General features: G+C 73.9%; 49 protein-coding genes, 3 pseudogenes and 1 riboswitch (1 of these 53 cut by a window edge). Of the genes and pseudogenes, 24 read left to right on the forward strand and 28 right to left on the reverse strand.

Annotated features, from left to right (window positions below; translation table 11 throughout):
- The 3 genes and pseudogenes from H299_RS40140 to H299_RS40150 form a co-directional block, all read right to left on the reverse strand.
- Positions 1 to 166: pseudogene (locus H299_RS40140) on the reverse strand (IS5/IS1182 family transposase); the annotation flags it as partial.
- A 58-nt stretch (positions 167 to 224) separates the two neighbouring features.
- On the reverse strand, positions 225 to 902 hold the full coding sequence (locus tag H299_RS40145; RefSeq protein ID WP_486587128.1) for a replication initiator: 678 nt from the start codon (positions 900 to 902) through the stop codon (positions 225 to 227).
- A gap of 5 nt (positions 903 to 907) precedes the next feature.
- Positions 908 to 1265, reverse strand: a pseudogene (locus tag H299_RS40150) (IS5/IS1182 family transposase); the annotation flags it as partial.
- Between the two features lie 232 nt (positions 1266 to 1497).
- Between H299_RS40150 and H299_RS39835 the strand changes: the two are divergent.
- Positions 1498 to 2199 (forward strand): hypothetical protein, encoded by a 702-nt coding sequence (locus H299_RS39835; RefSeq protein ID WP_027747177.1) that lies wholly within the window; start codon positions 1498 to 1500, stop codon positions 2197 to 2199.
- A 227-nt stretch (positions 2200 to 2426) separates the two neighbouring features.
- Here the strand turns inward: H299_RS39835 and H299_RS40155 are convergent.
- From H299_RS40155 to H299_RS0102915, 5 genes and pseudogenes are all read right to left on the reverse strand, one after another.
- Positions 2427 to 2513 (reverse strand): annotated as a pseudogene (locus H299_RS40155) (tyrosine-type recombinase/integrase); the annotation flags it as partial.
- A gap of 188 nt (positions 2514 to 2701) precedes the next feature.
- Positions 2702 to 2851, reverse strand: a complete 150-nt coding sequence (locus H299_RS39455) for a hypothetical protein (RefSeq protein ID WP_158692262.1) — start codon at positions 2849 to 2851, stop codon at positions 2702 to 2704.
- Positions 2852 to 3080: 229 nt separating this feature from the next.
- Positions 3081 to 3314, reverse strand: coding sequence for a hypothetical protein (locus H299_RS0102905; RefSeq protein WP_027747178.1), 234 nt, complete (start codon positions 3312 to 3314; stop codon positions 3081 to 3083).
- 159 nt (positions 3315 to 3473) lie between these two features.
- Positions 3474 to 3980: a metallophosphoesterase family protein gene (locus H299_RS0102910; RefSeq protein ID WP_027747179.1), complete on the reverse strand. Its 507-nt coding sequence runs from the start codon at positions 3978 to 3980 to the stop codon at positions 3474 to 3476.
- 30 nt (positions 3981 to 4010) lie between these two features.
- Positions 4011 to 4835: an alpha/beta fold hydrolase gene (locus H299_RS0102915; RefSeq protein ID WP_027747180.1), complete on the reverse strand. Its 825-nt coding sequence runs from the start codon at positions 4833 to 4835 to the stop codon at positions 4011 to 4013.
- A 153-nt stretch (positions 4836 to 4988) separates the two neighbouring features.
- Between H299_RS0102915 and H299_RS0102920 the strand changes: the two genes are divergently transcribed.
- The 3 genes from H299_RS0102920 to H299_RS31880 all read left to right on the forward strand — a co-directional run bounded on the left by H299_RS0102920 (position 4989) and on the right by H299_RS31880 (position 8193).
- Entirely contained in the window at positions 4989 to 5867 is an 879-nt protein-coding gene (locus H299_RS0102920; RefSeq protein WP_051262080.1) for an MmyB family transcriptional regulator, read from the forward strand.
- Between the two features lie 215 nt (positions 5868 to 6082).
- Positions 6083 to 7660, forward strand: a complete 1578-nt coding sequence (locus H299_RS31875; protein ID WP_051262081.1) for an AlkA N-terminal domain-containing protein — start codon at positions 6083 to 6085, stop codon at positions 7658 to 7660.
- Positions 7660 to 8193, forward strand: coding sequence for a methylated-DNA--[protein]-cysteine S-methyltransferase (locus H299_RS31880; RefSeq protein ID WP_051262082.1), 534 nt, complete (start codon positions 7660 to 7662; stop codon positions 8191 to 8193). Before H299_RS31875 ends, H299_RS31880 begins: the two co-directional genes overlap by 1 nt.
- Here the strand turns inward: H299_RS31880 and H299_RS0102935 are convergent.
- The gene (locus H299_RS0102935) at positions 8166 to 8555 is read right to left on the reverse strand and encodes a PPOX class F420-dependent oxidoreductase (protein WP_027747182.1); all 390 of its coding nucleotides are present in this window, start codon (positions 8553 to 8555) and stop codon (positions 8166 to 8168) included. The genes H299_RS31880 and H299_RS0102935 overlap by 28 nt on opposite strands.
- Before the next feature lie 89 nt (positions 8556 to 8644).
- Between H299_RS0102935 and H299_RS0102940 the strand changes: the two genes are divergently transcribed.
- Entirely contained in the window at positions 8645 to 10189 is a 1545-nt protein-coding gene (locus tag H299_RS0102940) for a protein phosphatase 2C domain-containing protein (protein ID WP_027747183.1), read from the forward strand.
- Positions 10190 to 10253: 64 nt separating this feature from the next.
- Here H299_RS0102940 and H299_RS0102945 read toward each other — a convergent pair whose 3' ends face one another.
- The 3 genes from H299_RS0102945 to H299_RS31890 form a co-directional block, all read right to left on the reverse strand.
- On the reverse strand, positions 10254 to 11417 hold the full coding sequence (locus tag H299_RS0102945) for a DUF2637 domain-containing protein (RefSeq protein ID WP_027747184.1): 1164 nt from the start codon (positions 11415 to 11417) through the stop codon (positions 10254 to 10256).
- Positions 11418 to 11551: 134 nt separating this feature from the next.
- Complete coding sequence (locus tag H299_RS31885; RefSeq protein ID WP_051262155.1) at positions 11552 to 12454, reverse strand: (2Fe-2S)-binding protein; 903 nt, start codon at positions 12452 to 12454, stop codon at positions 11552 to 11554.
- Between the two features lie 124 nt (positions 12455 to 12578).
- The gene (locus tag H299_RS31890; protein WP_051262156.1) at positions 12579 to 13367 is read right to left on the reverse strand and encodes a hypothetical protein; all 789 of its coding nucleotides are present in this window, start codon (positions 13365 to 13367) and stop codon (positions 12579 to 12581) included.
- A gap of 317 nt (positions 13368 to 13684) precedes the next feature.
- On the opposite strand from H299_RS31890, the gene H299_RS31895 reads away from it, so the two are divergent.
- Positions 13685 to 15013, forward strand: coding sequence for an NAD(P)-binding domain-containing protein (locus H299_RS31895; RefSeq protein ID WP_051262083.1), 1329 nt, complete (start codon positions 13685 to 13687; stop codon positions 15011 to 15013).
- A gap of 7 nt (positions 15014 to 15020) precedes the next feature.
- Here H299_RS31895 and H299_RS0102965 read toward each other — a convergent pair whose 3' ends face one another.
- Positions 15021 to 15860 carry an endo alpha-1,4 polygalactosaminidase gene (locus H299_RS0102965; protein ID WP_037757639.1) on the reverse strand — a complete coding sequence of 280 codons (840 nt, stop codon included), beginning with the start codon at positions 15858 to 15860 and terminating at the stop codon, positions 15021 to 15023.
- Between the two features lie 277 nt (positions 15861 to 16137).
- Between H299_RS0102965 and H299_RS0102970 the strand changes: the two genes are divergently transcribed.
- A complete protein-coding gene (locus H299_RS0102970; RefSeq protein ID WP_027747186.1) occupies positions 16138 to 16890 on the forward strand; it encodes a DeoR/GlpR family DNA-binding transcription regulator in 753 nt (250 codons plus the stop codon).
- A gap of 71 nt (positions 16891 to 16961) precedes the next feature.
- On the opposite strand, the gene H299_RS0102975 is transcribed toward H299_RS0102970, so the two are convergent.
- The 3 genes from H299_RS0102975 to H299_RS0102985 form a co-directional block, all read right to left on the reverse strand.
- Positions 16962 to 17831: a class II fructose-bisphosphate aldolase gene (locus H299_RS0102975; RefSeq protein WP_027747187.1), complete on the reverse strand. Its 870-nt coding sequence runs from the start codon at positions 17829 to 17831 to the stop codon at positions 16962 to 16964.
- Positions 17828 to 18715 carry an SIS domain-containing protein gene (locus H299_RS0102980; protein WP_027747188.1) on the reverse strand — a complete coding sequence of 296 codons (888 nt, stop codon included), beginning with the start codon at positions 18713 to 18715 and terminating at the stop codon, positions 17828 to 17830. Before H299_RS0102980 ends, H299_RS0102975 begins: the two co-directional genes overlap by 4 nt.
- A gap of 136 nt (positions 18716 to 18851) precedes the next feature.
- Positions 18852 to 20600: a PucR family transcriptional regulator ligand-binding domain-containing protein gene (locus H299_RS0102985; protein WP_027747189.1), complete on the reverse strand. Its 1749-nt coding sequence runs from the start codon at positions 20598 to 20600 to the stop codon at positions 18852 to 18854.
- 313 nt (positions 20601 to 20913) lie between these two features.
- Between H299_RS0102985 and H299_RS0102990 the strand changes: the two genes are divergently transcribed.
- The 5 genes from H299_RS0102990 (at position 20914) to H299_RS0103010 (ending at position 27835) form a co-directional block, all read left to right on the forward strand.
- Positions 20914 to 21819, forward strand: coding sequence for an FAD binding domain-containing protein (locus H299_RS0102990; protein ID WP_027747190.1), 906 nt, complete (start codon positions 20914 to 20916; stop codon positions 21817 to 21819).
- Entirely contained in the window at positions 21810 to 22388 is a 579-nt protein-coding gene (locus H299_RS0102995) for a (2Fe-2S)-binding protein (RefSeq protein ID WP_027747191.1), read from the forward strand. The genes H299_RS0102990 and H299_RS0102995 overlap by 10 nt, the downstream gene beginning before the upstream one ends.
- 4 nt (positions 22389 to 22392) lie before the next feature.
- Positions 22393 to 24789, forward strand: a complete 2397-nt coding sequence (gene pucD / locus H299_RS0103000; RefSeq protein WP_027747192.1) for a xanthine dehydrogenase subunit D — start codon at positions 22393 to 22395, stop codon at positions 24787 to 24789.
- A 329-nt stretch (positions 24790 to 25118) separates the two neighbouring features.
- Entirely contained in the window at positions 25119 to 26600 is a 1482-nt protein-coding gene (locus H299_RS0103005; RefSeq protein WP_027747193.1) for an NCS2 family permease, read from the forward strand.
- Positions 26601 to 26662: 62 nt separating this feature from the next.
- Entirely contained in the window at positions 26663 to 27835 is a 1173-nt protein-coding gene (locus tag H299_RS0103010; RefSeq protein ID WP_027747194.1) for an XdhC/CoxI family protein, read from the forward strand.
- A gap of 40 nt (positions 27836 to 27875) precedes the next feature.
- On the opposite strand, the gene H299_RS0103015 is transcribed toward H299_RS0103010, so the two are convergent.
- The 5 genes from H299_RS0103015 to H299_RS0103035 form a co-directional block, all read right to left on the reverse strand.
- Positions 27876 to 28577 (reverse strand): hypothetical protein, encoded by a 702-nt coding sequence (locus H299_RS0103015; protein ID WP_027747195.1) that lies wholly within the window; start codon positions 28575 to 28577, stop codon positions 27876 to 27878.
- Positions 28578 to 28581: 4 nt separating this feature from the next.
- Positions 28582 to 30867: a hypothetical protein gene (locus H299_RS0103020; protein ID WP_027747196.1), complete on the reverse strand. Its 2286-nt coding sequence runs from the start codon at positions 30865 to 30867 to the stop codon at positions 28582 to 28584.
- On the reverse strand, positions 30864 to 31331 hold the full coding sequence (locus H299_RS31900; RefSeq protein WP_051262084.1) for a hypothetical protein: 468 nt from the start codon (positions 31329 to 31331) through the stop codon (positions 30864 to 30866). Before H299_RS31900 ends, H299_RS0103020 begins: the two co-directional genes overlap by 4 nt.
- Positions 31332 to 31598: 267 nt before the next feature.
- Entirely contained in the window at positions 31599 to 32357 is a 759-nt protein-coding gene (locus H299_RS0103030) for a LysM peptidoglycan-binding domain-containing protein (protein ID WP_027747197.1), read from the reverse strand.
- 2 nt (positions 32358 to 32359) lie between these two features.
- Positions 32360 to 32542: riboswitch (cyclic di-AMP (ydaO/yuaA leader) on the reverse strand.
- A gap of 381 nt (positions 32543 to 32923) precedes the next feature.
- Positions 32924 to 34012 (reverse strand): endonuclease/exonuclease/phosphatase family protein, encoded by a 1089-nt coding sequence (locus tag H299_RS0103035; protein WP_486587129.1) that lies wholly within the window; start codon positions 34010 to 34012, stop codon positions 32924 to 32926.
- Between the two features lie 233 nt (positions 34013 to 34245).
- On the opposite strand from H299_RS0103035, the gene H299_RS0103040 reads away from it, so the two are divergent.
- Complete coding sequence (locus H299_RS0103040) at positions 34246 to 35409, forward strand: winged helix DNA-binding domain-containing protein (RefSeq protein ID WP_051262085.1); 1164 nt, start codon at positions 34246 to 34248, stop codon at positions 35407 to 35409.
- 79 nt (positions 35410 to 35488) lie between these two features.
- Positions 35489 to 37174: an AMP-binding protein gene (locus H299_RS0103045; protein ID WP_027747200.1), complete on the forward strand. Its 1686-nt coding sequence runs from the start codon at positions 35489 to 35491 to the stop codon at positions 37172 to 37174.
- Between the two features lie 59 nt (positions 37175 to 37233).
- Here H299_RS0103045 and H299_RS0103050 read toward each other — a convergent pair whose 3' ends face one another.
- Complete coding sequence (locus H299_RS0103050) at positions 37234 to 38142, reverse strand: hypothetical protein (RefSeq protein WP_027747201.1); 909 nt, start codon at positions 38140 to 38142, stop codon at positions 37234 to 37236.
- A gap of 244 nt (positions 38143 to 38386) precedes the next feature.
- Between H299_RS0103050 and H299_RS0103055 the strand changes: the two genes are divergently transcribed.
- Together H299_RS0103055 and H299_RS0103060 are read left to right on the forward strand one after the other, a co-directional pair.
- On the forward strand, positions 38387 to 39967 hold the full coding sequence (locus H299_RS0103055; RefSeq protein WP_027747202.1) for an alkaline phosphatase D family protein: 1581 nt from the start codon (positions 38387 to 38389) through the stop codon (positions 39965 to 39967).
- Position 39968: 1 nt separating this feature from the next.
- Entirely contained in the window at positions 39969 to 40853 is an 885-nt protein-coding gene (locus H299_RS0103060) for a polysaccharide lyase family protein (protein WP_027747203.1), read from the forward strand.
- A gap of 115 nt (positions 40854 to 40968) precedes the next feature.
- Here H299_RS0103060 and gcl read toward each other — a convergent pair whose 3' ends face one another.
- From gcl to H299_RS0103075, 3 genes are all read right to left on the reverse strand, one after another.
- Positions 40969 to 42747, reverse strand: a complete 1779-nt coding sequence (gene gcl, locus H299_RS0103065; protein WP_078512429.1) for a glyoxylate carboligase — start codon at positions 42745 to 42747, stop codon at positions 40969 to 40971.
- A 199-nt stretch (positions 42748 to 42946) separates the two neighbouring features.
- Positions 42947 to 43837 carry a 2-hydroxy-3-oxopropionate reductase gene (locus H299_RS0103070; protein WP_027747205.1) on the reverse strand — a complete coding sequence of 297 codons (891 nt, stop codon included), beginning with the start codon at positions 43835 to 43837 and terminating at the stop codon, positions 42947 to 42949.
- Positions 43838 to 43912: 75 nt separating this feature from the next.
- The gene (locus tag H299_RS0103075) at positions 43913 to 44746 is read right to left on the reverse strand and encodes a TIM barrel protein (protein ID WP_037757644.1); all 834 of its coding nucleotides are present in this window, start codon (positions 44744 to 44746) and stop codon (positions 43913 to 43915) included.
- 245 nt (positions 44747 to 44991) lie between these two features.
- Between H299_RS0103075 and H299_RS0103080 the strand changes: the two genes are divergently transcribed.
- The 6 genes from H299_RS0103080 to H299_RS0103105 all read left to right on the forward strand — a co-directional run bounded on the left by H299_RS0103080 (position 44992) and on the right by H299_RS0103105 (position 49110).
- Positions 44992 to 45255, forward strand: a complete 264-nt coding sequence (locus H299_RS0103080; RefSeq protein WP_078512430.1) for a hypothetical protein — start codon at positions 44992 to 44994, stop codon at positions 45253 to 45255.
- A gap of 71 nt (positions 45256 to 45326) precedes the next feature.
- Complete coding sequence (locus H299_RS0103085; RefSeq protein ID WP_051262160.1) at positions 45327 to 45650, forward strand: helix-turn-helix domain-containing protein; 324 nt, start codon at positions 45327 to 45329, stop codon at positions 45648 to 45650.
- 123 nt (positions 45651 to 45773) lie between these two features.
- On the forward strand, positions 45774 to 46298 hold the full coding sequence (uraD, locus tag H299_RS0103090; RefSeq protein WP_027747209.1) for a 2-oxo-4-hydroxy-4-carboxy-5-ureidoimidazoline decarboxylase: 525 nt from the start codon (positions 45774 to 45776) through the stop codon (positions 46296 to 46298).
- Between the two features lie 3 nt (positions 46299 to 46301).
- Complete coding sequence (gene uraH / locus H299_RS0103095) at positions 46302 to 46700, forward strand: hydroxyisourate hydrolase (protein WP_027747210.1); 399 nt, start codon at positions 46302 to 46304, stop codon at positions 46698 to 46700.
- A gap of 6 nt (positions 46701 to 46706) precedes the next feature.
- Positions 46707 to 47645: a factor-independent urate hydroxylase gene (gene pucL / locus H299_RS0103100; protein WP_027747211.1), complete on the forward strand. Its 939-nt coding sequence runs from the start codon at positions 46707 to 46709 to the stop codon at positions 47643 to 47645.
- A 79-nt stretch (positions 47646 to 47724) separates the two neighbouring features.
- Positions 47725 to 49110 carry an 8-oxoguanine deaminase gene (locus H299_RS0103105; RefSeq protein ID WP_027747212.1) on the forward strand — a complete coding sequence of 462 codons (1386 nt, stop codon included), beginning with the start codon at positions 47725 to 47727 and terminating at the stop codon, positions 49108 to 49110.
- Positions 49111 to 49416: 306 nt separating this feature from the next.
- Here H299_RS0103105 and H299_RS31905 read toward each other — a convergent pair whose 3' ends face one another.
- Together H299_RS31905 and H299_RS0103115 are read right to left on the reverse strand one after the other, a co-directional pair.
- Positions 49417 to 51501, reverse strand: a complete 2085-nt coding sequence (locus H299_RS31905) for a SpoIIE family protein phosphatase (protein WP_051262086.1) — start codon at positions 51499 to 51501, stop codon at positions 49417 to 49419.
- A gap of 78 nt (positions 51502 to 51579) precedes the next feature.
- Complete coding sequence (locus H299_RS0103115) at positions 51580 to 51759, reverse strand: hypothetical protein (RefSeq protein ID WP_027747213.1); 180 nt, start codon at positions 51757 to 51759, stop codon at positions 51580 to 51582.
- 68 nt (positions 51760 to 51827) lie between these two features.
- Between H299_RS0103115 and H299_RS0103120 the strand changes: the two genes are divergently transcribed.
- Together H299_RS0103120 and H299_RS0103125 are read left to right on the forward strand one after the other, a co-directional pair.
- Complete coding sequence (locus tag H299_RS0103120; RefSeq protein WP_027747214.1) at positions 51828 to 54050, forward strand: MMPL family transporter; 2223 nt, start codon at positions 51828 to 51830, stop codon at positions 54048 to 54050.
- A gap of 5 nt (positions 54051 to 54055) precedes the next feature.
- Positions 54056 to 55231, forward strand: coding sequence for a sensor histidine kinase (locus H299_RS0103125; RefSeq protein WP_027747215.1), 1176 nt, complete (start codon positions 54056 to 54058; stop codon positions 55229 to 55231).
- 84 nt (positions 55232 to 55315) lie between these two features.
- Here H299_RS0103125 and aceB read toward each other — a convergent pair whose 3' ends face one another.
- Positions 55316 to 56071: the final stretch of a malate synthase A gene (aceB, locus tag H299_RS0103130; protein WP_027747216.1), read on the reverse strand. 858 nt of this gene lie beyond the right edge of the window; 756 of the gene's 1614 nt are visible here — the last part of the coding sequence; its start codon lies beyond the right edge, outside the window — the gene reads right to left on this strand; the stop codon is at positions 55316 to 55318.

Raw genomic sequence — 56071 nt, forward strand, 5'->3', positions numbered from 1 at the left:
CGTAGGTGTCGCCGCAGCGCAGGTGAGCCAGGACGAGCAGGGCCTGCCGGCCGCAGGTCAGGCGTCGCCAGCGCGAACCGATCCGATGGCGGTGACCTGCGAGAACACCGGAGAGGTGCCGCAGGGCGCGGCTGGACAGATCGATGCCGGACGGGTAAACAAGCACGTGAAGCTCCTGGCGGACTGGTGATCTTGGTCGTGAACCCGTCTACCAGGAGCTTTCTTCATGCCCGTCGCCGGGGCTGCCGGTCCAACCACCCGTCAGGTTGGAAACGGCTCAGTGGCGGGTGCGGGTGGAGAAGTGGCCTCGGAAGCCGAGCATGGGGCCCACCCGCGCAGGCGGAGTAAGCGTGCCGGCGGTTGGCGGCGAGGTGCCAGGCGGTGTGGATCATGCGGGGGCGTGGTCGGTGATGTCGTAGCCAGCGAGTTCGGCGAGGAAGGGGAGACGGCGGTCGAGGGTGCCGGTGGGGGTCTCGGCGCCTTTGGCGGCGTACTTGGCTATGCAGGCGGCGATGTGCCGGTCGGTGACCGGGCCGCCCCCGGTGAAGTCGGTGCCGCGGATCGCGCGGACGTCGATCGCCGCTCGAACCGGAACACCAACCGCCCGTCAGATCTGCGACTTGGGGCGGGGGCGCGGGGGCGTATCCGGTGGGCCGTGGCTGCTTCGGCAGCTCGCCCTCATGGTGGACGCGGGTGCGTGCGGCGGCGGTGCGGACAGCATGGTCGAGGAGGTCGAGGAGGTCGAGGAGTTGGACGGTGGCCCAGGCGGGTGGGGTGCTGGTAGGGCCAGTGGGGCCGTCGAGGCGGCTGACGGTGTGGAAGTGGATCCGGCCCCGTTTCTGATACTCGGCGACCTTGGCGGACGAGATCGCGGCGTGACAGCGCAGGGCTCGCTGCGGCACCCCCTGGAGTAGTACGGGGTGTCGGCGGTGATACGGTCGATCCGCGGCAGGTGCCGTCGAGGATGACGCACGCCTTCTCGCGGACCGTCCGCTTCGCCTCGGCCGAGGAGGGGCGAGGGTGGACGGGGCCTCGACGGCTTCACGTGTGCAGCGGTAGGCGGTCGCGATCCCGATGCCGAATCCGGCGGCCAGTTGGGCGTAGGCGTCGCCGCACCGCGGGTGGGCCGGAGCGAGTAGGGCCTGACGTGCGGCGGGATGGCGCCGCCACCGTGTCCTGGTCTCCTTCCGCCTCGCAGTCAGTTGTCCGATCAGGAACCGCAAGGTGCAGCTGGACAGATCGATCGAGGACGGGTGGAAAAGCACGCGAAGCTCCTGGTGGGCACGGGTGATCTTGGTCGAGAACCCGTCCACCAGGAGCTTCGTCGTTGCGCAGGACTGTCCAACTCTCGGCCGGCATCACCAGGTTGGAAAAGGTCTGACAAATATTGATGACCCGGCCGAGCATGAGAGGTGCGGCATGCGGTGCATTGAAGCGGCCGGATGAATGTTGTAGACCGGATACCCAGCGGGGTCCGTTCAGGGAGATCATCGAATAATGGATCAATTTGCAGTTCTAGATTTTGCGGCCGGGGTGAAATCGGATTCTGTCCGACTGCTACTCGCGCAGGCTGGGGCCCTCATGAAAGAGGACCTGCCCTATCAATGGGTGTTGCCAACTTCGCATGTCTCTGAGGGTCTCGCCCGCGAGCTGGAATCGCATGGAATCGATTACAGTCTACTGTTCGAGGTTCGGCCAGGGATCGACGCGTCGATCGACAGGATCGCCGGCTTCCCGTGGTTGACCCCCTTCGACGAGCATCCGTTCAGTGACGACCTGGTCATGGCAAAACTCGAGGGCACGAAAAATCTCGTATGCAGCGAGGCCTTCCTTGAGTGCATAGGAGACGTGAGTGCCGGGATGGTGCTCCACGAGCTGGATGAAAATGAAGGATTCTACGCCGTGGAGCCCCCAGAGCTGCCCGACCCGATAGTTGTCCCCCGGGCACTTCATCTTGTCGAAGAAGACGACCTGTGGATCGTGCGCAGCGACGGAAGGGAACTTCTGACTGCCAGGAACGGTGCCATGCTGCGGAAAGTCGGAATCGCACGGGCACCGCGGTGTTCCGTTGAAGGGCGGACATACGACTGGAAACGAGTGCCCATTGTGAGTGGGCGTGTCCTGTCCGTCGTTGATGAGGGCGCAGTCATCGGGGTGGCAGGGTCTCCTGGGTACCTCGACTGGGTGGACGAGGCATGAGCAGGCCGGCTCTGCCTACCAGAAGAACTCGCCGAAAGTCGGCCGACGGACCCGGATCGACCACGACTGATACCTGGGTGAACCGGTCGACGACTCGGTCGATGAACCCCGGCAAGGGAGCCCCGGGCAGCGAGACGAGCCGCCGCCGAAGGCACCGCAGCCGGGTCCGCCGCAGGTGCGGCAGGCCCGGTTGCGGGGCCGGGACCAGGGCTTGGCGTGGACGCGGTCACGAGTTCGGCGCCCTGTTCCAGGAGCAGGGTCGCAGTCGAGTGCCTGAGGTCGTGGAAGCGGACGCGGCGGTGGCTCGCGGCGCGAGGAGGCGGGAGCGCCGGATGCGTGGCCCGCAAGGCGAGGGATCTCGCCCGTCCGCTCGGGGTGCTCCAAGAACTCGGGTCGGGTCAGCCGCGCCTTGCGAAGCAACGTCGTCGGCCCCCACGTCGAGGGCATGTGCCGGGAGTGGGCGCGCGGGTACGCGGCTCCCGGCAGCTGGGGCGGTACGCCCTCACGGGTGGCGGGCGAAACAGCGTCCGACCCGGTTGCCCGGACCAGTCACGAGGTGGACGTCGCCGTCTTCGGGCAGGGTGCCGACGGAGAGGAACGGCTGCCGGCAGTCGGAGAGGCGGAGTGGCAGGAGCCGATCGGTCTTGGGCATGTGCGGAGCCTCCGGCACATCCGTGGCGGCTGCTGTGCTTCGGGGGCGCGGACTTCGCCGACGACCTGGCCGGGACGCGACCGTTCGGCTTGTCGGCCTGGAACGCCTGTACTCAGGCGACTTGACCGTGCCGCGGGGCGGAGCGGCGGTCGCTCCGCGGTGTGGCTGAGCCTGCCGGGCGGCCTTCGGCCGGTGGTCACCCGGCAGGCGTCAGGGCGAGGGCCCCGGATCAGGCGTGGTCGACCAGGTCGGAGCGGCCCTTCATGCGGGCGCAGTGGGCGCAGCAGAAGAACTGGCCGTCCGCCTCCAGGCCGTGGCCCAGGATGCGGCACTGGCAGTTGTCGCAGATCGGGGCGAGTTTGTGCGCGGCGCACTCGAAGCTGTCGAAGACGTGCACCTCGCCCGCCGCCCGTACCTCGAAGGACATCGCGTAGTCGTTGTGGCAGACCTCGCAGGTGGCCATGTCCGATCACTTCTTCCTGGTGATGGAGGGGGTTGTGGGAGGGCAGGGTCAGGACACCGCACCCGCCGCCCCGTGGGTGCCGCACCGGGCCGGGGTCCGGGGGCGGAATCACCCGTCCGGCTGACCTGTGGCCCGGACGTCAGCGCCGAGCGCCAGGTTTCACGGCACGCGCGGTGGCAGGCGGTGCAGTACGACCTCGGCCAGCCGGGTACCCCGTACCTCGGCGGTCATGTACGTGCAGTGCGGCTGGCGCCTGCGGTCCGTCGGCGAGCCGGGGTTGAGCAGGCGCAGGCCGCTGTCCGCCGTGCTGTCCCAGGGGATGTGGCTGTGGCCGAAGACCAGCACGTCCGTGTCCGGGAAGCGCTCCGCGCAGTGCCGCTCCCGGCCACGTGCCGGGCCCGTCTCGTGGACCACCGCGAGGCGCAGCCCGGCCAGCCGTACGTGCGCCTCCTCCGGCAGCCGGGCGCGCAGGTCCGGGCCGTCGTTGTTGCCGTACACGCCGACGAGGCGGCGGGAACGTTCTTCCAGCAGGTCGAGGGTGGCGGTGTCCACCCAGTCGCCCGCGTGGATGACCGCATCCGCCCAGGAGAGGCGCTCCAGCACTTCGGCGGGCAGTCGGCGGGCGCGGCGCGGCAGGTGGGTGTCGGAGAGCAGCAGCAGGCGCACCGGCCCACCGTACCGGGCGGCGGCTGACGTTCAGGGCTCCAGCAGGAAGTCCCGGACCAGGTGGACGAAGGCGTCCGGCTGCTCGAAGAAGGTGACGTGTCCCGTGTCGAGTTCCGCGTAGCGGCTGTGGGGGAGCGCCGCGTGCAGGTCGCGGCTGTTCTGCACCGGGACGGTGAGGTCCTGGGTGCAGCCCACCACCAGCGCGGGCTGGTGGATGCGGGGGAGCAGGTCCCGGATGTCGACGCGCAGATTCAGGTCGACGTGGCGCAGGGTGCCGGGGGTGGGCGGCATGTTGGGCACCAGTTCCTCCACCTCCGCCCGCCCGATCGCGTTGAGGAAGCCCCGGCTGAAGCCGGTCATCGTGACGCTCCGGCCGAAGGACTCGGGGTCCGTGGGGCCGAGCCGCTGCCACAGGGTGAACAGGTTGCGCAGGTACTCGTCCCCGCCGGTGTGCGCCCACCCGGCCACCATGACCAGGCGGCGTACGAGGTCGGGACGGGTGGCCGCGACGGCTGCGACGACCGGCGCGCCCAGCGAGAAGCCGAGCAGGTCGACGGGCCCGGCGGCGGGCGGTACGGCGTCCTCGACGACGGCGACGACCTGCCGCGCGAGCCCGGCCACCGTCAGCGGCGCGCCGTCGTCGCAGGTCCGGTCGGCGCCGGAGAGGTCGGGGGTGAGGACCGTACGCACGTCGCCGAAGCGGTGCGCGACGCCTCCCCAGGTCAGTGCGGCGCCCGCCGAACCGGTGCCGTGCACGAGGACGAGCGTCCGCCCGGGAGCGCCATGGGCGCCGTGGGCGGGGAGGCCGGTGCTGCCGTAGTGGACCTGGGCGGCGTCGATGGTGACGGTGGGCATGTCCGTGTCTCCTTCGTCGGTGCGGGACGCCGGACCGCGGAAAGTCCGGCGCCCCGCACACTGCCGCCGCCGGGGCGCGGTGAGGAGAGCACCGCTGCGGCTGGGACTCGCGATCCCTGGCTCCGGCGGGGACGGTCGGCGATGATCAGAGGTATGCCGATGGACCGCCGTGAACTCGCCGACTTCCTGCGCCGCTCCCGCGAGCGCCTGCGCCCGGAGGAGGCCGGATTGCGCGCCGGACCGCGCCGCCGTACGCCCGGACTGCGCCGCGAGGAGGTCGCGCAGCTCGCCGGGATGTCCGCCGACTACTACATCCGGCTGGAGCAGGCGCGCAGCCCGCAGCCCTCCCCGCAGCTGCTCGCCGCGCTGGCGCGGGCGCTGCGGCTGGACGAGGACGGGCGCGACCACCTGTATCTGCTCGCCGGGCACCGGCCGCCCGCCGGACGGGGCGCGGGCACGCACGTACGGCCCGGCCTGCTGCACCTGCTGGAGCGGCTGACCGACACCCCGGCCCAGGTGCTGGGCGACCTCGGCGACGTACTGGCGCAGAACGCGCTGGCCGAGTCGCTGCTGGGCGGCGTGTGCACGGTCTCCGAGCACGGCCGGAACCTGGTCTGGCGCTGGTTCACCGAGCCGGCGGCGCGCGAGGCGTATCCGGCGGACGAGCACGAGCACTACGGCCGCGTCCACGTCGCCGACCTGCGCGCGGCCGTCGCGCGCCGGGCGGGCGATCCGGTGGCGGCGCGGCTGGTGGCGCGGCTGCGGGCGGTCAGCGACGAGTTCGCCGCGCTGTGGGAGCTGCACGAGGTGGCGGTGCGCCGCCGCAGCCGGATGCGGGTGCTCCACCCGGTGATCGGGCTGCTGGAGCTGGACTGCGAGACGCTGCTCGCGCCCGAGGAGGACCAGCGGCTGCTCATCTTCACGCCGCTGCCGGGCGGTGCGGGTGCGGGGCAGCTGGACCTGCTGCGCGTGGTCGGGCGGGAGCAGTTCGCGACGGGCGACGCGGGGGAGCGGCGGCCCCCGGCAGAATGAGGGCCGCAGGGCCGCAGGGCCGTCCGAGAGATGCGTCGCCCGGTGCCTCGGCTCGCCCGGTGCCGAGTACAGCCGGAAAACTGACAGGGAGAGACGCCGCATCCTGGCCCGGCCGTACCTCCGGACCTCAGGGCTGTCCCGCAGCGCGGCGCCCGACGGTGGCGTCCGATTTCCGCTAGCTCAGCTTCCCGTCCGGGCGCAGACTGGGAGGCGTGATGACAGCAGAGAGCAGGTACGAGGCGGTACGGAGCCGGGACGCGCGGTTCGACGGCGTGTTCTTCCTGGGCGTGACCACCACCGGCATCTACTGCCGTCCGAGCTGCCCGGCGGTCACCCCCAAGCGGGAGAACGTCCGGTTCTACCCGTCGGCGGCCGGTGCCCAGGGCGCGGGCTTCCGCGCGTGCCGCCGCTGCCGCCCGGACGCGGTGCCCGGCTCGCCCGAGTGGGACGTACGGGCCGACGTGGTCGGGCGCGCCATGCGCATGATCGCGGACGGTGTCGTGGACCGCGAAGGCGTCGCCGGGCTCGCTGTCCGGCTCGGGTACAGCTCCCGCCAGGTCCAGCGGCAGCTGACGGCCGAGCTGGGCGCCGGGCCGGTCGCCCTCGCCCGCGCCCAGCGCGCGCACACGGCCCGGCTGCTGCTCCAGACGACACCGCTCGCGGTCACCGAGATCGCGTTCGCGTCGGGCTTCGCGAGCGTCCGGCAGTTCAACGACACGGTGCGGGAGATCTACGCGACCACCCCGAGCGGGCTGCGCGCGGCCCGGCGCGGCGGCCTCGGCTCGGCCGGGCCCACGGCGCCCGCCGCCGCCCGCGCCGCTGGCGCTCGCGCCGGCGCCGCCGACCTGGACACCCCGTGCGCCGGGGTGCCGCTGCGGCTGGCCTACCGGGGCCCGTACGCGGCGCGCCAGATCTTCGACTTCCTCGGCCTGCGCGCGATCCCCGGCATCGAGGAGATGACGGGTACGGCGCCGCACCGCACCTACCGCCGCACGCTGAACCTCACCTACGGCAACGCGGTGGCGGAGGTCGAGGAGCGCCCCCAGGGCACGGCCAGCGGCAGCCACAACTGGCTGGAGGCCCGGCTGCGCCTCGCCGACCTGCGCGACCTGACGACGGCCGTGCAGCGGGTCCGGCGCCTGTTCGACCTGGACGCCGACCCGTACGCGGTCGTCGAGCGGCTCGGTGCCGATCCGGCCCTGGGACCGCTGGTGGCAGCCGCCCCCGGTCTGCGCTCGCCCGGCGCCGCCGAGCCGCATGAACTGGCCGTACGGGCGGTGCTCGGCCAGCAGATCACCGTCGTCGGCGCCCGTACGCTGGCCGCGAAGCTGGTGGCCGTGTACGGGAAGCCGCTCTCGGCACCGGACGGCGGGCTCACCCACCTCTTCCCCGACGCGGGCGCGCTCGGCGGGGCCGCATTCGACGAGCTGGGCATGCCGCAGGCGCGCAAGCGGACGCTGCGCACGGTGACGACCGCGCTGGCCGACGGCACCGTCACGCTCGACACCGGCGCCGACCGGGACGAGGCCGAGCGGGCGCTGCTGGCCCTGCCCGGCATCGGCCCGTGGACGGCCGGATACGTACGCATGCGGGCGCTCGGCGATCCGGACGTCTTCCTGCCGGGCGACGCGGGCGTACGGCACGGGCTGGCCGCCGTCGGCGCGGAGGCGGGGCACGCGGAGCGGTGGCGGCCCTGGCGCTCGTACGGGCTGCACCACCTCTGGAACGCCCTCCAGCCCGCAGGCGGCAACAGCAACGGCAATGGCAACGGCACTGACCAGGAGAACGAGTGATGCTGTACACCACCCATCCCAGCCCGCTGGGCGAGCTGCTCGTCTCCGGCCCCGAGCCCGGTGCTGTCGCCGCGATCACCGTGCCCGGCCAGAAGCGCGCCACCCCGGTGCAGCCGCACTGGCGGCGGGCCGACGGCGCGTTCGGCGCGGTCACCGAGCAGCTGGACGCCTACTTCGCCGGTGAGCTGCACGAGTTCGACCTCACCCTCGCGACGCGCGGCAGCGACTTCCGGGAGCGCGTGTGGGCGGCGCTCGACGAGATCCCGTACGGCTCCACCGTCACCTACGGCCGCCTCGCCGCGATGGCCGGGATGGACCCGCGCGCCGTACGGGCCGTCGGAGGAGCGGTCGGTGCCAATCCGCTGACCGTCGTGCACCCCTGCCACCGCGTGATCGGCGCGAACGGATCGCTGACCGGCTACGCGGGCGGGCTCGACCGCAAGCGCCAACTCCTCACGCTGGAAGGGGTGCTGAGGCAGCAGGACCTCCCGCTGTCGTTCGCCGGTCAGTCTTCCTCCAGCCCCCAGCTGTAGATCCACCGTGGATGGATGCGGATCAGCTCCTCACTCAGGTGCGCGCCAAGGTCGTGCGGGCCGGTGAGGAGTTCCGCCACCCCGCGGATCTCCACTCCGCGTACCTTCCACGGTGTGACGCTGGCCAGGTCGTCCACAACGAGTGACAGCCGCGGATTCACCAGCAGGTTCCGCCACTTCTTCGTCTGGGCGAGCGCGAATCCCGCGATCATGACCGTGCTGTCGGTACGGAGGAAGAAGCCGACCGGATTCGCCTGCGGCTGACCGGCGGGGTCGACGGTGGCGAGCCTGCCCAGCCGCTGGGTGGCCAGATAGGCACGTTCCGCATCGCTGAAACTCTTGTTACCGGTGGTGTCCGTCATACCGTCAGCCTCACACGTCCGCCCGTGCGCCGCCGTCCCTTCCCCGGAGCGGGGCTCCCGCACAGCCGCCTTCGGTGACAATGAGGGGCATGAGCGAGCAGGGGGAGCGGCACGGTCCGCGCATCGGGGAACGGGACGACGACTGGTGGGGCGAGCTGTACGACGGCGACGCCCCGGACACGGGGCGCTCGGCGGCGGGCGACACGCTCGACGACCGCTTCGCCTCGGCCCGCCGCACCGTCGTGGGGACGACGGGGGCGGCGAAGGCGGCGGAGGAGGAAGCGCGGCGGGAGGAACAGCCGGAGGAGGAACGGCCGGCGGAGCCGGAGGCTTCGGGGGCTGGGGTATCGGAAGAGCCGCAGGGGCCGCAACAGCCTTCGGAGCGGCAGGAGTTGCCAGAGCCGCGCCGCCCGGAGTGGTGGGAGCAGGCGGCGGAGCCGGAGGAGGCGCCGGAGCCGGACCCGGACCCGCCACGCACGGCGGAACCGGCGGCAGCCCGCCGCGCCGAGGAGCCGGAGCCGGGCGGACCCCGGCGGACCCTGGCGGCGGAGCTGCTGGTCGGCGCCGAGCCCGCCGCGGCCGAACCTCCGGTGACCCGGCGCGAGCGGCCCGAGCCCGCCGCCGCTTCGCCCACGGCCGAGCCCGCCGCCGAAGGGCCCCGCCCCAGTGAACCTTCCGTCGCCTCCGCGCCCGCGCCCGCGCGGGCACAGCCCGGTGAGCTGCCCGCCGCCGACCTCGCGGCGCTCTCCAGCCTGGTCCCGGACACCGTGCTGGACGGTGCCCGGCACGGCTCCGTGGCGCTGCGCGCCGTCTCCGTACGCGGCGACACCGCGCGGCTGGCGGGGGAGCCGCGTCGGGACGCGCTGCTGACCGCGCGCTTCGGCACCGGGGACAGCGCCCTGCTGCTGGTGGCACTGGCCACGGGCGCCGGGTCAGCGGAGGCGGCGCACCGCGCCGCGCGGGAGGCGTGCCACACCATCGGTGAGGCGATCGGGCGCAGCCACGAACGGCTCGTGGCGGACCTGCTCGGCGGGAACCGCGGCGCGCTCAAGGCCGGGCTCAAGCGGCTGACGGACCGCAGTCACAGTCAACTGCGGGCCCAGGCCGCCGCGTTGGGTCTCGGACCCGGCCAGTACCGGGCCGATCTGCGCTGCCTGCTGCTGCCGGGTGACGCCTCCTGTGCGACGCGGCTGTTCTTCGGCATGGGCTCGGGCGGCCTCTTCCGGCTGCGGGACGGTGCCTGGCAGGACATCGAGCCGCGCGTGAGCGAGGTGCCGCCGCCCGAGGAGGCGTCCCGGCGGGAGCCGGGCCCGGAGAGCGGGGAGGCCGGGGAGGTGCCGGAGCCGCGACCCACGATGAACCTGGGCATCGCGACGCCGGACGTGCCGGGCCTGCCGCAGCCGGAGCCGTTCCGCTTCCGTGCCGCCGTCGCCCGACCCGGGGACACGCTGCTGCTGTGTGGGGCCGGATTGGCCGAACCGTTGCGCGCCGTACCGGAGTTCGCCGACTCCCTGGCGGAGCGCTGGGCGTCCGCAGCCGAACCGCCGGACCTGGCCGAGTTCCTGACGTGTCTTCAGGTTCCGGTCACCGGTTTCGGCGGTGACCGTACCGCCGCCGCCGTCTGGGAAGGGTAGCCCCAGCCCGGCTCCGGTCCGGGCGCGCGTCCCGGTCGGGTCGCGCGTCGCGGCCGGGCGCGGCTCAGCCGAACTGCCGCTCGATCTGGGCGAGTTTCTCCTCCAGGGAGTCGAGTCGCGGACTGGCCGGGTTGTGCAGGGCGTCGTCGTCCGCCGGCGGCTCCGTCCGGTGCCCCGCCGGCGGTCCGCCGCGGTCCACGACCGCCTGGAGCGCGGGCCTGCGGGCGGCCCCGACAGGTGCGGCGGCCTCGCCCGCGGGAAGGGCGCCGGGCTGGCCGCTGTGCTGCCCCGGGTCCGTGCCGATCTCCACTTCCAGCCCCGGGGCGCCGCCGCGGCCCCGGTGCCATCTCCGGTGCTGGCGCTGGATGGCCTTGCGTCGCGCCCGCTCCAGCTTGTCGTGGTCCCGGCGGCGCAGCCGGTCCTGCTCGTGCCGCCGCTGCTCCTCACGTACCTCGTCGACGGCCTCGTCCAGCGAGCGCACGCCCTCCAGCAGCATCAGCGACCAGGCGCGGTAGGTCTCGCGCGGCGCGCGGAGCCACCGTACGACCCGGATCTGTGGCAACGGGCGTGGGACCAGGCCCTGTTCGCGGAGCGCGGCCCGGCGCGTCTGTTTGAGCGCGCGGTCGAAGAGGATGGCCGCCGAGAGCGACATCCCGGCGAAGAACTGCGGCGCGCCGGCGTGTCCGGCGCCGCGCGGCGCGTGCACCCAGTTGAACCAGGCCGCAGCCGCCGCGAACGTCCATACCAGCAGCCGCGATCCGAGCGAGGCGTCGCCGTGGCTCGCCTCGCGTACCGCGATCATCGCGGAGAACATCGCCGCGCCGTCCAGGCCGAAGGGGACCAGGTACTCCCAGCCGCCGGAGAGGTTGAGGTTCTGCCGCCCGAAGCCGACCAGGCCGTGGAAGGAGAGCGCCGCGGCCACCGCCGCGCAGCAGAAGAGCAGCAGGTAGGAGGCGGTGGCGTAGAGGGTCTCCTTGCGGCGGCGGCGCTCCTCGGCGCGTTCCTCGGCCCGCTCCTGGGAGTCGGGCGGTGCGGGCTCCCTGGTCTTGCTGCCGCCGCCCTTGCCGTCCGCGCCCTGCGCGCCGCCCGTGCCGTCCGTGTGGCCCGGCCCCGGTGCGCCGTGCTGCCCGCCCTTGTGCCGCGCCGTCAGCAGGACGGCCGCCAGGGCGCCGACGAGCAACGCGGCGCCCGGCAGTACCCAGTTCAGCGGTATATCCGTCAGTGTCATCGGGGTGCCCCTCGCCTTGCCTCGGTGTCGCCGAGCATCCTGGCGAACTCCCGTCACCGGAAGGGGAGTTTCGGCGCAAGAGGCCACCAATGGGCGGTGCGGGGTACGGAAGCGGGTGTTCTGGGCCGAACGGGCTACCGGGTGCCGGTCAGCCGCTCGATCCGCTCGGTGTCGCAGGTGCGCGGGCAGGTGACACAGGTGTCCTCGGGGCGCAGGGTGTAGAAGAGGCAGCAGCTGCCGCGGTCCCGGGTGGGCAGCGCCTCGCCCGACGGTCCGGTCAGTTCGCGGAAGGCCGCGCCCCGCGCGTACGGGGCGGTCGAGCCCGGCAACAGCAGCGCGGCCTCCGACATGGCGCGCGCCTCCTCGCCGAGGAGATGGCCGAGATACCAGAGCCCCTCGGTGATCTCGTCGGTCGCGATGCCCCACAGTGCCCGGGAACCGCGCCGCAGCCGGGGCCTGAACGCCTCCAGCACCGGCCCGAGATGGTCCGCCACGGCGGTGCGCAGCTCCGCGCGCAGGGCCTCCTCGCCGCTGACGACGCGGGCGCCCGGCGCGGTGGCGGCCGGGTCGCCCGGCAGGCAGCTGAACTCCCTGATGCGGACCGAGAACTGGCCGGGGTCGCGCCGGAAGGACACGGCTTCCACGGGGAGCCGCGGCACCCGGCGGGAGAGGAACCAGGGGATCGTCATGAGCAGGCAGGCCGGCCAGGCGTACCGGTGCAGCGCGAAGCTGGCCACCACGTCCGGTCGCGCACGCTGCCCGTAGTCCTCCAGGAGCCGGTCGTCGTCCCAGGCGAGGAAGGCGTCCAGCGCGGGGCCTCCCCGGACCAGATCGGTGGCCGCCAGCCAGCCCTCGCCGCTCGCCGGTACGTCGCTCTCCAGCACCTCCAGCCGGGGGAACGCCTTCGTCAGCCTGGCGTAGGCGGCGGAGAACGGAGCGGGGGTGGGCCGGACAGGGGAGAACGGGGCGGGGGAGAGAAGCGCGCCGGGCGAGGGCGCGCGGGAGGGGGCGGGCGAGGCGAGCGCGGGCAGGGTCATCGGGTCCACCGGATCGACGATCGATTGCAGGCAAGCCTTACCTTACCTGACATGATCGCGCTTCGGCGCTCGCCAGTGCGATTCCGGCCCCGGCCGCGCCTTCGGCCGCCGGCGCACCCGTGGGTCAGGTGGTGCCCAGCTCCCCCCGCAGCCAGGTCGGCACGCCGCCGAGCAGCCGGAAGAGCCGCCCGGCCTCCGCCCGCAGCCGCGCCGCCTCCTCCTGCGGCTGGGTGTCCGCGAGCGCGACCAGCGCGGGTGCCACGCCGACCAGGAAGCCCAGCTTCTCGCGCAGGTGCAGCGATTCGGTGAACCCGTGCCGCGCCTCGGCCAGTTCGCCGTCCCGCAGCGCCAGTCCGGCCAGGTGCCGCCAGGTGAACGAGCACAGCAGCGCGTTCCCGTGTGCGGTGGCGCCCGCGTGCGCGCGCCGGTACGCGGCCTTCGCGGCCTGCGGGTTGTCGCTGAGCTTCTCGGCGATCAGACCGCGCCGGAAGTCCAGCAGCGGCCTGCTCTCGGCCGTGGGGGTGAGCAGCGCCGCTGCGCGGCCCAGTGCGGCCCGCGCCTCGTCCGCCCGGTCGCGGGCCCCGAGCAGCGTGGAGGCGTACGCCAGGTGGCCGCGCTCGCAGGCGGCGGCGCCCCGCTCGTCGTCGTCGCCGGCGACCGCCTCGGCCGTCCGCAGCGCGTCCTCCGCCGCGGCCCAGCCCTCCGCGGTGAACATGCAGCGCTCCACCAGCAGGGCCGCACGGCGCACCGCCGCCGTGAAGTCCTGCGCCGCGCGCGGTTCGAGCAGGGCCGCCGCGTCGTCCCAGCAGCCGCGGGACCGCAGCCGCCACACGGCCCGTTCCGACGGGGTGTCTCCGCCGCCGAATACGGGCGAGGTGTCTCCCTCGTGGTCCTGCCGTACCGGACGTGACATGGCGGTCTCCGCCACAGTGCCCTCCCCTAGCGCGCCTTTGAGCCGGATGTGACCGCATCTCAGCACGAGTTGGGGGGCCTCGCCAAGAGAAAGTGTGAAGCAGTTCACAAAGTTTTACTCTATGGCCCTGTCTGCCAAGCGGGCGGGGCCGGGGCAGGGGATGGTCCCCCTTCGTGTGACCGTATGTGTATCAGGGTGCAACTAAGCCGAATATCGCGCGTCTTACCAGTATTTATGTTTCCTCTATGTCATGGTTTACCCACCGTCGCCGGGCCTCCCGCCACCCGACACCCCCACACACAGAACGGAAAGCAGTCATGGACGACCTGCTAGTGGTGGGCGCAGGCCCCTACGGGCTCTCCGCCGCCGCGCACGCCACCGCAGCCGGGCTGGGCGTGCGGGTGCTGGGCAGACCGATGGCCAGCTGGCGCGACCACATGCCCGCCGGCACGTACCTGGAGTCCGGCCCCTGCTCCGCCGCCCTGTCCGACCCGTCCGGCGCCCGCACCCTCGCCGACTACCGCGCCGCCCGCGACCCGCACACCGGGCACGACGGCCCGCTGCCCGTGGAGACGTACGCCGCCTACGGCCGCTGGTTCGCCGAAGGCGCGGTACCCGGGGCCGAGGAGCGCACCGTGACCGCCGTCCGCCCCCGCGAGGGGCACTTCCTGGTGCGCACCGACGACGGCGACGCCCTTCAGGCGCGTGCGGTGGCGCTTGCCGTGGGCCTCCTGCCCTTCGCCCACATCCCCGTCGCCCTGCGCGACCTGCCCGCACCGCTGCTCTCGCACAGCAGCGCGCACCGCGACCTCGCCCGCTTCGGCGGGCGCCACGTCACCGTCGTCGGCGCGGGCCAGTCCGCGCTGGAGACGGCCACGCTGCTCGCCGAACACGGCGCCGACGTACGCCTGGTGGCCCGCGCCGAGGCACTCCGCTGGCACGCGCCGCCGCCGCCGTCCGGGCGCGGCCCGCTCAGCAGGCTGCGCGAACCCTACTCGGCGCTGGGCCACGGCCTGCCCAACTGGGCCTGCGCGGAGCTGCCGTGGGCGGTGCACGCGCTGCCCGGCGCCCTGCGCAGCCGCGTCACCGCGCACGCCCTCCGCCCGGCCGGGGCCTGGTGGCTGCGGGAGCGCTTCGAGGGCGCGGCGCCGCCGGTGCGGCTGGGTACCAGGGTGTGGTCCGCGGTCCCCACGGTGGACGGCGTACGGCTGCACCTGGGCACCACCCGGGGCACGGAGACGGTGCTGGAGACCGAGCACGTGATCGCCGCCACCGGCTTCGTACCCGAACTGGCCCGGCTGCGGCTGCTCGACCCCGCGCTGCGCGCCCGCCTGCGCACCGTACGGGGCAGCCGGGCGCCCGAGCTGGACGGCGGCTTCCAGTCGTCCCTGCCGGGCCTCTACTTCGCCGGGCCGCTGGCCGCGCCCTCCTTCGGACCGGCGCTGCGCCTGCTCAACGGCGCGGCGTTCGCCGCGCGGCGGCTGACCGCCGGGGTGCGGCAGCGGCTGGAGCGGGAGCGGCCCGGGCCGCGGCAGAGCACGCCCAAGGTGGCGCGGGTGCCCCGCCCCGCCGCGGCGGCGGCCCGGCAGGCCGTGGAGCGCGCCGCCCACCCGGTGCCGCTGGGGCGCGGCCCGGACAGCCCCTGAGCGCGGCTCAGCAGGTCGCGCGCACGTACTCCTGGCCGCCGCGCGCGGTCACCTCCAGGTCCCGGCGTACGACGCTCAGCCGGTCGCCCCACTTCGCGCAGGCGCGCTCCAGGCCCCCGGCCGTGTACTCGATCACCACGACGTGGTCGTCGAACGCCTTCGCGTAGGTGCCGCACTCCTCGTACTGGCCGCACTCCTCCGCGACGGCGAAGTCCAGCCCCACCGCGTCGGCGCTGCCCGCCAGCTCTGCCGTGTTCTTCTGGCCGATGGCCAGGCCGCGGGCGTGCGCGTGGGAGGCCAGCAGCGTGAGGAAGGCCTTGGCGTCCCCGGCGGTCAGCAGGCCGCCGGAGCGGGTGTAGCTGTCGTAGTTGTCGGGCTCCACGGCGTCGAAGCCCTTGTCGGCGCAGCCGTCGGTCCAGGCGTTGACCTTGGCGGCGACGCGTGCGCGCTTGGCGGCGGTGCCGATGTCCAGGAGCGGTTCGTCCCAGTCCGGGTCCATGACGACCTCGCCGTCGGCGTCCCGCAGGAGCAGGTCGGCGGGCCAGCGGCCGGTCTCGGCGGGCTGGGCCTGGAAGGCGTTCACGTAGCAGATGTTGTAGAGCCCGTCGGCGGGCGCGGCGCCGCGGTCCCGGGCGACGATGCCGACGCCCGCGGCCGGCGGGTACGGCTCACCGATCTGGTAGTCGAAACCGGCCCCGGCGGGCGGCGGTTGCGGGGCTGAGGTCTCGGCCGGGGAGGAGCCGCCGGCCAGGCCGGTGGCGGTGAGTCCGGCGGTGGCGAGGGCGGCGGCGGCCAGGACGGCCGCCGCCCAGGGTCGCCAGCCGCGCAGGGCCTGCTTGACAGGCATGGTCGTGCTCCATCCGTCGCGGGTCGGGCCCCGCCTCGGACGCTGCGCGCGGTGCTGGCGGCTCAGGCCGGGTACGGAGGGGTTCCGCTCAGCGGATCGCCGTGTGCCTGTGGCGATCGGACGTGAGCGGATGCGCAGGTGTGTGCAGGCGGGGTGGTGCGCAGCCCTGCGACCGTACCCGTGCGGGCGGGCGTCCGGGCGCTGGGCGGAACGGAGAAGGCCTGCTCAGTAGGCCTTTCCGCGGTCATGCAGGATTGATCAGCGCTACACTCAGGGAATGCTCAAGAGTGATCGGTTGCACCGGATCATCGACCATGTCTCCTCCGAGGGCAGTGCGGACGTGCACCAGCTGGCTGTCCTGCTGGGTGTCTCCGGTGCGACGGTACGCCGTGACCTGCGCGCCCTGCACGATCAGGGTCTGCTCCAGCGCACCCACGGCGGTGCCGTGACCGCCTCCCTCGAGATGCCGATGCGGCACCGGGCGGGCCGGCAGCAGGCGCAGAAGCAGCGCATCGCCGCCGCGGCGGCGGAGCTGGTGCCGGACGGCGCGGTGGTCGGGCTGACCGGGGGCACCACGGTCACCGAGGTCGCGCGGGCGCTGGCCGGGCGCAGCGGCATCACCGTGGTGACCAACGCGGTCAACATCGCGGCGGAGCTGGTGGTGCGGCCCGACATCCGGCTCGTGGTCATCGGGGGCGACGCCCGCTCGCAGAGCTACGAGCTGGTCGGGCCCGCCGCCGAGCGGATGCTCGACGAGTACCACCTCGACCTGAGCTTCATCGGGGCGGACGGGCTGACCGTGGCGCGCGGGTGCAGCACCCACGACCAGCTGGAGGCGCACACCGACCGCGCGTTCCTGCGCAACAGCACCGACGCCGTCGTGGTCGCCGACAGCACCAAGATCGGCAAGGTCACCTTCGCCCGGATCTGCCCGCTCTCGGATATCAGCGCCGTGGTCACCGACAGCGCGGCGGACGAGGCGGAGACCGCGGCGGTGCGGGGGCTGGGCGTGCGGGTGCACCTCGTCTGACGGCCGCGCACCAGCCCCGCCGTCGCACCCGGCCCCCGCCCCGCCCGGCCGCTCCCGCGCCCCGCCGCCGCTCACCCCCCGCCCGGCACCGTACGGGCCGCCGAGTGCGCTGCCCCGAGCACGCCGAGCACCCGCGTCACCTCCTCGGCCATCGCCTCCCGCGCTGGAGCCAGCCAGCGTCGGGGATCGACCAGCTCCGGCCGGTCCGCCAGCGCCCGGCGGGCCGCCCCGGTGAAGACCGCGTTGAGGCGGGTGGAGACGTTCACCTTGCGCATCCCCGCCCGCACCGCCTCCGCGAGCATCGGGTCGGGCACCCCGGAGGAGCCGTGCAGCACCAGGGGCACCGGCACCGCCTCGCGCAGCGCGGCGATCAGGGCCAGGTCCAACTGCGCCCGGCGCTCCGTCATGGCGTGCGCGGAGCCGACGGCGACGGCCAGCGCGTCCACCCCCGTCTCCGCCACGAAGCGCGCGGCCTCGGCGGGGTCGGTGCGCACTCCCGGGGCGTGCGCGCCGTCCTTGCCGCCGACCTCGCCCAGCTCCGCCTCCACCCACACGCCGCGCTCGTGGCACCAGCGGGTGATCTCGCGGGTGGTGGCGAGGTTCTCCGCCCACGGCAGCCGCGCCCCGTCGTACATCACCGAGGTGAAGCCGCACGCGACGGCCTCGCGGATCAGCTCCGGCCCGGTCGCGTGGTCGAGGTGGAGGGCGGCAGGGGTGTCCGTGGCGGCGATGGCCTCCCGTGCGGCGGCGGCCAGCGGACGCAGCGCGCCCCGGTAGGCCACCGCGTTCTCGCTGACCTGCACCACGACCGCCGAGTCCGCCCGTGCGGCGCCGGCGAGCACCGCCTCCAGCTGCTCCAGCAGCACGGCGTTGAACGCCCCCGCGCCGTGCCCGCCGGACTCGGCCGCCGCCAGCAGCGCGCCGGTGCCCAGCAGCGTCACGACGCGTCCGCCAGCACCACGGAACGGGTGAGGTTCGGCGGACTGTCCACGTCCCGGCCCAGGCTCGTTGCCAGCGCCGCCGCCACCCGCTGCGCCTTGACCAGCTCGGCGAGCGGGTCGAGCCCGGACCGCAGCAGCAGGGCGCCGGTCGCCTCGACCTGCTCCGCCAGCCCGTCCGGCAGCCCGCCCAGCGCCCAGACGGCGCGCCCGGGAGCCGCGACGCCGATCGGGCCGTGCCGGTACTCCATCGCCGGGTACGCCTCGGTCCACCAGGCGGCGGCCTCGCGGACCTTGAGCGCGGCCTCCAGGGCCAGCCCGTTCGTCCAGCCGGAGCCCAGGAAGGTGATCTGCGAGGCGGCCAGCACCCGCGGGTCCGGCTCCGCCGCGACGGCGGTCGCGACGTCCGCCAGCGCGCCGTCCAGGTCCTCGCCCAGGTGGGCGCGGAGCAGCATGAGCTGCGTGGTGGGGAAGCGCGTCTGCACCACGGAGCGCTCGTCGGCGAAGTCGAGCACGACGGCGTCGTCGGCCAGCGCCGTCACCGGGGAGCCGGGCACGGCGGTCAGCGCGGTGCTGCGCACCCGGCCGCGCACCCGCTCCAGCGCGCGCAGCACCTCGGTCGTGGTGCCGGAGCGGGTGAGCGCGACCACCCGGTCGTACGCCCGCTCCAGCGGGGCCTCCGAGGCGGCGAACGCGTCCGTGACGCCGTGGCCCGCGGCCTCGCGCAGCGCGGCGTACGACTGCGCCATGAACCACGAGGTGCCGCAGCCGATCACCGCCACCCGCTCCCCCTCGCGCGGCAGCGCCGGTGCGTGGCGCGGGAGCAGCGCGACCGCGCGCCGCCAGCATTCGGGCTGGGACGCGATCTCGTCCGCGGTGTGCGACATGGGCCTCTCCTACGGCTCTGGCGTCTTCCGACGACCGGCTGCTCAAGTTGCACATCACGCTGCGCGAAGTTGAGCGGATGTTCTCCGTTCTATCAGAACTGCGCGGGTGTGCGCGAGAGCGCCTCCCGGCCCGGCCTCAGCTCATGCGCAGGGCGAGGAAGAAGTCGAGCTTGTCCTCCAGCCGGGACAGGTCCCGCCCGGTCAGCTGCTCGATGCGCCCCATCCGGTAGCGGAGCGTGTTGACGTGCAGGTGCAGCCGGGACGCGCACCTCGTCCAGGAGCCGTCCGCGGCGAGGAACGCCTCCAGGGTCGGCACCAGCTCCGCCCGGTGCCGCCGGTCGTAGTCGTGCAGCGGCTCCAGGAGCCGCGCGGTGAACGCCCGCCGCACGTCGTCCGGTACGAAGGGGAGCAGCAGCACGTGCGAGGCCAGCTCCGCGTGGCCCGCGGCGGCCACAGGGGTGCCGCGTGCGGCGGCCACCCGGCGGGCGTGCCGCGCCTCCTCCAGCGCGCCGCGCAGGCCCTCCGCCGAGTGGACGGCGGCGCTCAGGCCCAGGGACAGCCGCCCGTCCGCGCCGAGGCCGCGCTCCAGCGGCTCCTGTACCGGGGCGGCCAGTGCGGCGGCGTCCAGTGCCGCGTCCCCCGCGGGCAGCGGCACCAGGGCCACCGCCTCGTCCTCGGCGCGCGCGACGGCGATCCGGTCGGCGGCGCCGCCGTCCCCGCCGCCGGAGGCACCGCCGGTGCCGCCCGTACCGGCCGCGCCGCCCCCGTCGCCGTCCCGCAGCGGTCCGGCCAGGATCTCCTCCAGCAGCCGCTGGACGGCGCTTCCCCCGGCGCCGTCCGCACCGCCGTCCGCACCCGCGCCCGCACCGTCCGAGGTGCCGCCCGGCTCCGCCCACTCCAGCCGGGCCACCACCACCTGCCAGCGCAGCTCCGGCCCCGGCTCCGGACCGGGCAGCAGTACGGGCAGCGCGGCCCGCAGCCGCGCGGCGGTCTCCGCGGGCGCGGCGCCGGACCGCACCAGCTCCAGCACCTCCTGGGCGAGCCGTCGGCGCACCGCGCGGGCCGCCTCACCGTGCTCCCGCTCGGCGGCGATCAGCTGGGTGACGCCCGCGAGCAGGTCCAGCCGCTCCTCGGACCAGTCGGCCGGGTCCGCGCGCACCGCCAGCAGCCAGTCGGCGAGCGGCGCCCCGCCGCGCACCGGGTCGCCGTCGCCGCGCACCGGGAAGAGCGCGTACGCCGTCCCGTCCCCGCCGGTGGCGCGGTACGGGCTGCGCTGCCCCGCCCGCAGCGCGGCCAGGTGCGCGCCGGCCAGGCGGGTGCGCAGCGCCTTTGGCAGCCTCCCGGCGCCGCCGCCGGGCCCGGCGATCTGGCGACCGGTGGGCGAGAGCACCCAGGCGCGCAGATCCAGGTCGGAGTCGAGCAGGCCGAGCACGGCGTCGGGCCCGCCGCCGCCGGGGCCCGCGGACATCAGCCTGCGGTGCCGTTCCACCACGACCGCCAGATCACCGGCCCGTCCGGCGGAGACCTGGCGCACCACGTGCTCGGTGACCGTCGCGAAGGCGACGTCCTCGTCGACGGCGAACAGCGGCAGCCGGTGCCGCGCGCAGGCCGTCATCAAGTCCTCCGGCACCGAGCCCAGCTCCGCCTCGCCCGCCGCCAGGGCGGCCACCCCGGCGGCGGCCAGCAGGCGGACGAACGGCTCGGAGTCCGCCGCCGTACGCCGCCACGCCAGCCCGGTCAGCACCAGTTCGCCGCCGGAGAGGTAGCGGCTGGGATCGCGCAGGTCGGTGGTCATCACGCCGCGCACGGCGCGGTCCAGCTCGCCGACGCCGCCGAGCAGCCGCAGCCCGAGCGCCGGGGTCTCCAGCAGTGCGCGCAGCCGCATGTCGTCGCCCGCCGTTTCCGTGTGAGTGATCACGAGTCCGCAAGCCTGCCGGGCGCCGGCCGCCGCTTGTCGCGCCGCGTGCCCGGTGGCCGTATGTGACGGTGCGCATCCCCTGCGTCGACGAGGTTGCGGCTTTCGTTCGAATCTACAAGACCCGGCCCCGGGGCAGCCAGCCGGTTCATGGTTTCCGTGACTGCACCCGATGGCGGGCGCGTCGGTCTACTTGCCCCACAGCTCGCCAACGGAACATGAACCGCTCCGGCCCGCACGCCGCCCCGGAGCCCGACCCCGAGCGACCCGAGAAGAGAATCGCATGGAGTTCCTGCGCCCCGCCGACTGGGGGGAAGCGCTTGCCGCCAAGGCCGCGCACCCCTCGGCCGTGCCCATCGCGGGCGGCACCGACGTCATGGTCGAGATCAACTTCGACCACCGCCGGCCCGAGTACCTGCTCGACCTCAGCCGCGTCACCGCACTGCACGAGTGGGAGACGGGAGAGACGGCCGTACGGCTCGGCGCCGCCGTCCCCTACACCCGCATCATCGAGAACCTCCGCACCGAACTGCCCGCCCTCGCCCTGGCCGCCCGCACCGTGGGCTCGCCGCAGCTGCGCAACCGGGGCAGCGTCGGCGGCAACCTCGGCGCCGCCTCGCCCTCCGGGGACTCGCACCCCGCGCTGCTGGCGGCGGGCTCGGAGGTGGAGGCCGAGTCGGTACGCGGCAGCCGCCGCATCCCGGTCGAGGAGTTCTTCACCGGCGTCAAGCGCAACGCGCTCGCCGAGGACGAGCTGATCCGCGCCGTGCACATCAAGAAGGCGACCGGGCCGCAGCAGTTCTCCAAGGTCGGCACCCGCAACGCGATGGTCATCGCCGTCTGCGCCTTCGGCATCGCGCTCCACCCGGACACCCGTACGGTCCGCACGGGCATCGGCTCCTGCGCGCCCACCCCGATCCGGGCCACCACCGCCGAGGACTTCCTGAACGCCGCGCTCGCGGACGCCGGGCTCTGGGACAGCGGCGCCGTCCTCCCGCCCTCGGTCGCCGCGCGGTTCGCGGAGCTGGCCTCGGACGCGTGCAGCCCCATCGACGACGTGCGCGGCAGCGCCCGCTACCGCCGCCACGCCGTGCGCGTGCTGGCCCGCCGCACCCTGGGCTGGACCTGGCAGAGCTACCGCGCCGGACACCCCGGACACGTCACGGAAGGAGACTCGGCGTGCGCGTGACATTCCAGGTCAACGGGAGGCCCTACGAGGCCGACGACGTGTGGGAGGGCGAGTCGCTCCTGTACGTACTGCGCGAGCGCATGGGCCTGCCCGGTTCCAAGAACGCCTGCGAGCAGGGCGAGTGCGGCTCCTGCACGGTCCGCCTGGACGGCGACCCGGTGTGCGCCTGCCTGGTGGCGGCCGGCCAGGCCGAGGGCCGCGAGGTCGTCACCGTCGAGGGGCTCGCCGCCCTCGCCAAGGAGCGCGAGACCGGCGACGGCGCCCGCGGCGGCGTCCCGGTGGACGAGGCCCGGCGCTGGGAGGCGCGCCCGGACGGCGAGGGCCAGAGCCCCGAACTGGCGCCCGTGCAGCAGGCGTTCATCGACGCGGGCGCCGTGCAGTGCGGCTTCTGCACCCCCGGCCTGCTGGTCGCCGCCGACGAACTGGTCGAGCGCAACCCGCAGCCCTCGGACGCCGACATCCGCGAGGCGCTCTCGGGCAACCTCTGCCGCTGCACCGGCTACGAGAAGATCCTCGACGCCGTCCGCCTCACCGCCGCCCGCGCCGGTGACACCGCAACGGAGGCCTGACGCCATGGGAGTCACCCGCACACCCAGCAGCCTCAGCCAGGGCACCGGCACCCCCGGCGGCATCGGCGAGTCCACGCTGCGCCCCGACGGCACCCTCAAGGTGACCGGCGAGTTCGCGTACGCCTCGGACATGTGGCACGAGGACATGCTCTGGGGCTGCACGCTCCGCAGCCCGCACGCCCACGCCGAGATCGTCTCCCTGGACACCTCCGAGGCGCTCGCCCAGCCCGGTGTCCACGCGGTCCTCACCTACGAGGACCTGCCCGCCGAGGTGAAGTACTACGGCCTGGAGTTGCGCGACACCCCCGTGCTGGCACACGGCCGGGTGCGCCACCACGGCGAGCCGGTGGCCGTCGTCGCCGCCGACCACCCCGAGACCGCGCGCCGGGCCGCTGCGAAGATCCGTGTGGAGTACGCGGAACTCCCGCTGGTGCGCGACGAGGCGAGCGCCACCGCCCCCGGCGCACCGGTGCTCCACCCCGACCGCGCCGACGACCACGCCCGGCACGTGCCGCACCCCAACATCGTGCACCGCCAGCCGGTCCTGCGCGGCGACGCCGACGCCGCCCGGGCGCGGGCCGACGTGGTCGTCTCGGGCGAGTACGAGGTCGGCATGCAGGACCAGGCGTTCCTGGGCCCGGAGTCCGGCCTCGCCGTACCGGCCGAGGACGGCGGAGTCGACCTCTACGTCGCCACCCAGTGGCTGCACACCGACCTGCGCCAGATCGCCCCCGTCCTGGGCCTGCCCGAGGACAAGGTGCGCCTGACCCTCTCCGGCGTCGGCGGGGCCTTCGGCGGCCGGGAGGACCTCTCCATGCAGATCCACGCCGGTCTGCTGGCGCTGCGCACCGGCAGGCCCATCAAGATCGTCTACAACCGCTTCGAGTCCTTCTTCGGGCACGTGCACCGGCACCCGGCCAAGCTCTGGTACGAGCACGGCGCCACCCGCGACGGCCGGATCACCCACATGAAGTGCCGCATCGTCCTGGACGGCGGCGCCTACGCCTCCACCTCGCCGGCCGTCGTCGGCAACGCCGCCTCGCTGGCGGCCGGTCCGTACGCCATCGACGACGTGGACATCGAGGCCCTCGCCCTCTACACCAACAACCCGCCCTGCGGCGCCATGCGCGGCTTCGGCGCGGTCCAGGCGTGCTTCGCCTACGAGAGCCAGCTGGACCGGCTCGCGGCCGAACTGGACATGGACCCGGTCGAGTTGAGGCAGCGCAACGCCATGTCGCAGGGCACCGTGATGCCCACCGGCCAGCAGGTGGACTCCCCGGCCCCCGTCGCCGAGATCCTGCGCCGGGTCAAGGCCCTGCCGATGCCGCCCGAGCGGCAGTGGGAGTCCGCGGAGCCGGGCTCGGCGGGCACCGTCATCGACGTGCGGGCGCTGCCCGGCGCGCTGTCCAACACCACCCACGGCGAGGGCGTCGTACGGGGCGTGGGCTACGCGGTCGGCATCAAGAACGTCGGCTTCTCCGAGGGCTTCGACGACTACTCCACCGCCCGGGTGCGCCTCCAGGTCATCGGCGGCGAGCCCGTCGCCACCGTGCACACCGCGATGGCCGAGGTCGGCCAGGGCGGCATCACCGTGCACGCCCAGATCGCCCGCACCGAACTGGGCGTCACCCGGGTGAACATCGAGCCCGCCGACACCAGCGTCGGCTCCGCCGGTTCCACCTCCGCCTCCCGGCAGACGTACGTGACCGGCGGCGCGGTCAAGAACGCCTGCGAGGCCGTACGCGAGCAGGTGCTGGCGATCGGCCGCGCCCGCTTCGCCACCTACCACCCGGCCTGGAACACCGCCGAACTCCTGCTGGAGGGCGGCAAGGTGGTCACCGAGGGCGGCGAGTCGCTGGCCCCGCTGACGGAGGTGCTGGAGGACGAGGTGCTGGAGGCCGACCTCGAATGGCGCCACCGGCCCACCGAGGCGCTCGACCTGAAGACCGGTCAGGGGTTCGCCCACGTCCAGTACTCCTTCGCCGCGCACCGGGCCGTCGTCGAGGTCGACACCGAACTCGGGCTGGTCAAGGTGGTGGAGCTGGCCTGCGCGCAGGACGTCGGCAAGGCGATCAACCCGCAGTCCGTCGTCGGGCAGATCCAGGGCGGCACGACGCAGGGGCTGGGCCTGGCGGTGATGGAGGAGATCGTGGTGGACCCGCAGTGCCGGGTGCGCAACCCGTCCTTCACCGACTACCTGATCCCCACCATCCTGGACACCCCGACCATCCCGGTCGACGTGCTGGAACTGGCCGACGAGCACGCCCCGTACGGCCTGCGGGGCGCCGGGGAGGCGCCCACCCTCTCCGCGACACCCGCGGTCCTGTCCGCCATCCGGCAGGCCACGGGGCTCGCGCTGCACCGGGTGCCGGTGCGGCCCGAGCACCTCACCGGCACGTAGTGCCGCGTCCGGCGAGGTGTGCACCCCGCCGGCTTCGCCGGGACGTGCCCCCTGCGCCGGCCGACCGGCCGGGGCGGGCCGAGGTGCCACCGGCACCCGCACCCGCCGCGCAGACCCCGGGCGGGAAGGCGTGCGAACGCCCTCCCGCCCGGACCGGCCGGGCCCCGGACGGACGCGCACCGCGTCCGCCGGGGACCGGTGCAACCCCGAAGCGGCTCCCGGCGCGGAGCCGTACAACGCCTCGGGCCGTCCCCCGGGTCGTGCGATCCCGAATCCCGCGCACTTCGGTGTCCGCGGGTGCCCCTGTGAACCTTGGGAGAAGGCACACCATGACCCAGCCGACAGCGGGGCCGAAAAGCACGGCGGAGGACGCGGGCTCCGGCTCGCGTCCCCCGGCCGGCCGGTCCTGGCTCGACAGGTACTTCCACATATCCGACAGAGGATCGACCGTCGCACGGGAGGTGCGCGGCGGCGTCACCACCTTCATGGCGATGTGCTACATCCTGCTGCTCAACCCCGTGATCCTCTCCGTCCCCGACGCGGCCGACGCCCGCCTGGACGCGGGCGAGGTCGCCACCGCCACCGCGCTCGCCGCCGCCGTCACCACGCTCGCGATGGGCCTGCTCGGCAACGTGCCGCTCGCGCTCGCTGCCGGACTGAGCGTCTCGGCAGTCCTGGCCTTCCAGGTCGCGCCCGAGATGACCTGGGCGAACGCGATGGGCATGTGCCTGATCTACGGCGCGGTGATCATCCTGCTGGTCGTCACCGGCCTGCGAGAGATGATCATGCGGGCCATCCCGCTGGCCATGAAGCACGCCATCACGATGGGCATCGGCCTGTTCGTCTGCCTCATCGGCCTGGTCCAGGCGGGCTTCGTCACCAGCATGGGCGGCCCCGGCGGGGTGGCCGGCGCGAAGCCGGTCCAGCTCGGCACGCACGACCAGCTCAGCGGCTGGCCGGTGCTCTGCTTCGCCGTCACCGTGCTGCTGATCTTCATGCTCCAGGTGCGCCGGGTGCCGGGCGCCATCCTGGTCGGCATCCTCGGCGGCACGCTGCTGGCCGCCGTCGTGCACCAGGCCACCGGGATGAGCAAGAAGGACTGGGGCGGGCTGAACGCCCCCGAGCTGGGCGGCTCGGTCGTCAGCAACCCCGACTTCGGCCTCTTCGGGGACGTCTCCTTCGACGGCCTGTCCGACGTCGGCGGGATCACCGTGGCGGTCATCGTCTTCACCCTGGTGCTGGCCGGGTTCTTCGACGCGATGGGCACCATCATCGGAGTGGGGCAGCAGGCCGGGCTGGTGGAGCGGGACGGCCGGATGCCCGGCCTGAGCAAGGCGCTCGCCATCGACGGCGCGGGCGGCGTGGTGGGCGGCCTCGCGGGCGCCTCCGGGCAGACCGTCTTCGTGGAGTCGACCGCCGGGGTCGGCGACGGCGCCCGTACGGGACTGGCCAGCGTGGTCACCGGCCTGGGCTTCACCCTCTGCCTGTTCTTCACCCCGCTGGCCCAGGTCATTCCCACCCAGGTGGCGGCGGGCGCGCTGGTCGTCATCGGCGCGATGATGATGAGCAACGCGGCGCACATCGACTGGAACGACCCGGCCGTCTCGATCCCGGTCTTCCTGACCACCGTCCTGATGCCCTTCACCTACTCCATCACCGCCGGAATCGCGGCGGGGGTCATCAGCTACGTCGTCATCAAGGCCGCGCAGGGCCGGTGGCGGGAGCCGGGATGGCTGATGTGGGTGCTGTCCGCGGTCTTCCTCTGCTACTTCTCGCTCGGCCCGATCGAGAGCTGGCTGGGGGTGAAGTAGCCGCCCCGTACGCCGCCCCCCCCGCGGTCCCCCGCGGTCCCCGTCCCAGAAGGAGGCAGCAGATGCTGGACATCGCCGAAGCGCTCGACCGGTGGTGCGCGCAGGGCCGCGACTTCGCCGTCGCCACCGTCGTCGCCGTGAGCGGCAGCGCGCCCCGGCCCCCGGGCGCGGCGCTCGCCGTCGACGCCGAGGGCACCGTGATCGGCAGCGTCTCCGGCGGCTGTGTGGAGGGGGCGGTGTACGACCTGTGCCAGGCGGCGCTGGCGGACGGCCGCACGGTGCTGGAGCGGTTCGGCTACAGCGACGAGGACGCCTTCGCCGTCGGGCTGACCTGCGGCGGCGTCATCGACGTGCTGGTCACCCCGGTACGGTCGGACGCGCCGTGGCGGCCACCGGTCGCCACGGCGCTGTCCGCCGCCGCCTCGGGCGGCGCCGTCGCCCTGGTGCGCGTCACCTCCGGTCCCGCCGAGCTGCTGGGGCGGGCCCTGTACGTGGGCGGCGGGGGAGCGGCGGACCCGGGGGCGCCCGGCTCCGGCGGCACGCTCGGCGGGCATCCGGAGCTGGACCGCACGGCCGCCGCGGAGGCCGCTGCCCTGCTGGACGCGGGCCGCACCGGCACGGTGGAGATCGGCGCGGAGGGCGGGCGGTGCGGGCAGCCGCTGACCCTGCTGGTCGAGTCCAGCGTGCCGCCCCCGCGCATGCTGGTCTTCGGCGCCGTCGACTTCGCGGCGGCCCTGGTCCGCATGGGCGTCTTCCTCGGCTACCGGGTCACCGTCTGCGACGCCCGGCCCGTCTTCGCCACCCCCGCCCGCTTCCCGGAGGCGCACGAGGTCGTCGTCGACTGGCCGCACCGCTACCTCGACACCACCGGCGTGGACGCCCGCACCGTGGTGTGCGTCCTGACCCACGACCCGAAGTTCGACGTGCCGCTGCTGGAGCGCGCGCTGCGGCTGCCGGTGGCCTACGTCGGCGCGATGGGCTCCCGCCGCACCCATCAGGATCGCCTCGCGCGGCTGCGCGAGGCCGGGCTCGGCCCCCGGGAACTGGCCCGCCTGCACTCCCCGATCGGGCTCGACCTGGGCGCCCGTACGCCTGAGGAGACCGCGGTCTCCATCGCCGCCGAGATCGTCGCGCACCGCCGCGGCGGCACCGGCGTGCCGCTGACCGGCGCGCACACCCCTATCCACCACGACACGGGGACCTCGGCCGGGGGGCGGGCGGACTCGGTGGCGTGAGCCCCGGGCACCGGCAGGACCCGGGGCTCGGGCGGCGGGCTCAGGCGCCAGGGCCCTCGGCGGAGGATGAGGCGGGCGAGGGGGCAGGGGAGGGCAGCCGGGCCGGGAGCTTCGCCTCCGCGCCGCACCCCATCGTCTCCGCCATCGCCCGGGACACGGAGTGCAGCAGCGCCATGGCCGCCCTGCCCCGGTCCGCGCCGCTCAGCTCCGCGTGGGCGTCGGTGTGCCGCAGGTCCACGTGCCCCACCAGGGTGGGCGCCGCCTTCCCGGGCAGTCCGGCCCGGCACGGGAAGGCGAGGGTGGCGCCCGCGTCGTTCGCCCGGGCCCGCTCGCCCAGGGGGTAGTCGGTGTCTCCCGGCTCCTTCGCGTCCCAGTCCGCCCGCTCCCCGGAGCGGGCGAACTCGATCTCGAAGAGCGGGTCCTGCGGCGTGCTGCGCGGGCTGTGGACGCGGCACACCCTGGTGCGCGAGGTGATGATCTCCTCGTGCCCGGCGAGCCGGTCCCTGGCCGCCTCGAAGGAGACTTCCTCGGTCTGCTCGAACTCCTCGTCCCGGCTGAGCGTGTCGAGCGCCTTTCGGGCGGCGGAGTCCAGGGAGGAGTGGCACAGCTGCGCCGCGGGAACGCCCCGCTCCTCGTCCTTCCCGCCGCCGGAACAGCCGCCGGCGGCCAGCACCGCACCCAGCGCGAGGACGGGCACCAGCCGCCGCCCCCGGCGCGTTCGCGTGATCGCTCGCCCGGTCATCGGCTCACCCCGGGCCCGGGTAGGGGGTGCGGCCCTCGAAGTCGGACGCTCCCGGCCCGTACCCGAGGTAGGCGTTCTTGATCTCCCGCACCAGGGTGCCGTCCGGGTCCGGGCCGCTGCCGTGGCCCAGCAGGTGCCGCTCGGCCGTACCGCCCAGGTCGCGTTCCCCCATCGAGAAGATGTCCTGGGTGTCCGGCTGCGAGGGCAGGTCCGCGCCGCCGAAGAAGGTCTCGCCGCCGAACTGCTTCCCGAACTCCGCCAGCGCGCTGGTGGCGATCGGGATCGCCACGCCCCAGGGACCGGACTTGCCCGCGATGTTGAGCAGCACGTTCTGGGCCGCCGGGGTGCCGGCGCTGATCCCGACGCGGCGCCAGTCGTCGGTGCGCAGGTAGGCGTCCTGGGCCGCGCCGGAGTCCTGCGCGTACGCCGCCTCGATGTAGCGCGTACGGGAGGCGTCCAGGATGCCGCGCGCCTCGGACTCGGCCAGCAGCGCGCCCTTGCCGGTCACGTAGTTCTCGCCGCCCGCCGACGGCGGGTTCTCCGCGAAGCGGCCCAGGGTGTAGAGGTGCTCCGCCTGGTTCATCAGGCCGTGCGAGGTCTCGTTCTGGCCCAGCACGCTGAGGAAGTCGACGGCCTGCTCGCGCCCGAACTCCGCGTGCCCCTGGTACCCGGGCGGGAAGTAGTCGCCCATCTTCGTCTCGCCGAGCCCGGACAGGTCGCGGTTGAGGTCGTCCACGTACGCGCCGCCCATCGCGCCCAGCGCCTCCGCCATCGCGGGCTGCTCGTGGAGCAGCCGGGGGCCCTCCTCGCCGCCGTAGGTGTAAACGACCTGCTCCATCACGTCCGCGGTCGCGGCCGTACGGCGGTTCTCCCCGTCGGCGATGCCCGGGTCGTCCCAGGCGTAGCCGGTGGTCGCCGCGGTCAGCGCGTGGCCGAGCGCCTGGTGGCCGCCGATCTCCACGGGCTTGCCGTTGTCCCCGGTGTAGAACCAGTCCCGTTCGGTGGTGAGGTAGGCGAAGTTGCCGTTCAGTTCGCCGTCGCTGTCGAGGCGTCCGTCCACCTTCCCGGGCCGGAAGTACTCGGTGGCGACCTCCGGGTTGTGGCCCAACGCCTCCAGCATGCCGACCACCGGGTCGTGGCCGGTGTCGTACTCGTTCTCGCCGTGGTGCAGGTTGAGCACGCCGACGTCCGCGGTGTTCGCCCAGTAGGGGCGGCCCTCGGTGTTGTTCTTCTTGTCCCAGGCGGTGAGCTGGTCGCTGTAGCGGGTGAGGAAGTCCGACTCGTACTTCCCGAAGCGCATCAGGTTGCTCATGAGCTGGTAGCCGTACGGGTTGCTGTTCCCGCCGGTCTCCACCCGCTGGGGGCCCGTGCGGAGCATCTCGTTCTTCCACTCGCGCATCTCCGGGCTGTCGGAGTGCGAGGCGAGGGCCAGCGTGCTGCCGAGGTTCTCCTGGAGGCTCGCGGCGGTCTTCCACCACGTCTTCTCGTCGATCTTCGTGTCGGGGTAGAGGGGGTTGCGCGGGTGGGTGGCGTTGTACCAGAGCCGGAGGGTGTTCCGGGCGCCCGCCTCGGTGGCGAACCGCTCCGCGAACAGCGGGTCCTGGCCGTGCCGGGCCAAGGCGGCGTTCGCCATCTCCAGCTGCTTGGAGGACATCTTGCCCTGCTCGATCCCGGCGAGGTCGACCAGCGTCCTGAGATCCTTCGCGGTCGCCTCGCGGGCCGCGTCGAGGCTGCCGTACGCGTTGCTGTTGAAGCCGCGCTTGGCACCGTTGACGTCGGCCGTCAGCGCCTGCGCCAGCGCGCTGTCCGCGTTCTCGGCCAGCTCGATCGCTTTGCGGGTGCGCTCCCGGTAGGAGGAGAACGTGTCCTGGTAGGCCTTCGTCAGCGCCGCGCGGTGCTTCTCCTGGTCGGCGGGCAGGTCGAGGTAGACCGAGCCGTCGGCCTTGTTGAGGCGCAGGTGCTCGTGGCCGGCCAGCTCCTCCTCGATGGCGTCCAGCGTGCCCTTCGCCCGCGTGAACTGCTCCAGGCCCTCACGCAGCACGGTGAAGACCTGGTGCGACTCCTCCATGGCCGCCACCACCTGGCTGCGTACCTTGCGGAACTTCCCCTCCGCGGCCTGGGCGCTCTCGCCCTCCCAGTTGGAGTCGGCCAGCCCTTTGGCGACGTCGGTGTCGAAATTCGTGCCGACCTGGCTGAACTTGCCCGCCGCCTGGCCCCACTTGGCGACCGCTTCGCGCAGCGGCGTGAGGTTGACGCCCTTGACCTGGGTGTAGGTGAGCTGCCCGCTCATGGCTTCCCCTGGGGCTGCCCGGCGTGGTCCTTCGCGCCGCCCAGCGTCAAAGACCGCTTCTTGTCCTCCGCCGTGAAGTCGGCCGCACCCGAGCGCAGCGCCTTCGCGGTGCCGGTGAACTGCTCCCGCACGAACGACATCTGCTTCTGCCAGCGCTCCTGGAAGGTGGCGATGGCCCGGTCGGTGGCGAAGCCCTTGAGGGTGCCGGTCACCTGCCCGGTCTCCGTCATCACCTCGTCGTCGGCCTTCATGAACTGGCCGCGCACGATCTCCGCCTTGCCCGCCCGCCCGCGCAGCACGGACGCGGTGACGTTGAGCCGCTGCCGGCCGCCCTGGCCGCCGCCCTGCCCGCCCGGATGGCCGGCGCCTCCGGTGGGGCCGCCCAGGTGGTTGAGGCGCATGCTCGTGGACGCCGGCGACTGGTGCGCGGCTGTCAGCTGCGCCCACTCCTCCTCGAACGTCACTCGGTCCTCCTGCTCGATCGTTGCTGGCGCGAATTTCAGCGCGGCAGCCGGAACGTATCGACCCAGGGAGAACAGCAGATGAAGAACAGTGGGGCACTTCCTGAACGCGACGACGGATTCGCGAGGGTGACCGAAGCGGGGCGGAGAGTGACGCCGTCCCGCGTACGCGGCCCCCGCGCGCGCACCGGTCCGCTCCGGCGGCGGGGCCGGGGAGCGGACCGGTGCGGGTGTGCGCCGAGGGCGCGGGTGAACGGCTCAGCAGGCGGCTCAGTAAGGGCCGTTCACGTTGTCGATCGAACCGTAGCGGTCGGCCGCGTAGTTGCAGGCGGCGACGATGTTGGCGACCGGGTCCCGCTGGTCGTTGGCGGTGCCCTCCACGTGGTACGCGGCGAACGTCGGCTGGATCACCTGGAGCAGCCCGATGGACGGGGTGCCGTTCTGGGCGTTGATGTCCGTGTTGTTGATGGCGTTCGGGTCGCCGCCGGACTCGCGCATGATGTTGCGGTGGATGCCGTCGTAGCTGCCCGGGATGCCGTGGGCCTCCATGATCGACAGCGCCTCCTTGATCCAGCCGTCCAGGTTGTCCGCGTACGCCTGGTCGGAGGTCGCTGCCTGGTCGGCCGCGGCGGTCTCGCCGCCCTGCCCGGTGCCGCTCTGGGCGCCGGCGGGGGCGCCGGCCAGGGTCAGCTGCTGGCCGGGGTGGATGACGTCCGGGTTCTCGCCCAGGGCCTCGCGGTTGGCCTCGTAGAGGGCGGACCAGCCGCCCTCCACGTCGTGCGCGGTGGCGATCTTGTAGAGGGTGTCCCCGCCGACGACGGTGTACGAACCCGCCTCGCCGGACTGCTCCGAGGCGGCGGCCGGAGCCGCGGCCGGGGCGGACGCGGCGGCCGGAGCCGCGCTCGCGCTGCCCGCGGTGAGCAGCGGGGCGGCCAGACCGGCGCCACCGATGGTGAGCGCGACGGAAAGCCGGGAAATGTGCCGGGAAGTGAAAGCTGAGCGCGAACGCTTATGGCGGCCACGAGACATGGTGAGTTCCTCTCCGCCGCCTGCGAGGTGAGCTGTCGGATTCGGGCTGGAGATGCCCGGCCGGTCGCCCGTCGCGCCCGAGAGCGCCGGGTGTTCCGGCTTCACCCCAAGCCGGCTGCCGTGAAGCGCAGCGCGGCACTGACCTGGTTCCCCCGCTCCTGCCGTGGGTACTGCTGTGGTTCCCGGCACGGGCGGCAGGATTCGGCGACCCGATCGTGGGGCCCCTGCCATGAGTGCGGAGGCGAGGAAACGTAAACACAGCGATTTGGTGGAGGCAAGGTGCCGGAATGGGTGCGTCCGGAGTAATTCAAGAAATGCTCAACACTGTGCAGTGGATCATTTTCTGAGCGTGAGAGGCGGGCGCCCGCAGTATTTCCAAAAGGGCCGAGGAAAGGGCGACTTGGCGTTTCGGCGGATACCGGGCCGCGTGGTTCCGCCGAGTCGGTGTGACTCCGGACACGGCGCCTGCGGCCGGTTCCTTATATCGGGCTATTCGTGCCGTTCGCGCCCGTTGGTGGCCTTCCGTGCATTCCGGTGATTCCGTGTCCGCCGCGGGACGGGGGCCGTCAGTACATCGTGAGGTCGACCAGCAGGGCCCGGTGATCGGTGCCGGGGAGGTCCAGGAACTGGGCGTCGGCCGCCTCGAAGTGCTTGCTGAGCAGCACGTGGTCGATCTGCGCGCCCAGCGGCGGCGCGGTGGCCGTGGGCCAGGTGGGGGTGCGCGACTGGCCCTGGAGGCGGGCCGCGTCCCGCAGCCCGGTGTCCAGCAGGGCGCGGAAGGCGGCGTGGTCCTGGGTGGCGTTGAAGTCCCCGGCCAGGACCCGGGGACTGTCGGCGCGCGCGGCGGCCCAGCCGCGCAGCCGCCCCAGTTCGCGTTTCCAGGTGCCCAGCGAGCTGGGCTCCGGCGGCATCGGATGGGCCACCTGCACCCGGACGCGGGCCCCGGCGATGTCGACGACCGCGCCGGGCATGGACAGCTGCCCGTGCACCGGCGGCGCCGTCCGCAGCGGGAAGGTGCTCAGCAGCGCGGAGCCGCCCGCGCCGCTGTCCTCGGCGATGACCCGGTGCGGGTACGCCTCGCGCAGCTCCGGCGTACGCAGCGCCGCGGCACACCGGGTGTCGCACTCCTGGACGGACACCAGCTGCGGTCGCTCCCGGCGGACCGTGCGCAGCAGCGCCTCGGTGGCCTGCCCGTACTGGAGGTTGGCCGTCAGCACCCGGAAGCGGGCCGTCGGCGGATGCTCCCGGGGCAGCGGCGCGTCGTCCCCGTACGGCTGGATGTACCACCCGGTCGCCGCCAGCGCCAGCACCGACCAGACGGTCACCAGCCAGCGCCGCCCCAGCACGGCCAGGGCCAGCGCCAGCCAGCCCGGCGCCAGGAACCAGGGCAGGAAGGCCAGCAGTTGGGGGATGGGCGTGGGGCCGTCGGCGTCCGCGCCGCGGAAGGCCAGCGGCACGCTGACGGGCACCAGCAGCAGCGCCGCGCACCACCCCAGCACCCGCCGCCGCCGCGCGCGCCGGGCGCCCGGGGCCCGTGCGGCGGGCGCCGGGCGGGCCCGGTCGGCGCCGCCGTCCGGCGCGTCCGGCTCCTCGCCCGCGGTGCGCCGGATCTCCGGCGGAACCTCGCCCCGGTACTGCTCTTCCCCCGTATGCACACCCTGATGGTGCCTCATCGGGAGCCGTGCGGCGATCACCGGGCGCCCTCCGGGCCGCATGTCGGGGGCGGCAGGGCTGATTCCGGCAGTTGCGGACGGGACGCGTCCGCGAAGGACGCTCCTGCCACGCCTGGCGGGCTCGCACCTCCGCCTGGGACACGAAGCCCCAGGACGCCACTCCCCGGCCCACCAGGAGTTACGGGACGGCCCTGAGCTTCAGTAACGTCGTCGTCATGACGACCGCACCTGTGCTCACCACCCGCGCGCTCAACCGGGCCACTCTCGACCGCCAGCTGCTGCTGCGTCGCGCACCCCTGACCGCGGAGCGGGCGGTGGAGCACCTCGTCGGGCTCCAGACCCAGGTGCCGGCCAACCACTACACCTCGCTGTGGACGCGGGTCGCCGGGTTCGACGCGGAGGACTTCTCCCGCCGGTACGAGCAGCGCGAGTTCGTACGGCTGAGCATGATGCGCGCCACCGTGCACACCGTCACCGCGCGGGACGCCCTCGCCCTGCGCCCGCTCTTCCAGGTGACCCACGAGCGCGGCTTCCGCTCCAACTTCGCCAAGCGGCTGACCGGCATCGACCTGGAGAGCGTCACCGCGCGCTCGCGTGAACTGCTGGAGGAGCAGCCGCTGTCCGCCAGCGAGCTGGGCAAGCTGCTGGTCGAGGAGTACCCGGAGGGTGAGGTGCAGGCCCTGGGCATGGTCGCCCGGCACCTGCTGCCGCTCGTCCAGGTGCCGCCGCGCGGCCTGTGGCAGCGCGGCGGGCTGGCCCGGCACACCACCGCCGAGCACTGGCTCGGCGAGCGGCTCGCCGACACCGGCGGCGCGGAGGAGTCGGCCGCCGCGTTGGAGCGCCTCGTGCTGCGCTACCTCGGCGCCTTCGGCCCGGCCTCCGTCAAGGACGTGCAGATCTGGAGCGGGCTGACCCGGCTGCGCGAGGTGCTCGAGCGGCTGCGCGGGGAACTGGCCGTCTTCCGGGACGAGCAGGGCACCGAGCTGTTCGACCTGCCCGACGCGCCCCGGCCGGACCCGGAAACCCCCGCGCCCGCCCGCTTCCTGGCCGAGTTCGACAACGTCTTCATCGGCTACAAGGACCGCAGCCGGGTGGTGAGCGAGGCCGCCCTGCGGCACTTCTGGAAGGGCTTCGAGGCGCTGCCCGTCTTCCTCTCCGACGGCTTCATCCGGGGCACCTGGCGGTTGGACGCCGACCAGAAGCGCACCCGCGCCACGCTGGTCGTCCGGCCGTTCGGCGGGCTTCCCGGCGCCCGGCGCGCCGAGCTGGAGCGCGAGGGCGGCCACCTGCTCGCCTTCCACACCCCGGGCGCGGTGCACGACGTGCGCTGGGAGCAGTGGGACAGCGACGACCCGGACGCGGACACGGCCGCGGACTGAGCGGCCGGAGACTGGCGCAGCGGGCGGTCGGGGTCCGATGATGGACCGCGCCCGCAGACCGTGCCACCTGGGAGTACCCATGACCTCGCCCGGCCCCACCGACTCCTTCCGCGCCGCCAGGGACACGCTGCTGCACCACCGCGAGGACTACGAGAGCGCCCGCACGCGCTTCGCGTGGCCACGGCCCGCGCACTTCAACTGGGCGCTCGACTGGTTCGACCGGATCGCCGAGGGCAACGACCGCACCGCGCTGCACATCGTCGAGGAGGACGGCGCCGAGCAGCGGATCTCCTTCGCGCGGATGCGGGAGCGCTCCGACCGGGTGGCGAACTGGCTGCGCGCGAGCGCCGGGGTACGGGCGGGCGACCGCGTCGTGGTGATGCTCGGGAACCAGGCCGAACTGTGGGAGACCCTGCTCGCGGCCATGAAGCTGCGGGCCGTCGTCATCCCGGCCACGCCGCTGCTGGGCCCGGCCGACCTCGCCGACCGCATCGGGCGCGGCGGCGCCCGCCACGTGCTGGTGCGGGCCGAGGACACCGGGAAGTTCGCCGAGGTGCCCGGCGACTACACGCGGATCGCCGTCGGCGGCGCGCCGCGGGGCTGGCTCGCGTACGAGGAGAGCGCCGCCGCGCCCGCGGCGTACGAGCCCGAGGGGCCGACCCGGGCCGAGGAGACCCTGCTGCTCTACTTCACCTCCGGCACCACCGCGCAGCCCAAGCTGGTGGAGCACACGCACCTGTCCTACCCCGTCGGCCACCTGGCCACGATGTACTGGATCGGGCTGCGGCCGGGCGACGTGCACCTCAACATCTCCTCGCCGGGCTGGGCCAAGCACGCCTGGTCCAACTTCTTCGCCCCGTGGAACGCCGAGGCGACGATCTTCATCCACCACTACACCCGCTTCGACGCCGCCCGGCTGATGACCGAGATGGACCGGTGCGGGGTCACCAGCTTCTGCGCGCCGCCCACCGTGTGGCGCATGCTCATCCAGGCCGACCTCGGCCAGCTCCGGCACCCGCCCCGCGAGGTCGTCGCCGCCGGGGAGCCGCTGAACCCGGAGGTCATCCAGCACGTCCAGCGCCACTGGGGGGTGACCATCCGGGACGGCTTCGGGCAGACCGAGACGGCCGTCCAGGTCGCCAACACCCCCGGCCAGCTCCTCAAGCCGGGCTCCATGGGCCGCCCGACCCCGGGGTACGAGGTGGTGCTGCTCGACCCGGTCACCGGCGAACCGGGCGACGAGGGCGAGATCTGTCTCGATCTGAACGGCCCCCACGGACGCCCCGTCGGCCTCATGACGGGCTACGAGGGCGATGCGGAGCGTACGGCTGAGGCGATGGCGGGCGGCTATTACCGCACCGGCGACATCGGCGCCCGGGACGCGGACGGCTACCTCACCTACGTCGGCCGCAGCGACGACGTCTTCAAGGCGTCCGACTACAAGATCTCCCCGTTCGAGCTGGAGAGCGCCCTGCTGGAGCACGAGGCGGTGGCGGAGGCCGCGGTGGTGCCCTCCCCGGACGCCCTGCGGCTGGCGGTGCCCAAGGCGTACGTCGTGCTGGCGGAGGGCTGGGAGGCGGGGGAGGCGACCGCCGAGGCGCTCTTCGCGCACTCGCGCGCGGTGCTCGCCCCGTACAAGCGGGTGCGCGTGCTGGAGTTCGCGGAGCTGCCCAAGACGGTCTCCGGGAAGATCCGGCGGGTGGAACTGCGCGCGCACGCGGCGCGCGGGCCGCAGGCGGGCGGCGGCACCGAGTACCGGGAGTGAGCGGACGCCGCGTGACCGGGCGCCGGGCCGCGGCACGGGGCGGGTGCGCCCGGCGCCGCTCAGGCGATGGTGCGCAGCAGCTCGTCGGCCTGGTCGTTGACGGGCTGCGGGGTGCCGGTGAGGTCCAGGACGAACAGCGGCAGCGCCAGCTCGTCGGCGCGGGCCCGCGCGTCGTGCGAATACCCGGCCAGCGAGAAGCACACCGCCGTCGCCGACTCGTTGAGGCCGTTGAGCCACAGCGTCTCGATGTCGCGCAGCGTGGTGGGGGTGGTCGAGGGGTCGACGTGGGCCACCACCTCCGGGCCCCGCAGGTCCACCCCGGAGGCGGGCCGGTTGCCCGCGATCCGCACCTCGGCGAAGCCCAGCCAGCGCAGGTACTGCGCGGCGGCGGTCTTGGCGTCCTGCGCGGTGCGGATGGTGACGGGGCGGAAGGCGGGACGCCGGGCGGGAGGACCGGCGGGGCGGGCGCGCGGCGGCCGGGCGGGGGCGCGCTCGCGGGCGGCGCGGGGCCCCTCCGGGCCGGGCACGGACCCCGGCTCCGGTGCCGAGCCGCCGCCCTGGCCGCCACCGTCCGTTGCGCGGCCGGGGACGCTGCGGGGGGCGGCGGGCCGCGCCGCACCGCCGGCGCCGCCACCGCCCGAGCCGGGCGGCTGAGGCGGCAGGGACGACTGCGGCCGGTGCGCGGCGCCGCCGGTGACCGGCGGGCCGGGTGAGGCGACCGGCACGCGCACGATCGTCCCGCACGGGCAGCCGAACTCCGGCTGCGGCCACTCGTCCAACTGCCCGCAGCCCGCGCACCGCACGGGCACCCACGACCCCGCCCACGTACGGTGCTCCACCCGCACCGGCACCCCGCCGCTCAGCAGCGGCAGGTCGACAGGCGCGCCGCAGGAGCACGGATAGCTCGGCGGTGCGTAGGTGTGCTCGCGGCGGCAGGTGGGACAGCGCACGGAGACGCTCTCGGCCATCTCTTGGGCTCCAGCGGGGGTTTCGTCGTGACGAGCGGGATTGTCACATCGTCCCCGATGGGGGCGGATTTACGAAGCGGAACGCAGAACCGGACGGAATCGGCGCCCGCCCGCCGCCGCGTACGGCGGACCCGAGCGGCCCGAGCGTCCCCTTGTCGTCCCGCGCGGCTTCACCCGCGCGCCGCGCACCGGCCACCCCGCCCGATGAAGATCTGCACGTCCCCACAACGTCCGGGAGATCCAGATGACTTCACCACCCCCTGCCCGATCCGGTCCGGGCCGGTCCGGCCCAGACCGGCGCTCCTTCCTCCAGGCGGCCGGCGTCGGCGCCGGCGCGCTGCTGGCCGGCGCGGGACTGGCCGGGCGGGCGGAGGCGGCCGGCGGTGCACCACGGCTGCGCGACGAGCCGTTCCGCCTCGGCGTGGCCAGCGGTGAGCCGACCCCGGACGGCTGCGTGCTGTGGACCCGGCTGGCACCGGAGCCGCTGGCCGCCGACGGGCACGGCGGAATGCCCCGCGCGGGCTACGACGTGCGGTGGCAGATCGCCGATGACGAGAGATTCAGCCGCGTCGTGCGCTCCGGCACCGCGACGGCCCTGCCCGAACTCGGGCACTCCGTCCACCCCTACGTGCGCGGTCTGCGGCCGGGGCGGCAGTACTTCTACCGGTTCCGCGTCCAGGGCCGCACCAGCCCCGTCGGCCGGTTCCGCACCGCCCCCGGAACCCGCTCCTCGGGCGGGTTCACCTTCGCCACCGCCTCCTGCCAGGCGTGGTACCACGGTTACTTCTCCGCCTACCGCGACCTGGTCGCCAAGGACCCCGATGTCGTCTTCTTCCTCGGCGACTACCTCTACGAGTACGGCATCACCCCCGGCAACATGTGGCGCGACGCCCCGCTGCCCGGGGACCGGCACGCGCGGGAGACCAGCACGCTGGCCGACCACCGGGTGCGCTACTCCCTCTTCAAGACGGACCCCGACCTCCAGGCGGCGCACGCGGCAGCGCCCTGGATTCTCACCCCGGACGACCACGAGGTGCAGAACGACTACGGCGACGGGACCTCGTACTACGGCCTGAGCGAGGAGGACTTCCTGCTCCGGCGGGCCGTGGCCTACCGCGCGTACTACGAGAACTGCCCGCTGCCCCCGCTCGCCCTCGCCCACGGCCCCGACGCGCGGCTGCACCGCAGGCTGCGCTACGGCGGCCTCGCCACCCTCCACGTGCTCGACGCACGCCAGTACCGGGACCCCAAGCCCGCGGACGCGGACGAACAGCACGCGCCCGGCCGCACGATGCTCGGCACCCGGCAGGAGCGGTGGCTCTACGGCGGCCTGCGCGCGGCCGACACCCGCTGGAACCTGCTGCTCCAGCAGGTCGGCCTGGTCAAGGTGACGGAGAACCGCGTCGACCAGTGGGACGGCTATCCGGCGGCGCGGCAGCGCCTGCTCGACGTGCTCGGCGAGCGGGGCGTGGCACCCTCCGTCGTCTTCACCGGCGACTGCCACCGCTCCATAGCCGGCGATCTGCTCGCGGACTTCGCCGACCCCGCGTCGGCCGTGGTGGGCAGCGAGTTCCTCGGTACCTCGATCTCCTCCGACGGTGACGGCGCGCCGACCGACAACTTCACCAAGGACTGGATGCAGCACCCCTGGATGAAGTTCTACGACGGCCGCCGCGGCTACGTCCTGGGCCGTGCCGACGCGGACGCGGTCACCGCCGAGTACCGGGCCGTCCCCTACGTACGCGCCGACAACCAGGCGGAAGGCTTCTCGCTCGCCCGCTTCCGGGTCGAGCACGGGCGCCCCGGCATACAGAAGGTGAGCTGACATGACCGGCACGACCACCCCGGCCCGGCACTCCGGCGCCGGTCACGGTCCGGGCGCCGTCTCGGGTCTGACCGCCACCGGCGGCCTCGCCTCCGTCGAGCTGGCCTGGCGCTCGTACCGGCCGCGCCGCGGGCATCTGGTGGACCACTACGAGGTCCACGTCTCCGAGCGCACCGACCGGAGCGGGGGCCTCCCCGGCTCCGCCACCCTGCTGGCCCGCACGCTCTACCCCCACCTGACCCACCGCGTGGGCCCCGAACCGGAGACCCGGCACTACACCGTCGTCGCCGTCCTGGACTCCGGGTCGCGGACGCGGCCCGCGCGCCCCGTCGCGGCGGCGGGCGAGCGCTCGGTGGCGGCGGGCCGCGCGGTGGCCCAGGTCGGCCGGTTCGACCACAAGGGCCTGGAGCTGGCGCTCTCACCGAACCTGAGCGCCCGGTACGCGACGGCCTTCCCCGACGGGGTCGACTACCGCTACGGCACCTCGGAGCCCGGCCGCGACTGGTGCTACCTCCACCCGGGGCCGCTCGACTCCTGGGCCGGCCGCAAGGAGCACACCTTCACCCTCCGCTTCACCCTGGACGCGGCGCCCCGGCGCGACCTCGACTGCGCGCTGTGGCTGATCGACTCCCACGCCTCCGCCGCGGGCGCGGCCGAACTGGCCGTCAACGGACGCACGGTGCGCACCCTGGAGTTCCGCGGTGGCGCCACCCGCGGCTCCCTGGAGGGCGACGCCGCCCGCCCGGACACCCTCCTCAAGCCCTCGTACTACGAATTCCCGCTGGCCGCCGACCTGTTCGAGGCCGGCGAGAACGTGCTGGCGCTGCGCAAGACCAGCGGATCGTGGATCGCCTACGACGCGCTGGGGCTCTTCACCCAGGAGTGACCACCGGGCAGGGGGCGGGCCGCGCGGGGTGCCCCGCGGGCGTAGCTGCGGCCCGGGGACGCCGTCCGGGATCTCGAAGCGGGCATCCCGGACGGCGCCACGGACGGCGTTCCGCTCAGGCGAGCGGCGCGATCGCGGTGGGCGCGTGGCCCGGCTCGGTGGCCAGCTCCTCGAACTCGTTCACGCTGGCCAGATCGCTGCCGCTCATGGCGATGTTGGTGACCCGCTCCAGGATCGCCTCCACCATCACCGGCACCCGGTACTCGGCGGCCAGCTTCTTGGCCTCCTCGAACGCGGGCAGCAGCCCGTCCGGCTCGGTCACCCGCAGCGCCTTGCACCCGAGCCCTTCCACGACCTTGACGTGGTCGACCCCGTAGCCGCCCAGTTCGGGCGCGTTGAGGTTCTCGAAGGCCAGCGAGACCTGGTAGTCCATGTCGAAGGTGCGCTGCGCCTGGCGGATCAGCCCCAGATACGAGTTGTTCACCACCACGTGCACGTACGGGATGCGGAACTGCGCCCCGACGGCCAGTTCCTCGATCATGAACTGAAAGTCGTAGTCGCCCGAGAGCGCGACCACGCTCGCCTCCGGATCGGCCGCCGCGACGCCCAGCGCGGCCGGTGCCGTCCAGCCGAGCGGCCCGGCCTGGCCGCAGTTGATCCAGTGCCGGGGGTGGTAGACGTGCAGGAACTGGGCTCCGGCGATCTGGGACAGGCCGATGGTCGACACGTACCGGGTCTCCGGCCCGAAGGCCCGGTTCATCTCCTCGTAGACGCGCTGCGGCTTCATCGGCACGTCGTCGAAGTGGGTGCGCCGCTGGAGGCTCGCGCGCCGCCGCTGGGCGGAGGCCGCCCACGCGGAGCGGTCCGGCAGGGTCCCCGCGTCCCGGCGCTCGCGGGCGATCTCGACGAAGAGCCGCAGGGCGGCCCCGGCGTCCGAGGCGATGCCGTAGTCCGGCGCGAAGATCCGCCCGAGCTGGGTCGGTTCGATGTCGACGTGCACGAAGGTGCGGCCCTCGGTGTACGTGTCCAGGCTGCCGGTGTGCCGGTTCGCCCAGCGGTTGCCGATGCCCAGGACGAAGTCCGAGGCGAGGAAGGTCGCGTTGCCGTAGCGGTGCGAGGTCTGGAGGCCGACCATGCCCGCGTTGAGCGGGTGGTCGTCGGGGAGCACGCCCCAGCCCATCAGGGTCGGCACCACCGGGACGCCGGTGAGTTCGGCGAACTCGGCCAGCAGCTCGCAGGCGTCGGCGCTCAGGACGCCGCCGCCCGCCACGATCAGCGGGCGCCGCGAGGCGTCCAGCAGGTCGAGCGCCTTCTCGGCCTGCCGACGGGTCGCGGCGGGCCGGTGCGGGGTCAGCGGCTCGTACGTCTCGGGGTCGAACTCGATCTCGGTGAGCTGCACGTCGAGCGGCAGGTCGATCAGCACCGGGCCGGGGCGGCCGGAGCGCATCAGGTGGAACGCCTGCTGGAACACCCCGGGCACCTGCGCCGCCTCCATGACGGTGGTGGCCTTCTTGGTCACCGGCGTGGCGACGGCGGCGATGTCGACCGCCTGGAAGTCCTCCTTGTGCATCACGGAGGTGGGTGCCTGGCCGGTGATGCAGAGGATGGGGACGGAGTCGCCCAGCGCGGAGTACAGCCCGGTGATCATGTCCGTGCCCGCCGGGCCCGAAGTGCCGACGCACACGCCGATGTTCCCGGCCTTCGCCCGGGTGTAGCCCTCCGCCATGTGGGAGGCGCCCTCGACATGGCGGGCGAGCGTGTGCCGGACGCCGCCGGCGGCGCGCAGGGCCGCGTAGAGGGGGTTGATGGCGGCGCCCGGCACACCGAACGCGGTGTCCACGCCTTCTCGCTTGAGGATCTCGACTGCCGCGCGGGCAGCGGTCATTCGGGGCATAGCGTGCTCCTGTTCGTGCGGGCAGGCCGTTCGGGCGGCGGGGGTGGGCGGCAAGAGAAGGTGGCGGGGGAGGGGGAGCATCCGGGCGGCGGTGCCTTGGGCGCGACAGGAGAGGTGTCGGCGCCGCCGCCCGGACGAGGGGGCGGGGACGGGGCGCAGCGGCCGCCCCGGGGGCCTGCCGCGGCAGGCCCCCGGCGGGTCAGTCCCGCTGCCCGGACAGCCGCTCGACGCCGCGCAGCAGCCCGGAGTGGTCCAGGCCGCCGTCGCCCTGCGCCCGCAGGGAGGCGACGAGTTGGGCGACCACGGCGCCCACCGGCAGGGCCGCGCCGACGGCGCGGGCGGCGTCGGTGACGATCCCCAGGTCCTTGTGGTGCAGGTCGACGCGGAAGCCCGGGGCGAAGTCGCGCCGCTTGAAGTTCTCCTTCTTGCGCTCCAGCACGGTCGATCCGGCCAGGCCGCCGCCGAGCACGTCCAGCGCGGTGGCCAGGTCCACCCCGGACTTCTCCAGGAAGACGACGGCCTCCGCGCACGCCTGGAGGTTGACGGCGACGATCAGCTGGTTGGCGGCCTTGACCGTCTGCCCGGAGCCGTGCGGACCGCACAGCACGATCGTCCTGCCGAGCGCCTCCAGCACCGGCCGGGCCCGGTCGAAGTCGGCCTGTTCGCCACCGACCATGATCGAGAGCACCGCCTCGACCGCCCCCGCCTCGCCGCCGGAGACCGGCGCGTCCAGCACCCGGACCCCCTTCGCCGCGGCGGCCTCGGCCAGCTCCACGGAGGTGTGCGGCGTGATGGACGACATGTCGATCAGCAGCGTGCCGGGCCGGACGTTCGCCAGGATGCCGCCCTCGCCGTACGCGACGGCCTCGACCTGCGGGGAGGCCGGGACCATGGTGACGACCACGTCCGCGTCGGCGACGGCGGCGGCGATCGAGGCGGCGGCCGTACCGCCGTTCGCGGCGAGCCGGTCGAGCTTGTCCTGCTCCAGCGTGAAGCCGGTGACGTCGTATCCGGCCTTGATCAGGTTCTCGGCCATGGGGGAGCCCATGATGCCCAGTCCGACCCAGGCGATCTTGGGGAGTGTGCTCATGCGGTCCTGCCTTTCGGGGTGTGGGGACGTGCCGGGCCGGGCGGGGCGGCGCCCCTGGGGAGTCGCGGGGGAGTGTCAGAGCCAGCCGAAGGATTCCGCGCTCGGGGCCTCGCCGGGCTTGTACTCCAGGCCGATCCAGCCGTCGTAACCGGCGGCGCGCAGGCGGCCGAGCAGGTCGGGGAAGTCGAGTTCGCCGGTGCCGGGGGCGCCCCGTCCGGGGCTGTCCGCGATCTGCACGTGGCCGGTGCGGTCCGCGTAGGCGGCGATGGCCTCGGGCAGGTCCTCGCCGTTCCTGGCGAGGTGGTAGAGGTCCATCAGGAACCGGGCGTTGCCCAGTCCGGTCGCCGCGTCGAGCCGGTCCACGACCTCGAGCGCGCGCGGCGCGCTGACGATCGGGCAGTGCGGCGACTCGGGCGCGTTGAGGGCCTCGACGAGCACCACGGCGCCGATCCGGTCGGCGGCGCGGGCGGCCAGCGTGAGGTTCTCCAGCGCCAGCGCGTCCTGTTCGGCCCCGGAGGCGCCCTCGACGCGGTTGCCGTAGAGCGCGTTGAGCGCCGTGCAGCCCAGGGAGTGCGCGAAGTCGGCGGCGACGTCGATGTTCGCGCGGAACTTCGACGACTCCGCCCCGGGGATGGACAGCGCGCCGCGATCCGGTCCGGGCAGCCGGCCTGCGTAGAAGTTGAGCCCGGTCAGCCGCGTGCCCGCGTCGTTGAGCGCGCCGCGCAGCGCGTCCAGCTCGGACTGCTGGGGCACCGGCGCCTCGGGCCAGGGCCACCACAGCTCGACGGCGTCGAACCCGGCCGCCGCGGCGGCTGCCGGGCGCTCCAGCAGCGGCAGTTCGGTGAAGAGGATCGACAGGTTGACACTGAACCGGTGCTCCGAGTTACCGATCCCTTCGAGCGGCGCCATGGGACCGCGCTCCCTTCCTTTCGATATTCCGCAATGTGGAATGAGATTTCTGTCTTGTGGAATGAGAAGAGCAGCCTGCGCCTGACTTCCACAAACTGTCAAGGCCCTGGTGCGGCTCTTCCTCGGGGCGGGTCAGGTGGTGGGGGCCGCCATAGAATCGGGGCTGGGCTCGCGTGCCCCGGTTGTGCCCTTCGCCCAGGCCAGCTGAAGGAAAGAGCAGGTCGAGACGGTAAGGAGCGCCCAGGGTGCGATTGAGAGTGGAGTTCACCACCGAGCCGTTCGATCTCGACGAAGCGCCCGCGCATGCGGTCGTGGCGCGGGAGAGCGTGCAGGCGGCGGAGCTGGACGCGGTGGATGTGGGGCCCTTCGGGAACACGGCGGAGGGTGCGGCCGACGCGGTGCTGGACGCCGTGCAGGACATGCTGCGGCGCACGCTGGCGGCGGGCGCGACGCGGGTGTCGGTCCAGGTGAACGTGGTCGGCGAGGCCGGAACCGGGGCGGACGCGTGAGCACGGAGCCGCAGTCGCAGCCGGGGTCGGAGCATCCGTTCGTGGCCGCCGTGCGTCCGCTGGTGGCCGCCATGGGTGCCGAGCTGGTGGTGCCGTCCGAGGCGGAGGGCGACGATGTCGTGCTCGCCTGGGAGGGTGAGGAGGTGGTGGCCGTACGGCTGCCGCACCTGTCCGACTCGCTCGATCACCTGCTCGCGGAGCTGGAGCGGCGGCACGGGATGCCACTGGCCGAGCTGGACCGCAAGACCAAGCAGTCCGTGGTCCGCATCCTCGAGGTGCGCGGTGCGTTCACCGTGCGGCACGGCGTGGAGACGGTGGCCGGGGCACTCGGTGTCTCCCGGTTCACGGTCTACAACTACCTCAACCGGGAGTCCGCCAAGCGTCCGGCGGAGTGACGCCGGAGTGACGCCGGGCCGGTTCCGGGAGTTCCGAAGAATTTCAACAAAGTGTTGACGCGGCCTCCGTCGAGGGCTTAGCTGTTCCCCAGCCCGAACAGCACAACGGCCCCGGAGGCCCCCGTGACGTCTCGTCCGGCACACCCGACACCCGGCCTGACCTGGTGGAACAGTTCAGGCGAGGAAGCGGTGCGCGCCGCGCTGCGCGAGGTCTGCGCCTCGGCCGCGTGGGCGCGGAAGGTGCTCGCCCGGCGGCCGTACGCGGACCACGCGGCGCTGCTCGCCGCGAGCGACGCCGCCATGGCCGAGCTGACCGCTCAGGACCTGGCCGAGGCCATGTCCGGGCACCCGCCCATCGGGCGCCCCAGGCCCGGCGACCCGGCGTCCGCCCGCGAACAGCGCGGGATGGCGGGGGCCACCGCGGAGTTGAGGGAGCAGATGCTCGCGCTCAACCTGGAATACCAGGAGCGGTTCGGCCATGTCTTCCTCGTCTGCGCGACCGGGCTGAGCGCGCAGCAGCTGCGGGACGCCCTCCTCGCCCGTATCGGCAACACGCCGGAGCGCGAGCGGGAGGCGGTCCGAGGCGAGCTGGTGAAGATTAACCGCATCCGCCTGACCCGCCTCGTCCAGCAGCACGAAGGAGCCTGAACCATGAGCGCCGAGCATCCCGAGAGCACCTCCGGCGGCGGCCCGGCCGCCTCCGTCTCCACGCACATCCTGGACACCAGCGCCGGCCGCCCGGCCGCCGGCGTGCCGGTGCAGCTGTCCGTCCGCGGCGGCGGCGACGCGCTGTGGAGGGGGCACGTGCTCGCCGAGACGGACGCGGACGGGCGCTGCGCGAACCTTCCGGCCCTGCCCCAGGGCACCACCCACGCACGGCTCGTCTTCGAGGTCGAGCCGTACTTCACCCGCCGCACAGCCGCCGCCGGCCACGGGGGCGGCAGCTTCTTCCCCGAGGTGACCGCCACTTTCGCGGTCGCGCCGGGCGAGCACTACCACGTGCCGCTGCTGCTCAGTCCGTACGGCTACTCCGTGTACCGAGGGAGCTGACCCCCTATGCCCACGATTCTCGGCCAGAACCAGTACGGCAAGGCGGAGAACCGCGTCGTCAAGATCACCCGCGACGGCGACACCCACCACATCAAGGACCTCAACGTCTCCGTCGCCCTGTCCGGCGACATGGACGACGTGCACTACTCGGGCTCCAACGCCCACGTGCTGCCCACCGACACGACCAAGAACACCGTGTTCGCCTTCGCCAAGGAGCACGGCATCGAGTCGGCCGAGCAGTTCGGGGTGCACCTGGCCCGGCACTTCGTCACCAGCCAGGAACCCCTTCGTACAGCCCGCATCCGGATCGAGGAGTACGGCTGGCGGCGGATCGCGGGCGCCGACGCCGAGGGGCGGCCCCGGCACTCCTTCGTACGCGAGGGGCAGGAGGTCCGCACCGCGCAGGTCACCTTCGACGGCGAGAGATTCGAAGTGCTGGGCGGCCTCAAGGAGTTGACCGTGCTCAACTCCACCGACTCGGAGTTCTGGGGCTACCTCAAGGACCCGTACACGACGCTGCGCGAGGACTACGACCGCATCCTGGCCACCGACGTCGCCGCCGCCTGGCGCTACGGGTGGTCGGGCGCGGGCGCCGATGCGGGCACGGGCGGCGCCCGCCCGGCGCCGGACTGGGAGGCGGCGTACGGCGCGGCACGGGACCACCTGCTGCGCGCCTTCGCCGAGACCTACTCCCTCTCCCTCCAGCAGACGCTGTACCAGATGGGCGCGCGGGTGATCGAGAACCTGCCGGAGATCGACGAGATCCGGTTCTCCATGCCCAACAAGCACCACTTCCGGGTCGATCTGGAGCCGTTCGGCCTGAAGAACGACGCGGCCGACGGCGCCGTCTACTACGCGGCGGACCGCCCGTACGGGCTGATAGAGGGCACGGTGCTGCGGGACGGCGCCGAGGCGCGCATACCCGTCGACCTGACCAACCTCTGAACCGCTCCGCCCGCTCCGGCACTCAAATCACCGAGGGCCCCCGCCGCGCCCGTCCGCCGAAGAGAACGAGGAAGCACCGATGGCAGACCCAGTACAGCGCACCGTCATCGAGCACTGCGCGATCGCGACCGTCGATGCCGGGGACACCGAGTACGCCGACGGCCATGTGGTCGTCGCGGGCGCACTGATCGAGTCCGTCGGCCCCGGTCCCGCACCCGCGGATCTGGAGCACGTCGTACGCCGCGTCGACGGCACCGGCCACCTGGCCACCCCCGGCCTGGTCAACACCCATCACCACTTCTACCAGTGGCTCACCCGCGGCCTGGCCCAGAACGCCAACCTCTTCGGCTGGCTCACCGCGCTCTACCCCACCTGGGCACGGATCGACGAGCCGATGGTGTACGCGGGGGCGCGCGGCTCGCTCGCCATGCTGGCCCGCGGCGGCGTCACCACCGCGGCCGACCACCACTACGTCTTCCCGCGCGGCACCGGCGACCTGCTGGGCGCCGAGATCCGCGCCGCGGGCGAGCTGGGCGTGCGCTTCACCGCCGCCCGCGGTTCCATGGACCGGGGCGCCGCCGACGGCGGGTTGCCGCCGGACTTCGCCGTGGAGACCACCGAGGGCGCGCTGCTGGCGACGGAGGAGGCGGTGGACCGCCACCACGACGCCGCCTTCGGCTCCATGCTGCACATCGCGGTCGCCCCCTGCTCGCCCTTCTCCGTCTCCATCGAACTCATGCGCGAGGCCGCCCAGTTGGCCCGCCGCAAGGGCGTACGGCTGCACACGCACGGGTCCGAGACGGTGGAGGAGGAGCAGTTCTGCCATGAGCTGTTCGGCATGGGCCCCACCGACTACTTCGAGTCCACCGGCTGGCTCGGCGAGGACGTGTGGATGGCGCACTGCGTCCACATGAACGACGCGGACATCGCCGCGTTCGGGCGCACGGGCACCGGTGTGGCGCACTGCCCCTCCTCCAACGCCCGCCTGGCGGCCGGGATCGCCCGCGTCCCGGACATGCTCGCGGGCGGCGTACCGGTGGGGCTCGGCGTGGACGGCACCGCCTCGAACGAGTCGGGCGAACTGCACACCGAGCTGCGCAACGCGCTGCTGGTCAACCGCCTCGGCGGCCACCGCGAGCACGCGCTGGACGTACGGCAGGCACTGCGCCTGGGCACCTACGGCGGTGCCCAGGTGCTGGGCCGCGGCGCGGAGATCGGCTCGCTGGAGGCGGGCAAGCTCGCCGACCTGGTGCTGTGGCGGCTCGACGGCCTCGGCCACTCGACGATCGAGGACCCGGTCGCGGCGCTCGTGCTGGGCGCCCCCGCGCCGGTCACGCTCTCGCTGGTGGGCGGCCGGAGCGTGGTGGAGGACGGGCGGCTGACGACGGCGGACGAGGACGGGATCGCCCGCGACGCGCGCGCGGAGGCGCGGCGCCTGGCCCGGATCGCGGCCGACGCGGGCTGAGCGGGAGCGCCGCGGGCCGAGCCGCCGGCGCCTCGCACGACTCCGGTCCGGGGGGACGGCCCCGGACCGGCCTGGGCGGCCCTCGTGGCAGCCCGGACGCAACCGTCCCCGGAGGCCGGCGCACCGCCGTACTCCGGGGACGGGGCTTCCGCCGCGGGCCCGCGTGGGGACCCCCGGGCGGGCCGGAGGCGGAGCATCGTCACCGCGACGCCGCTGCCCGTACTCGGCGGGCCCGGAATGGTGCTCTTCGGTTCGGTGGCCGCCTCCGGATGACCGGCCCGCCGGCCGCCGCGGCGCGCCGCGTTCTCAGTCCGCCACCGCGCCGCCTTCGCCGCTTCCGGCGAACTCGCACCACACGCACTTGCCCCCGCCCCTCGACTCCACCCCCCACACGTCCGAGAGGCGGTCCACCAGCAGCAGTCCCCGGCCCGACACCCCGCTGTCGGCGGGCTCGCGGCGCTGCGGGTGCGCGCTGGAGCGGTCCGCGACCTCCACCCGCACCCGGTTCTCGGGCCCGCCCGGGGGGCTGACGGTGACCACGGCGCTGCCGCCGGTGTGCAGCAGCGCGTTGGTCACCAGCTCGTTGGTCACCAGCTCCACGTCGTCGGCCCGGCCGCCCGCGCCCCACAGGCGCGCCGCCGAGCGGACCATGTGGCGTACGGCGGACAGCGCCTCCGGGTCCTCCACCGAGACCTGCCGCTGGAGGCGCCGGCCCGGCCGCGGCAGGGCCGTCGACTCGCGGTGCAGCAGCACCAGCGCCAGGTCGTCCGTCGCCGACCACCCCTCGGGGATCTCGCACAGCCGGTCGGCCAGCGCGTCGGGGTCGGCGGGGCCGTGCCGGACGGCGCGGGCGAGACTGCGCACCCCCTCGTCCACGTCGGTGCCGGGCTGCTCGACCAGGCCGTCGGTGAACATCAGGAGCGTCTCGCCGGGCTCCAGCTCCAAGGTGGTGACCGGATACTCCGTGCGGGTGAAGTACGCCGACAGCCCCAGCGGCAGCGCGCCCATGACCGGGAACGGGCGGCAGCTGCCGTCCGCCCGCCGCAGCAGCGGAGTCAGGTGCCCCGCGCGCACCAGCCGCACCCAGCCGCTGGCGGGGTCGGCCTCCGCGTAGAGGCAGGTGGCGAAGCGCTCGGTCTCCAGGTCGTTCAGGAACGCGGAGGCGCGCTCCATCACCGTCGGCGCCGCGTGCCCCTCGGTGGCGTACGCCCGCAGGACGATCCGCAGCTGGCCCATCACGGCGGCGGCGTGTGTGTCGTGGCCCTGCACGTCGCCGACCATCACGGCCACCCGGCCACCGGGCAGCGGGACCACGTCGTACCAGTCGCCGCCGATGTCCCGCCCCTGTCGCGCCGCGCGGTAGCGGACGGCCGTGTACAGGCCGGGGACGCTGGGGATGGTGTGCGGCAGCATGGCCCGCTGGAGGCCCTCGGCCAGTTCGTGCTCCTGCTCGAAGAGGCGCGCCCGCTCCAGACTCTGCGCGATGGCGCTGGCCAGCGCGGTGAGCAGGGAGCGCTCCTCCTCGGGGAAGGAGTGCCGGCCCTGGAAGAGCAGGCCCAGGGCGCCGATGGTGCCGGTCTGCGTGATGAGCGGCAGGTACGCGGCGGCCGAGCCGCCCACCCGCTCGACGTACGGCCACATCTCCGGGTAGCGGACGGCGAACTCCTCGCGGGAGGCGATGAAGCGCGGGGTGACCGTGCGTACCGCGTCGGTCAGGGGCAGCCGGTCGTCGATCCGCGCCAGGGTCAGAGGATCGGGCACCGGGGCGCTCTCCTGGCCGAGCAGCCGCACCCGCCCGTCCTCGGCCATGCCCACCAGCACCTGGACGGCGCCCATCTGCTCCAGCGTCTCGGAGATCTGGAGGGCGTCGAACACGTCCTCCGTGGTGTTGGCGTGCGCCAGGGCGGCGGTCGTGCGCTCCACCACGCCCGTGTGCCGCAGGAGCGCCGCGTCCACCTCGGGCCGCTCCACGCTCTGACTCAGCTCGTCGGCGGCGTCCCGCACGATGCCGACGATCCGGTACGGCCGCCCCCGCGCGTTGCGCTGTACGGCGCCCTGGAGGTGCGTCCACTGGACGGTGCCGTCCTTGCGGCGCAGCCGGAAGTAGGTGCCGTAGGTGCGGCGGCCGCTGCGCAGGGCCTCGGCCACCACGATCTCCAGCCGGGCCGCCTCGGCGGCCGGCACCCGGGGCCGCAGCGAGCCGGGACGGCCGTCGTACTCCTGCGGGGTCAGGTCGAAGACGGCGAGCGCGGAGGCGTCCAGGTGCATCACGTCGCGGTCGAGGTCCCAGTCGAAGCAGCCGGTGTGGTTGAGCGTGAGCGCGGTCTCCGCGTCCGCGGGCCAGCCGCCGGGCGGGCCGGCGGCGCCCGGCGCCTCCTGTGGTGCCTCCATGCCACACCCCCGGCCCGGTCAGCGGCGCCCGGCGGTACGCCGTCGCGTCACACGCATCATCCTGACACTTTAATCCGCTTATGCAGTTTTCTGCGTATTTTGCCTGCGCAAGCGGTCCACCAGGACGCCCGTGCCCGCCGTCAGCACCCCGTACAGCGGGACGGCCGCCCCCTGGAGCGCCCGGCCGCGGCGGCGCACCCGGGCGGGCAGCACCTGTTCGAGCCTGGCCGGGGCGCGCGGGACTCCGGGGTCAGCCATCCGGTGGACGCGAAGTTCAACCGGTGGATGCTGTCCCCGGCAACCCCGCTCCGACCAGCATGGACGCCATGACGAACCTCCCCGTACGCATGGCCCGTTGGAGCGCCCGGCACCCCTGGCGCGCGATCGCCGGATGGTTTCTCTTCGTCGCGCTCTGCCTCGGCTCCGGGATCGCGGTCGGCGGCAACGCGGCCACCGGCGAGGACTTCCACATCGGTGAGGCGGGCCGGGGCGAGGCGATGGCTGCCGAAGGCGGTCTGGAACAGAAACCCCTCGAACGCGTGCTCATCACCGCCAAGCCCGGCACCGGTCCGCTGGAGGGGAAGGCCGCCGAGGCCGCCGCCCGCGACGTCGCCGACCGGATGGCGAAACTGCCGGAAGTACGGTCGGTGGCCGAGCCGGTACGCGCGGACGGCGGCGGCGCGCTGCGGGTGGACATCACCCTCAAGGGCGCCGAACTCGACGGCAAGAAGCACGTCGATCCGCTGCGCGCGCAGACCGAGGCGGCCCAGCGGGACCACCCGGGCCTGCGGGTGGAGGAGACCGGCGGCCCCTCGATCAGCAAGGGAGTGGAGAAGCAGCGCGGCGACGACCTCGCGCGCACCGAGCTGATCGCGTTGCCCGTCACCCTGATCGTGCTGCTGATCGTCTTCCGCTCCGCGGCGATGGCCGCCGTGCCGCTGCTGCTGGCGCTCTCCTCCATCGCCGCCGCCATCGGCCTGTCCATGCTGGCCTCGCACGCCTTCCCGGACAACGGCGTCGGCACCAACGTCATCCTGCTCATCGGCCTGGCCGTCGGCGTCGACTACACCCTCTTCTATCTGAAACGGGACCGCGAGGAGCGGGAGCGCTCCGGCGGACGGCTCAGCTCCGAGGCCGTGGTGGAGCTGGCGGCGGCCACCTCCGGCCGGGCCGTGGTCGTCTCCGGGCTCGCGGTCGCCGCCTCCAGCGCGACGCTCTACGTGGCGGACGACGTCATCTTCTCCTCGATCGCCACCGGCGCGATCGTGGTCACCCTGGTCGCGGTGGCCAGCTCCCTGACCGTGCTGCCCGCGCTGCTGGCGAAGCTCGGCGTACGGGCGGAGCGGCGCGCGGCGCGCAAGGCGGAGCGCGGGGCGCGGCGCCCGGACACCCCCGCGCGGCAGCGGCAGCGGCAGCCGGGTCCGTCGACCGGCCGGATCACCGCCGCCGTACTGCGCGCCACCGACCGGCGCCCCGCCACCATGCTGGGCCTCGCCCTGCTCGTCCTGCTCACCCTCGCCGCACCACTGCTGGGCCTCAACCTGACCGACATGGGCCGCGAGACGCACTCCCGCGAGATCCCCGCCATGCAGACCTTCGACCGGCTCAACGAGGCGTTCCCGGAGCTGAAGTCCATGCACCAGGTCGTCGTACGCGCCGCACCCGGGCGAGCGGACGACGTCGCCGGCGCGCTGCGCGACCTCGGCAGGCGCGCCCAGAGCGATCCGCAGCTGGCGGGCACCTCCGCGCTGCGCACCTCGCCGGACGGCCGGATCAGCGTGCTGGAGCTGCCCGTACCGCACCACGTGAGCACCGACGCCGCCCGCGACTCCCTCGACCGGGTACGGGACGACTACGTGCCCGCGACCCTGGGCCGCCTGTCCGGCGCCGACGTCGCGGTCACCGGGGACGTCGCCCGCTACGCCGACTACCCCGCACACCAGAAGCGGAAGCTGCCGCTGATCATCGGCGCGCTGCTGCTGGTCACCTTCGGCATGACGGTGTGGGCGTTCCGCTCCGTCGTGCTGGGCCTGGTCGGCGTCGCGCTCAACGTCCTCTCGGCCGTCGCCTCGCTCGGCCTGCTGGTCTTCGTCTTCCAGGGCACCTGGGCCGAGGGGCTCCTGGGCTTCGACTCCACCGGCTCGATCGGCTCCCGGGTGCCGCTGCTCCTGCTGGTGATCCTCTTCGGACTGTCCATGGACTACCAGGTGTTCGTGATCAGCCGCATCCGGGAGGCCGCGCTGCGCGGCGTGCCGACCCGCGAGGCGGTGCTCGGCGGCATCGGCAGCTCCGCGCGCGTGGTGACCAGCGCGGCGGTGGTGATGGTCACGGTGTTCGGCAGCTTCGTGGGCCTGCACATCATGGAGATGAAGCAGATGGGCTTCAGCCTGGCAGCGGCGGTGCTGCTCGACGCCTTCATCATCCGCATCGTGATCCTGCCCGCGCTCATGCTGCTGCTCGGCAGAGCGAGCTGGTGGCCGTCGCGGAGCATGGCCCGCGCGCAGCGTACCGCCGCCCCGGCGGCCCGAACGCCGGAAAAAGTAGGCTGACCGGCATGAGCGCACGGCCGCAGCCCCAGGACCGGTACGGAATGCGGACACTCCGTCGCTGGAACGACGCCGTCTGGCTCGTCTTCGGCCTGTGGCCCCCGGCGATCGGGGCCTGGGACGAGTCGACGAGGTACTGGTCGTGGGCGCTGCTGGCCCTGCTCTCCCTCGGATACGCGTGGGTGCGCGGCTTCCCCCGCCGCCCCCGGGCGCGCCCGCGCGCGTACCTGTGCGTGCTCGTCCTCGGCCTGGGCGGGCTGTCGTTCCTCAGCAGCGGTGTGCCGGTGTTCCTGGTCGCCCTCCCGCAGTTCTGGATCTTCGCCGCCGGGCTGCGGGCCTCGGTCCTCCTCAGCGGTGCCGCCGCCGCGGCCTCGGTGGCGGGCCTGCTGCTGCGGCAGGGCCGGGACGTGGAGTTCCTCTCCGGCGAGGTCGTGCTCACGCTGATCGGCTACGCGGTCAGCGTGCTGGTGGGCGTGTGGGTGCACCGGCTCATCCGGCAGAGCGACGAGCGCGCGCTGCGCCTGGGCCGGGAACTGGAGACCGCCCAGCAGCGGCTGGCCGAGGCGCACCAGCGCCAGGGCGCCGCCGACGAGCGCGAGCGGCTCGCGCGGGAGATCCACGACACCCTCGCGCAGGGTCTCGCCTCCATCGTCGTGCTGGCCGAATCCGCCCGCTCCGGACTGGAGAGCGATCCCGGCCGCAGCGCCCGGCAGTTGCGCTCGATCGAGCACACGGCGCGGGAGAACCTGGCCGAGGCGCGGGTCCTGGTCGGCGCGGCACCGCAGGGCGGTCTCGCGCCCGGCTCGGTCGCCGAGACTCTGCGCCGCACCCTGGACCGCTTCACCGAGGACACCGGGCTCGCCGTCAGCGCGGAGCTGCCGGAGTTCGCGTGCGACCAGCCGACCCGGATCGCGCTGCTGCGCTGCACCCAGGAGTCGCTGGCCAACGTACGCAAGCACGCGGGCGCGGGCACGGTCGGCGTGGTCCTGGCGCGGCAGCCGTACGGTATCGAGCTGGAGATCACCGACGACGGCCGCGGCTTCGTGGTCGAGGGCTCGCGCGGCTTCGGGCTGGACGGCATGCGCAGACGCCTGGCGGAGCTGGGCGGCGAACTGACCGTCACCAGCTCACCGGGCGACGGCACCCGCGTGCTGGCCCTGCTGCCCGCCGGGGCTCAGGACTGACCCAGCGGGCCGCGCCGCGAGGGTGACGCGGCCCCGTGCAGGGGCGGGGCGACCCCGCCGGGGCCGCCCCGCCAAGTGGGCCCGTCAGCGCAGCAGTTCGTACGCGGGCAGGGTCAGGAAGTCCACGTACTTCTCGTCCAGGGAGACCTTCAGCAGCAGGTCGTGGGCCTGCTGCCAGCGGCCCGCCGCGTACGCGTCCTCGCCCAGCTCCGCGCGCAGCGCCGCCAGGTCCTCCGCCGCCAACTCCCGCACCAGCTGCGGGGTGACGGTCTCGCCCGTCTCCAGGACGACGCCCGCGTTCACCCACTGCCAGATCTGCGAGCGGGAGATCTCCGCCGTCGCCGCGTCCTCCATCAGGCCGAAGATGGCGACGGCGCCCGCCCCGCGCAGCCACGCCTCGATGTAACGGGTGCCCACCTGCACGGCGTTGCGCAGCCCCGCGCGCGTCGGCTTCGCCTCCAGCGTGTCGACGGCGATGAGGTCGGCCGCCCCGACCCGCACGTCCTCGCGCAGCCGTTCCTTCTGGTGGGGCCGCTCGCCCAGCACCGCGTCGAAGGACGCCTGCGCGATCGGCACCAGGTCGGGGTGGGCGACCCAGGAGCCGTCGAAACCGTCGGCCGCCTCGCGGTCCTTGTCGGTGCGCACCTTGGCGAGCGCCACCTCGTTGGCCTCCGGGTCGCGGCGGTTGGGGATGAACGCCGCCATCCCCCCGATCGCGTGCGCACCGCGCTTGTGGCAGGTGCGCACCAGGAGTTCGGTGTAGGCGCGCATGAAGGGCGCGGTCATGGTGATGGCGTTGCGGTCCGGCAGGACGAACTTCGCACCGCCGTCACGGAAGTT

The organism is Streptomyces sp. CNH287 (assembly GCF_000424825.1).

Coding starts and splice junctions, on each gene's coding strand:
- H299_RS0103085 (WP_051262160.1), top strand. CDS start 45,327: ATGGGTGCCGAGCTGGTGGTGCCGTCCGAGGCGGAGGGCGACGATGTC.
- H299_RS39835 (WP_027747177.1), top strand. CDS start 1,498: ATGGATCAATTTGCAGTTCTAGATTTTGCGGCCGGGGTGAAATCGGAT.
- H299_RS31895 (WP_051262083.1), top strand. CDS start 13,685: ATGGACGACCTGCTAGTGGTGGGCGCAGGCCCCTACGGGCTCTCCGCC.
- H299_RS31885 (WP_051262155.1), bottom strand. CDS start 12,454: ATGACCCTGCCCGCGCTCGCCTCGCCCGCCCCCTCCCGCGCGCCCTCG.
- H299_RS31875 (WP_051262081.1), top strand. CDS start 6,083: ATGACAGCAGAGAGCAGGTACGAGGCGGTACGGAGCCGGGACGCGCGG.
- H299_RS0103045 (WP_027747200.1), top strand. CDS start 35,489: ATGACCTCGCCCGGCCCCACCGACTCCTTCCGCGCCGCCAGGGACACG.
- H299_RS0103115 (WP_027747213.1), bottom strand. CDS start 51,759: ATGGCTGACCCCGGAGTCCCGCGCGCCCCGGCCAGGCTCGAACAGGTG.
- H299_RS0103050 (WP_027747201.1), bottom strand. CDS start 38,142: ATGGCCGAGAGCGTCTCCGTGCGCTGTCCCACCTGCCGCCGCGAGCAC.
- H299_RS0102915 (WP_027747180.1), bottom strand. CDS start 4,835: ATGCCCACCGTCACCATCGACGCCGCCCAGGTCCACTACGGCAGCACC.
- H299_RS0103005 (WP_027747193.1), top strand. CDS start 25,119: ATGACCCAGCCGACAGCGGGGCCGAAAAGCACGGCGGAGGACGCGGGC.
- H299_RS0102920 (WP_051262080.1), top strand. CDS start 4,989: ATGCCGATGGACCGCCGTGAACTCGCCGACTTCCTGCGCCGCTCCCGC.
- H299_RS0102935 (WP_027747182.1), bottom strand. CDS start 8,555: ATGACGGACACCACCGGTAACAAGAGTTTCAGCGATGCGGAACGTGCC.
- H299_RS0103125 (WP_027747215.1), top strand. CDS start 54,056: ATGAGCGCACGGCCGCAGCCCCAGGACCGGTACGGAATGCGGACACTC.
- H299_RS0102990 (WP_027747190.1), top strand. CDS start 20,914: ATGGAGTTCCTGCGCCCCGCCGACTGGGGGGAAGCGCTTGCCGCCAAG.
- H299_RS0102940 (WP_027747183.1), top strand. CDS start 8,645: ATGAGCGAGCAGGGGGAGCGGCACGGTCCGCGCATCGGGGAACGGGAC.
- H299_RS0102980 (WP_027747188.1), bottom strand. CDS start 18,715: ATGTCGCACACCGCGGACGAGATCGCGTCCCAGCCCGAATGCTGGCGG.
- H299_RS0102905 (WP_027747178.1), bottom strand. CDS start 3,314: ATGGCCACCTGCGAGGTCTGCCACAACGACTACGCGATGTCCTTCGAG.
- H299_RS39455 (WP_158692262.1), bottom strand. CDS start 2,851: ATGCCCAAGACCGATCGGCTCCTGCCACTCCGCCTCTCCGACTGCCGG.
- H299_RS0103075 (WP_037757644.1), bottom strand. CDS start 44,746: ATGGCGCCGCTCGAAGGGATCGGTAACTCGGAGCACCGGTTCAGTGTC.
- H299_RS0103105 (WP_027747212.1), top strand. CDS start 47,725: ATGGCAGACCCAGTACAGCGCACCGTCATCGAGCACTGCGCGATCGCG.
- H299_RS0103055 (WP_027747202.1), top strand. CDS start 38,387: ATGACTTCACCACCCCCTGCCCGATCCGGTCCGGGCCGGTCCGGCCCA.
- H299_RS0103120 (WP_027747214.1), top strand. CDS start 51,828: ATGACGAACCTCCCCGTACGCATGGCCCGTTGGAGCGCCCGGCACCCC.
- H299_RS0103030 (WP_027747197.1), bottom strand. CDS start 32,357: ATGTCTCGTGGCCGCCATAAGCGTTCGCGCTCAGCTTTCACTTCCCGG.
- H299_RS0102965 (WP_037757639.1), bottom strand. CDS start 15,860: ATGCCTGTCAAGCAGGCCCTGCGCGGCTGGCGACCCTGGGCGGCGGCC.
- H299_RS31890 (WP_051262156.1), bottom strand. CDS start 13,367: ATGTCACGTCCGGTACGGCAGGACCACGAGGGAGACACCTCGCCCGTA.
- uraH (WP_027747210.1), top strand. CDS start 46,302: ATGAGCGCCGAGCATCCCGAGAGCACCTCCGGCGGCGGCCCGGCCGCC.
- pucL (WP_027747211.1), top strand. CDS start 46,707: ATGCCCACGATTCTCGGCCAGAACCAGTACGGCAAGGCGGAGAACCGC.
- H299_RS0103020 (WP_027747196.1), bottom strand. CDS start 30,867: ATGAGCGGGCAGCTCACCTACACCCAGGTCAAGGGCGTCAACCTCACG.
- H299_RS0103015 (WP_027747195.1), bottom strand. CDS start 28,577: ATGACCGGGCGAGCGATCACGCGAACGCGCCGGGGGCGGCGGCTGGTG.
- H299_RS0103010 (WP_027747194.1), top strand. CDS start 26,663: ATGCTGGACATCGCCGAAGCGCTCGACCGGTGGTGCGCGCAGGGCCGC.
- H299_RS0102945 (WP_027747184.1), bottom strand. CDS start 11,417: ATGACACTGACGGATATACCGCTGAACTGGGTACTGCCGGGCGCCGCG.
- H299_RS0103040 (WP_051262085.1), top strand. CDS start 34,246: ATGACGACCGCACCTGTGCTCACCACCCGCGCGCTCAACCGGGCCACT.
- H299_RS31880 (WP_051262082.1), top strand. CDS start 7,660: ATGCTGTACACCACCCATCCCAGCCCGCTGGGCGAGCTGCTCGTCTCC.
- pucD (WP_027747192.1), top strand. CDS start 22,393: ATGGGAGTCACCCGCACACCCAGCAGCCTCAGCCAGGGCACCGGCACC.
- H299_RS0102985 (WP_027747189.1), bottom strand. CDS start 20,600: ATGCGGCTGCGCGCACTGCTGGAGACCCCGGCGCTCGGGCTGCGGCTG.
- H299_RS0103060 (WP_027747203.1), top strand. CDS start 39,969: ATGACCGGCACGACCACCCCGGCCCGGCACTCCGGCGCCGGTCACGGT.
- H299_RS0103070 (WP_027747205.1), bottom strand. CDS start 43,837: ATGAGCACACTCCCCAAGATCGCCTGGGTCGGACTGGGCATCATGGGC.
- gcl (WP_078512429.1), bottom strand. CDS start 42,747: ATGCCCCGAATGACCGCTGCCCGCGCGGCAGTCGAGATCCTCAAGCGA.
- H299_RS0102970 (WP_027747186.1), top strand. CDS start 16,138: ATGCTCAAGAGTGATCGGTTGCACCGGATCATCGACCATGTCTCCTCC.
- H299_RS31905 (WP_051262086.1), bottom strand. CDS start 51,501: ATGGAGGCACCACAGGAGGCGCCGGGCGCCGCCGGCCCGCCCGGCGGC.